Source organism: Metapseudomonas resinovorans DSM 21078 (genome assembly GCF_000423545.1).
GTDB lineage: Bacteria > Pseudomonadota > Gammaproteobacteria > Pseudomonadales > Pseudomonadaceae > Metapseudomonas > Metapseudomonas resinovorans.
Genome location: NZ_AUIE01000024.1, coordinates 1 through 55,296, shown reverse-complemented (window position 1 = coordinate 55,296; position 55,296 = coordinate 1). Strand labels below are relative to the sequence as shown.

Below are 55,296 nucleotides of genomic sequence, written 5' to 3'. Positions count from 1 at the left end.
CCTATGCTAGAGTGGCGCCACTTTTCCGAAGGGGATTTCCTACCGTGTGGGAGTTGGTCAAAGCCGGTGGCTGGATGATGCTGCCGATCATTCTGTGTTCCATCGCCGCCACTGCTATTGTCGCTGAACGGCTGTGGACCCTGCGTCTCAGCCGGGTCTCGCCTCCGCATTTGCTGGGGCAGGTCTGGCGCCAGATCAAGGACAAGCAACTGAACAGCCAGAAGCTCAAGGAGCTGCGCGCGTCTTCGCCTTTAGGTGAAGTGCTGGCTGCGGGCCTGGCGAACTCCAAGCATGGCCGGGAAATCATGAAGGAGTGCATCGAGGAAGCCGCTAGCCGGGTCATCCATGAACTGGAACGCTACCTCAATGCCCTGGGCACCATCGCCGCCATGGCGCCGTTGCTGGGGCTGTTGGGTACCGTCTTCGGCATGATCGAAATCTTCGGCGGCTTCATGGAAAACGGCATGGCCAATGCGCCGGTCCTGGCCGGCGGCATCGCCAAGGCCCTGGTGACCACCGCGGCGGGCCTGATCGTTGCCATTCCGGCCGTGTTCTTCCATCGCTACCTGTTGCGTCGTGTCGACGAACTGGTGGTCGCGATGGAGCAGGAAGCGATCAAGCTGGTGGAAGTGGTCCAGGGTGATCGCGAAGTCGACTTCGCTGAGGAAGCCAAAGCGTGAAGTTCCGCCGCAGGGCGGGCAATGTCGCCCGCGAAGAGGTGTTCCTCAACCTTACTTCGTTGATCGACGTGATCTTCGTGCTGTTGCTGTTCTTCGTGGTGACCACCACCTTCAGCAAGCCCAACCAGCTGAAGATCGAGCTGCCCGAAGCGGTGAGCGGCACGCCGCCCGAAGAGACGCAGCTCAAGACGCTGGAGCTTTCCATTGGCGCCGACGGCCAGTATTCACTCAACGGCCAGAACCTGGTGAAGAGTGACCTGGCGACCCTGATCTCTGCGCTGGGACGTGAGTCGGAAGGCGACAACAGCCTGCCGCTGGTGATCACCGCTGACGCTCGCACCACTCACCAGGCGGTGATTACCGCCATGGACGCCGCCGGCAAGCTGGGGTTCAGCCATCTGCGCATGACCACCGTCGAGGCCGAAGCGGCCAAGAAGCCCTGATGGCCTTCTCCGATCGTCTGCTGGACGCCTGGTACCGGGGCCATCCGGCCCTCGGCCTGTTAGGCCCGCTGGAGTGGCTCTACCGTCGGGTGGCCGAGCGCAAGCGCGCGTCGTTCCTGGCGGGGCAGGGCAACAGCTATCGCCCGCCCGTACCGCTGATCGTGGTCGGCAACATTACCGTTGGCGGCACCGGCAAGACTCCGATGATTCTCTGGCTGATCGAACACTGCCGGACGCGCGGACTGCGCGTTGGCGTGGTCAGTCGTGGTTACGGGGCGAAACCGCCGCAGCTGCCCTGGCGGGTGCGTGCCGAACAAGGCGCCGAGCTGGCCGGAGACGAGCCGCTGCTGATTGTCCAGCGCAGTGGCGTGCCCCTGATGATCGACCCTGACCGTTCCCGTGCAGTGCGGGCCCTGCTGGAGCAGGAAGAGCTGGACCTGATCCTCAGCGACGATGGCTTGCAGCACTACCGTCTCGGGCGCGACCTGGAGTTGGTGCTGATCGACGCCGCCCGTGGCCTTGGCAATCGTCGCTGCCTGCCGGCCGGGCCCTTGCGTGAGCCGCCGGAGCGCCTGGACTCTGTGGATGCGGTGCTGCGCAACGGCGCCGAGTCCGATTCCGCCGAAGGCTTCTCCTTCAAGCTGCAACCCGGCGTGCTGGTCAACTTGCGGAGCGGCGAGCGTGTGGGGCTGGAGCATTTTCCGTCCGGCCAAGCCGTGCATGCGGTGGCGGGCATCGGCAACCCCCAGCGTTTCTTCACGACCCTGGAGGCGCTAAACTGGCGCCCGATTCCGCACCCCTTCGCCGATCACGCTGTCTATAGCCCGGAAGCCTTCGATTTTTCGCCGCCGCTGCCTGTGCTGATGACCGAGAAGGATGCGGTGAAGTGCCGGGCCTTCGCTGCCGCCGACTGGTGGTACCTGGCGGTCGATGCTGCACCGTCGCCGGCCTTCGTCACCTGGCTCGACGAGCAACTGGCCCGCCTGCTGCCGACCCGCTTCTAACCCAGGTAGCCCTTGGGCTGCCGTCTCAAGGATTCACTCATGGACCCGAAACTTCTCGATATCCTCGCCTGCCCCCTGTGCAAGGGGCCGCTGAAGCTGGCCGATGACAAGAGCGAGCTCATCTGCAAGGCCGACGCCCTGGCCTTTCCGGTGCGCGACGGTATCCCGGTAATGCTGGAAGGCGAGGCCCGTCCCCTCACTGTCGACGAGCGTCTGGACAAATGACCCAGGCTTTCACCGTCGTCATTCCAGCTCGCTACGCCTCGACCCGCCTGCCCGGCAAGCCGCTGCAGGATATCGCCGGCAAACCGATGATCCAGCACGTCTGGGAGCAGGCAAAACGCAGCGCAGCCCAGCACGTGGTAGTGGCCACCGATGATGCGCGCATCGTCGACGTTTGCCGGGCCGTTGGTGCCGAGGTGCTGCTGACCCGTGAAGATCACAACTCGGGCACCGATCGCCTGGCCGAAGTGGCCAGCCAGTTGGGCCTGGCCAATGACGCCATCGTGGTCAACGTGCAGGGCGACGAGCCGCTGATCCCGCCGGCCATCATCGACCAGGTGGCGGCTAACCTGGCCGCGCATCCGGAAGCTGGCATCGCGACCCTGGCCGAGCCGATCCAGGACGTGCAGGCGCTATTCAATCCCAATGTGGTGAAAGTGGCCACCGACCTCAACGGCCTGGCCCTGACTTTCAGCCGCGCGCCGTTACCCTGGGCTCGTGATGCCTTCGCTTCCGACCGTGACCAACTGCCGGAAGGCGTACCGTATCGCCGGCATATTGGCATCTACGCGTACCGCGTTGGTCTCCTCCACGACTTCGTCGCCTGGGGACCGTGCTGGCTGGAGAACACCGAATGCCTGGAGCAGCTGCGTGCGCTCTGGCACGGCGTGCGTATCCATGTGGCTGATGCACGTGAGGCACCGCCCACTGGCGTCGATACCCCGGAAGACCTCGAGCGCGTCCGGCGCTTGCTGGGGGCCTGATGCGAGTGCTCTTCGTTTGCCTGGGCAATATCTGTCGCTCGCCCACCGCTGAGGGCGTGCTGCGTCACAAACTGCGTGAGGCCGGGCTCGCCGGGCAGGTGCAGGTGGACTCAGCTGGCACTGGTGACTGGCACGTGGGTAAGGCGCCAGACGCTCGCACCCGCGTGGCTGCTCAGCGTCGTGGCTATGACCTGTCCCAGCTGCGCGCGCGCCAGGTGGAGGTGGACGACTTCGGTCACTTCGACCTGGTCCTGGCGATGGACGAGAGTAACCTGGCCAACCTGCATCGTTTGCGTCCCGGCAACGCCGCCGCTGAACTTGACCTGTTCCTTCGCCGCTACCAGCTTGAGCTGGACGAGGTGCCGGACCCTTACTACGGCGGCGAAGCAGGCTTCGAGCAGGTCCTCGACCTGGTGGAGCAGGCCTGCGATGCACTGATCCTGGAAATCAAGGGGCGCCTGTGAGCCTGGTCCTGCACGAATATCTGTCCCTCAAGCCGTACAACACCTTCGGCGTAGACGTTAAGGCGCGGTTGTTCGCCGAGGCGCATGACGATGCCGAGGTGCGTGAGGCTATCGCCCTGGCGGCCGAGCGTGACCTTCCGCTGCTGGTGGTCGGTGGTGGTAGCAACCTGCTGCTGACGCGCGATGTAGAGGCCTTCGTCTTGCGCATGGCCAGCCGAGGGGTGCGTGTTCTGGCGGATGACGGAAAGAATGTGCTGCTGGAGGCCGAAGCCGGCGAGCCGTGGCATCCTCTGGTGCTCTGGACGCTGGAGCGGGGCCTGGGTGGCCTGGAAAACCTCAGCCTGATTCCCGGTACCGTGGGGGCTGCACCCATGCAGAACATTGGTGCCTATGGCGTTGAACTGAAGGACGTGTTCGCCGGGCTGGTCGCGCTGGACCGGGAAACCGGCGAGCTGCGCGAGTTTGCGCTGGAGGACTGCCAGTTCGCTTACCGCGACAGCCTGTTCAAGCGTGAAACCGGCCGCTGGCTGATCCTGCGTGTGCGCTTCAACCTCAGTCGCGCGCCGCAGCTGCATCTGGATTACGGCCCGGTGCGCCAGCGCCTGCAGGCCGAAGGCATCGACGCACCAACGCCCAAGGATGTCAGTCGCGCCATCTGCGCCATTCGCAGCGAAAAACTGCCAGACCCGGCCGAGCTGGGCAATGCTGGCAGTTTCTTCAAGAATCCGCTGATTAGCGCTGAGCTCGCGCAGCACTTGCGTGGCGAACATCCCGATCTGGTCGCCTATCCCCAGGCAAACGGGCAGGTCAAGCTGGCCGCTGGTTGGCTGATCGAGCGTGCTGGCTGGAAGGGGTTCCGCGAAGGCGATGCCGGCGTGCATCGCCTGCAGGCGCTGGTGCTGGTCAATTACGGTTCAGCAACGGGGAGTCAGCTGCATGACCTGGCCCAGCGCATTCGTGCAGACATTGCCAAGCGCTTTGGCGTGGAGCTGGAAATGGAGCCGAACCTGATCTGAATGGTGCTGCCTGAAACAAAAGAAACCGGCCTGATGGCCGGTTTCTTTTGTACTGACGCTTTTAGCGGTATTCACACAGGTAAGCGGTGTCCTGGGCGACTTTCAGTTGGAACTTGCTGTTGGCCGGAACGGTGAACTTGCTACCGGAGGCGAAAGTTTCCCAGGTGTCGCTGCCCGGCAGTTTCACCGTCAGGGCGCCGGCGATGACGTGCATCACTTCCAGCTGGCTGGTGCCGAATTCGTACTCGCCAGCGGCCATTACGCCGATGGTGGCCGGACCTTCGGTCATGCCGAATGCAATGGATTTGACGGTGCCGTCGAAGTATTCGTTGACCTTGAACATGCTGGGCTCCTGGATGGGGTCTGAAAGGGCTCGACAGTATGCCCAAGGCCGGTTTTGCCGTCACTAGGTCCGCAAGCTTCAGGCGGGAAGTACGAGGGGTAGCAGGCGTGCGGTGTTGCGGGCGTCTTCGAGGGCTCGGTGTTGCTGGCCCTGGAAGTGCAGGCCAGCCAGTTGCAAGGCGGTGTGCAGGCCCACCGCGCGCTTTAGCTGACGCGCATCCGCGAACCGCTGTTTGAGGTTCAGATGGGGTAGGGCGGCCAGGAGGCTGTGCAGCCCGTGCAGTTGCCACTCCTGCTCCAGCTGGCGGCGGTCGTAGTCACCCCAGCTTGCCCAGCCCGCCAGGCGCGGGCTGTGGTGGCCGAGCCAGCGCTCGAAAGTCTGCCATACCTGGGGCAGATGTGCGGCACTGTCCACGTCGGCCTGGCTGATATGCGTGAGCTGGCGGCAAAAGCCCGTCAAGCAGGGGCGGCGTGCGGGGCGGACAAAGCGCTGGAAATGGTCCACCTCATGACCGTCCGCACGAACCAGGGTGGCGCCTATCTCGATGATTTCCATTTCTTCCAGTGGCCAGCCACCTTCTTCGGTGGTGGCTTCCAGATCGATGACCAGCCAGTGCGGCATGGGGGTCTCCTTGGCAAAGGGGCGGCTGGGCCGGCCTGGAGCGAGTATGGTGGTGCTTTCGCGGGGCGGCAAACTGCGTGTTAGGCTTTTCCGCAGGTCGACGAAGGAGAACAACAATGGCTGAAGTAGCGTTCATTGGTCTGGGGGTCATGGGCTTCAATATGGCCGGGCACCTGGCTTGCGAAGGGCATTCGGTACGGGTTTACAACCGCACGCCGGGGAGGATCTCACTGTGGTGCGACGAGTTCGGCGGCGATGCCTTTGCCACGCCGCGCGAAGCGGCCGAGGGGGCGGAGTTCGTGATGGTCTGCGTCGGAAATGACGCTGATCTGCGTGCGGTTCTGCTGGGGGAGGACGGCGCCTTCGCCGGGATGGCACCCGGCTCGATCCTGGTGGACCACACCACGGCGTCGGCGGATGTGGCGCGGGAAATGGCCACGCTGGCTGCCGAGCGCGAGCTGGGCTTCCTCGATGCACCGGTTTCTGGCGGCCAGGCGGGCGCCGAAGCGGGCATGCTGTCGGTGATGGTTGGTGGGGAACGGGTTTTCTACGACCGCGCCGTGCCGGTAATCGACAGCTACGCCAAGATGATTCGACATATGGGGCCGGCAGGTAGCGGCCAACTGACCAAGATGGTCAACCAGATCTGTGTTGGCGGCCTGCTGCAAGGGTTGGCCGAGGCGCTTCACTTTGCCCAGTGCGCCGGCCTGAACGCGCAAGGCGCCATGGAGGTGATCAGCAAGGGGGCCGCCCAATCCTGGCAGCTGGAACATCGTCACCAGACGATGCTGGAGGGCAATTTCGATTTCGGCTTTGCCGTGGACTGGATGCGCAAGGACCTGTCCATCGTCCTCGACGAGGCCGCGCGTAACGGCGCGCAACTGCCGGTGACTGCGCTGGTGGACCAGTTCTACGCTGAGGTCCAGGCCATGGGCGGTGGGCGCTGGGATACGTCCAGCCTGATCGCGCGGCTGAAAAAGCCCGCGTAGCGAGTGATGTCGGTGTCCTGAGCAAAGACCAGGCTAGGCGGAAGGCGGGGAGAAAGCGGAGTTGGCGACCGTCAATGAGCATTTCGAGCCGATTTCCGACAACCCCTGGTCGACGATCGGGTCGCCTAGCTGCGGAAAATGAAGTAGACCGCGCCTAGCAGGCATAACCCCGCCCAGAGGTAGTCCAGCTTCAAGGGCTGTTGCATGTAGAGCACGCTGAACGGCAGGAAGATCGCCAGGGTGATCACTTCCTGCATGATCTTCAGCTGGCCAACCGAGAGCTCGGTGTAGCCGATCCGGTTGGCTGGCACCATGATCAGGTACTCGAACCAAGCGATGCCCCAGCTGATGAGCGCCGCAATTACCCGGGGTTTGGTGTTCAGGGTCTTCAGGTGGCCATACCAGGCAAAGGTCATGAAGGCGTTGGACAAGGTGGGCAGGGCTGCGGTCTGCATCCATACCGGCATGATCTGAGGTTCTGTGTTAGGGGGCGCGCAAACCTCATGGGTGCTGATTCTCAAGGAAAGGGGAGAACCATGGCGTTCTGGCGTGGATTGGGATTCGCGGCGCTGGTGCTGCTCGGGGTTGTGATCGCGACGTTGCGAGGCATTGATGTCGCGCGTAAGCAGCCGGTGATCGCGGCGTTGCACCTGCCACCGGCGTTCGCGGTGGCGCGGGATTTCGATTTTGGACGCTACCGCCTGTCCTGGCGTGGCCAGGGGTTCGTGGTTTATCCGCGAAGCCGGCCGGAGAAGGTGCTCTGGGCTGTCGATGGCGGCTTCCTGGCGGCGGGTAGGGGGCAAGCTGAGCCTGATTCGCTCAAGCTGGGGAAGGAACTTTGCGACCGGCGTGAGTTGATCTGTCGCGAACAGAGTCTTGAAGCGTTCGAGCGCCTGGGGAGCAAGTTGATGCTGAAAGGGCAGCTGCGCTGCGTCGACGGCAGTCTGAGCCGCTATGTGGTGGCCTTGGCGGATGATGGTGAGCGTGGCCTGGTGCTGGAAGTGACCCTTGAAGATCCAGATTTGAACCGGCTTTTCCTGAGCTGGCGTCGGGAAGCGGGCGAACGGGTGTTCGGTTTCGGCGATACTTCCGGGGCGTACGACATGTCCGGTAGGCGTCTGGTCGTACCTGCTGCCGGGAGCTCGCCGGTAGAGGAGGGGGGCTCGGTCGCAACCCAGGCCTTCTACGCCACCTCGCGCTTGCGAGCTTTCCACAGCCAGTCTGCGGCCTATCAGTTGTTCGATCTACGCGACCCGCAGCGCGTAGGGCTGGAAGTGCATGAAGGGTGGCTCGTGGCGCGTATCTACAAGGGCGATAGCCCGGAAGAGCTGCGTGAGCATCAGGCATCGGTCGTCGGGGTCGTGTCAACACCGCCTCCGGCCAAGTAAAATGCGCTTTCGTGCTGCCATCCTATCGTTCGAGGTTCTTCACCATGCTCTGCCGCCCCGGCTGCGGTGCCTGCTGCATTGCGCCGTCCATCAGCTCCCCGTTGCCCGGTATGCCTTTAGGCAAGCCTGCGGGCGAACGCTGCCTGCACTTGTCCGCTGAGAACCTCTGCCAACTATTCGGTGACCCGCGCCGGCCAGCAGTGTGCGGCGACTTCGATGCTGATCCCGAGGTCTGCGGTAACAGTCGGGAGGATGCCATCCGCCTTCTTGGCTGGTGGGAGCAGGCAACCTCGGCGGCCTAATCTTTCAACCGGCTTTCGGTCGGTACCGTTCGAGCAAGGAGAGATCATGAGAATCAAGGTTGTGGCGCTCTGTGCCCTGGGTTTGCTGGCAGCATCCATTGCCCATGCCGAGGACTGGAAGCTGGCCAAGGACGAAGACGGCATCAAGGTGTTCCTGAGTGAGGTGCCGGGTTCCAAGTACAAGGCCTACCGCGGTGTCGCTACCATGAAAACTGATATCGCCACCCTGCGTGCCCTGCAGGAGGATGTCGCCGGTTCCTGCGCCTGGATCCATGAGTGCAAGGATCAGAAGTTGCTCAAGAACGAAGGGGCCCAGAGCTGGACCTACACCCGTTTCAATACGCCCTGGCCGGTCACGCCGCGGGATTCAGTGATCCACGTGACTTCCGAGTTGGCGGCGGATGGAGGCGTGACGCGCATTCTCGAAGGGGTGCCGAAGTACCTTCCGGAGGCTGACGGCTATGTGCGGGTGACTCAGGTGGTCGGTTTCTGGAAGCTGGTGCCGAAGGGGGCGGGGGAGGTGGAAGTGACCTATCAGGCGCACACCGAGCCGGGCGGTAGCGTGCCATCCTGGCTTGCGAACAGCTTCGTGGTCGATGCGCCTTTCAATACCTTGAAAGCGATGCGCCAGCGGGCGGAAAAGCGCTGAAAGGCTAGACAAAGTTGAAATAAAAAAGGCTGCCGATTGGCAGCCTCTTTCATTGTGCGGTCAGCCTTACTTGCGGCCATCCAGCGAGACGAAGTCACGCTTTTCGTAGCCGGTGTAGAGCTGGCGCGGACGGCCGATCTTGTAAGGGCCGGAGAGCATTTCCTTCCAGTGAGAGATCCAGCCGACGGTGCGTGCCAGGGCGAAGATCACGGTGAACATGCTGGTCGGAATGCCGATGGCCTTCAGGATGATGCCCGAGTAGAAGTCCACGTTCGGGTAGAGGTTGCGCTCCTTGAAGTAAGGATCGTTACGCGCGATCTCGTCGAGCTTCATGGCCAGTTCCAGCTGCGGGTCGTTGATGCCCAGCTCAGCCAGGACTTCGTCGCAGGTCTGCTTCATGACCTTGGCGCGCGGGTCGAAGTTCTTGTACACGCGGTGGCCAAAGCCCATCAGCTTGAACGGATCGTTCTTATCCTTCGCTTTGGCGATGAACTTGTCGATGTTCGAAACGTCGCCGATCTCGTCCAGCATGCTCAGTACGGCTTCGTTGGCGCCACCATGTGCCGGGCCCCAGAGGGCGGCGATGCCTGCAGCGATGCAAGCGAAGGGGTTGGCGCCGGACGAACCGGCCAGGCGTACGGTGGAGGTGGATGCGTTCTGCTCGTGGTCTGCATGCAGCACGAAGATGCGATCCATGGCCTTGGCCAGTACCGGGCTGATCGGTTTGATCTCGGCCGGGGTGTTGAACATCATGTGCAGGAAGTTTTCCGCGTAGTTCAGGTCGTTACGCGGGTACATCATGGGCTGGCCCATGGAGTACTTGTAGGCCATCGCCGCGATGGTCGGCATCTTGGCGATCAGGCGCATCGCCGAGACTTCGCGGTGCTGCGGGTTATTGATGTCCAGGGAGTCGTGGTAGAAGGCGGAGAGGGCACCGACCACGCCGCACATGATCGCCATCGGATGGGCGTCGCGGCGGAAGCCGTTGAAGAAGCTCTTCAACTGCTCGTGAACCATGGTGTGGTTCTTGATGGTGCCAACGAACTTGGCCTTCTCTTCAGCGTTCGGCAGCTCGCCGTTCAGCAGCAGGTAGCAGGTTTCCAGGTAGTCGGATTTCTCTGCCAACTGCTCGATTGGATAGCCACGGTGCAGCAATACGCCCTTGTCGCCGTCGATGTAGGTGATCTTCGACTCACAAGAGGCGGTCGACATAAAGCCAGGATCAAAGGTGAAGCAGCCCGTGGAGGTCAGGCCCCGCACATCGACTACATCGGGTCCCATGGTTCCGGACAGAACGGGCAGCTCTACGGGGGCTGCGCCCTCGATGATCAACTGCGCTTTTTTGTCAGCCATAGCGGCCTCCTAGTTATGCTTGAAATCATCAGACAGCCCCCCACGCAGGGCCCGGGACACTATAGAGGTATAAATTCGAATGTCAATTTGAAGAAACCCATGTGGCAGTGGGGTTTGCGTGGGTTTTTCGGTGAAAAAAGAGGGGCTATTTACGCCTTTTATATAGGCAGTGCAATCCGCTTTTAGGGGCAGGTGTTCGCATTGTCATTAGTCAGCTAACTGTCTATACTCAGCGCCCGATCGCCAGGGGCCTTAAGCCCATATTCTGGAGGTCGGCACTCCCTTTGGTGAGGGGTACCTGATCAGTGCACTTCCCGACAACTTGCCCTGTTAGTTAGGGGCCTCAGTGTGAAAAAAAAGCCGTGAATAGCCAACGACCTGTAAACCTAGATCTCAGGACCATCAAACTCCCCATCACTGCTTACACGTCCATCCTGCATCGTATCTCTGGCGTCATCCTCTTCTTCGGCATTGCCGTGCTGCTGTTCGCACTCGACAAGTCGCTGAGCTCCGAGGAAGGCTTCGAGCAGGTCAAGGCGTGCCTGACCAGTCCGCTGGCCAAGCTGGTGGTTTGGGGCCTCCTGTCCGCACTGCTTTACCACTTGGTTGCCGGTGTGCGCCATCTGGTAATGGATGCGGGCGTCGGCGAGACGCTCGAGGGCGGCAAGCTGGGCTCGAAAATCGTCATCGTAGTTTCTGCGGTGCTGATCGTGCTGCTGGGAGTGTGGATATGGTAACCAACGTTACGAACTTCTCGCGTTCGGGCCTTTATGACTGGATGGCCCAGCGCGTTTCTGCGGTCGTTCTCGCGGCTTATTTCCTTTTCCTGCTGGGCTACCTGCTGTTCAGTCCGGGTCTGACCTACGCCGACTGGCACGGTCTGTTCTCCCACACCGCGATGCGCATCTTCAGCTTGCTTGCCCTGGTCGCCCTGAGCGTCCACGCCTGGGTCGGCATGTGGACCATCTCCACCGACTACCTGACGCCGATGGCGCTGGGCAAGGCGGCGACTGTCGTGCGTTTCCTGTTCCAGGCGGTATGCGGCATTGCAATGTTCGCGTTCTTCGTCTGGGGCGTGCAGATTCTCTGGGGTGTGTGATCCATGGCTAGCATTCGTACTCTTTCTTTCGACGCCATCATCGTAGGTGGCGGCGGCGCCGGCATGCGTGCTGCGCTGCAACTGGCTCAGGGCGGTCACAAGACCGCCGTTGTGACCAAGGTGTTCCCGACTCGCTCCCACACCGTTTCGGCCCAGGGTGGCATCACCTGCGCAATCGCTTCGGCCGACCCGAATGATGATTGGCGCTGGCACATGTACGACACCGTCAAGGGTTCCGATTACATCGGTGACCAGGACGCAATCGAATATATGTGCTCCGTTGGTCCGGAAGCCGTGTTCGAGCTGGAACACATGGGCCTGCCGTTCTCCCGTACCGAGCAAGGTCGCATCTACCAGCGCCCGTTCGGCGGCCAGTCCAAGGACTTCGGCAAGGGCGGCCAGGCTGCCCGTACCTGCGCTGCGGCTGACCGTACCGGTCACGCCCTGCTGCACACCCTGTATCAGGCAAACCTGAAGAGCGGCACCTCGTTCCTCAATGAGTGGTATGCCGTAGACCTGGTGAAGAACCAGGACGGCGCCGTGGTTGGCATCATCGCGATCTGCATCGAGACCGGTGAAACCGTCTATATCCGCTCCAAGGCCGTGGTTCTGGCCACCGGCGGTGCAGGCCGTATCTACGCCTCCACCACCAACGCCCTGATCAACACCGGCGACGGCGTGGGCATGGCCCTGCGTGCAGGTGTGCCGGTTCAGGACATCGAAATGTGGCAGTTCCACCCGACCGGTATCGCCGGTGCCGGCGTGCTGGTGACCGAAGGTTGCCGCGGCGAGGGTGGTTACCTGATCAACGCCCATGGCGAACGCTTCATGGAGCGCTATGCTCCGAACGCCAAGGACCTGGCTGGCCGCGACGTGGTCGCCCGCTCCATGGTGAAAGAAGTAATCGCTGGCAACGGCGTGGGCCCGAACAAGGACCACGTACTGCTGAAGCTCGACCACCTGGGCGAGGAAGTTCTGCACAGCCGCCTGCCCGGCATCTGCGAGCTGTCCAAGACCTTCGCGCACGTCGACCCGGTCGTCGCGCCGATCCCGGTTATTCCGACCTGCCACTACATGATGGGCGGCGTTGCCACCAACATCCATGGTCAGGCCATCACCCAGGACGCCAACGGCAACGACACCATCGTCGAAGGCCTGTTCGCGGTGGGCGAAGTGGCTTGCGTATCGGTACACGGCGCCAACCGCCTGGGCGGCAACTCCCTGCTCGACCTGGTTGTGTTCGGTCGTGCCGCCGGTCTGCACCTGGAGAAGGCGCTCAAGGAAGGTATCGAGGCGCGCGGCGCCAGCGAGACCGACATCGAGCAGTCGCTCAAGCGTCTGTCCGGCGTCAACGAGCGCACCAGCGGCGAAGAAGTTGCCCCGCTGAAGCGCGAGCTGCAGCAGTGCATGCAGAACTACTTCGGTGTGTTCCGTACCGGCGAATACATGCAGAAGGGCATTGCCCAGCTGGCCGATCTGCGTGAGCGCATCGCCAACGTCAAGATCAACGACAAGAGCCAGGCCTTCAACACCGCGCGCATCGAAGCGCTCGAGCTGCAGAACCTGCTGGAAGTCGCCGAGGCTACCGCGATCGCCGCGGAAGTCCGCAAGGAGTCCCGTGGCGCCCATGCCCGCGAAGACTTCGAAGATCGCGACGACGAGAACTGGCTGTGCCACACCCTGTACTTCCCGGGTGATAAGCGCGTTACCAAGCGCGCCGTCAACTTCGCGCCGAAGACCGTTCCGGCGTTCGAACCCAAAGTACGTACTTATTAAGGGTGGCCGACATGTCCAACACTCTCACTGTCAGCGTCTATCGCTACAACCCGGAGCGCGACAGCGCTCCGACCATGCAGGATTTCCAGATCGATACCGACGGCAAGGACGTGATGGTCCTCGACGTACTGGCGCTGATCAAGGAACAGGACGAGGGTTTCTCCTACCGTCGCTCCTGCCGTGAAGGCGTCTGCGGTTCCGACGGCATGAACATCAACGGCAAGAACGGCCTGGCGTGCATCACTCCGCTGTCCGCCGCCGGCCTGAAGGGCGGCAAGCTGGTGATTCGCCCGCTGCCCGGTTTGCCGGTCATTCGTGACCTCGTCGTTGATATGAGCATCTTCTACAAGCAGTACGAGAAGGTGAAACCCTTCCTGCAGAACGATACGCCGGCTCCGGCCATCGAACGTCTGCAGTCTCCGGAAGAGCGCGAGAAGCTCGACGGTCTGTACGAGTGCATCCTGTGCGCTTGCTGCTCGACCTCGTGCCCGTCCTTCTGGTGGAACCCCGACAAGTTCCTCGGCCCCGCTGCACTGCTCCAGGCCTATCGTTTCCTGGCCGACAGCCGTGACAACAAGACCGAAGAACGTCTGGCTGCGCTGGATGACCCGTTCAGTGTGTTCCGCTGCCGCGGCATCATGAACTGCGTGAACGTTTGCCCGAAGGGTCTGAACCCGACCAAGGCAATCGGTCACGTACGCAACATGCTGCTGCAGAGCGGTACCTGATTCGATTGCGGTACCCGTAACACCTGCGGCACCAGCCTGGCTGGTGCCGCAGTAAAACCAGGAACGCAGCTCACAAAGCCGTGTTCCTTATTTGAAAAATATATAGATGACCAGCAGGGGCAACCGGGCTGGTGCCCGGACTATCAGCGGGATCCTTGGTGGCTTACCGAAGTCGCTGTGCCAGGACTTCTAAGCCCTAGCGGTGTCCATGCCGATGGCGTCCCCTTATCGAGGGTGACAAAGCATGCAAGAAAGCGAAATGCAGCGCATGTGGAACAGCGCCCACCTATCCGGTGGTAACGCTGCATATGTGGAAGAGCTCTATGAGCTCTACCTGCACGATCCCAACGCTGTGCCCGAAGAGTGGCGCACCTACTTCCAGAAGCTGCCGACCGACGGCAATCTTGCCACCGACGTTTCGCACTCCACTATCCGCGATCATTTCGTTCTGCTCGCCAAGAACCAGCGCCGCGCTCAGCCGGTTTCCGCTGGTGCTGTAAGCAGTGAACACGAAAAGAAGCAGGTTGAAGTCCTGCGCTTGATCCAGGCTTTCCGCATGCGCGGCCATCAGGCCTCCAAGCTCGATCCGCTTGGTCTGTGGCAGCGTCCGGCTCCGGCTGACCTGTCGATCCGTCACTACGGGCTGACCGATGCCGACCTCGATACCACCTTCCGCACGGGTGAGCTCTACATCGGCAAAGAAGAGGCTACTCTGCGTGAGATTCAGCAGACCCTCAACGAGACGTATTGCCGCACCATCGGCGCGGAGTTCACCCACATCGTCGATTCCGAGCAGCGCAAGTGGTTCCAGCAGCGTCTGGAAAGCGTGCGCGGTCGTCCGGCGTTCTCGCCGGAAGTCCAGAGCCACCTGCTCGAGCGTCTGACCGCTGCAGAAGGCCTGGAAAAGTACCTGGGCACCAAGTACCCGGGCACCAAGCGTTTCGGCCTGGAGGGGGGCGAGAGCCTGATCCCGCTGCTGGACGAGATCATCCAGCGCTCGGGCTCCTATGGCTTGAAGGAAATCGTCATCGGCATGGCCCACCGCGGCCGTCTGAACGTTCTGGTCAACACCTTCGGCAAGAATCCACGCGACCTGTTCGACGAGTTCGAAGGCAAGAAGGCCGAGGGCCTGTCTTCCGGTGACGTGAAGTATCACCAGGGCTTCTCCTCCAACGTCATGACTCCGGGTGGCGAAGTTCACCTGGCCCTGGCGTTCAACCCGTCCCACCTGGAAATCGTTTCCCCGGTGGTCGAAGGGTCCGTGCGTGCCCGTCAGGATCGTCGTCAGGACAAAGCCGGTGACAAGGTACTGCCGATCTCCATCCATGGCGACGCGGCCTTCGCTGGCCAGGGCGTGGTCATGGAGACGTTCCAGATGTCGCAGACCCGTGGCTACAAGACGGGCGGCACCATCCACCTCGTGATCAACAACCAGGTCGGTTTCACCACCAGCCGTCCGGAAGACTCGCGCTCCACCGAGTATTGCACCGACGTCGCCAAGATGATCCAGGCGCCGATCCTGCACGTGAACGGCGACGATCCCGAAGCGGTGCTGTTCGTTACCCAGCTGGCTGTCGATTACCGCATGCAGTTCAAGCGTGACGTGGTTATCGACCTGGTCTGCTACCGCCGTCGCGGTCACAACGAGGCTGATGAGCCGAACGGCACCCAGCCGCTGATGTACCAGCAGATCACCAAGCAGCGCACCACCCGCGAGCTGTATGCCGATGCCCTGAGCGCCTCCGGCGTGCTCGACGCCGCGGCCATCCAGGCCAAGGTCGACGAGTACCGCACCGCTCTGGACAACGGCCAGCACGTGGTCAAGAGCCTGGTCAAGGAGCCCAACAAGGAGCTCTTCGTTGACTGGCGTCCTTACCTGGGCCATGCCTGGACTGCTCGCCACGACACCCGCTTCGAGCTCAAGACCCTGCAGGAGCTCTCTGCCAAGGTGCTGGAGATCCCCGAAGGCTTCGTGGTCCAGCGCCAGGTCGCCAAGATCCTTGAAGACCGCCAGAAGATGGGTGCGGGTGCAATGCCGATCAACTGGGGCTACGCCGAGACCATGGCCTACGCCACTCTGTTGTTCGAAGGCCATCCGGTGCGCATCACCGGCCAGGACGTTGGTCGTGGCACCTTCTCGCACCGCCACGCGGCGCTGCACAGCCAGAAGGACGCCAGCACCCACCTGCCGCTGCAACATCTGTTCGACACGCAACCCAAGTTCGAACTGTACGACTCCTACCTTTCGGAAGAAGCCGTACTGGCATTCGAATACGGCTACTCGACCACCATGCCGAACGCCCTGGTGATCTGGGAAGCCCAGTTCGGTGACTTCGCCAACGGCGCCCAAGTGGTGATCGACCAGTTCATTACCAGTGGCGAGCACAAGTGGGGTCGTCTCTGCGGCCTGACCATGCTGCTGCCGCACGGCTACGAAGGCCAGGGTCCGGAGCACTCCTCCGCGCGTCTGGAGCGCTACCTGCAGCTGTGCGCCGAGCACAACATCCAGGTTTGCGTGCCGACCACCCCGGCTCAGGTCTACCACATGCTGCGTCGCCAGGTGATCCGTCCGCTGCGCAAGCCGCTGGTGGCCCTGACTCCGAAGTCGCTGCTGCGCCACAAGTTGGCCATCTCGACCCTGGAAGATCTGGCCGAAGGCTCCTTCCAGACCGTCATCGGCGAGATCGACCAGATCGATCCGAAGAAGGTCGATCGCGTGGTCCTGTGCAGCGGCAAGGTCTACTACGACCTGCTGGAGAAGCGTCGTGCCGAAGGCCGCGAAGATATTGCCATCGTGCGTATCGAGCAGCTGTATCCGTTCCCCGAGGACGATCTGGCCGAGGTACTGGCTCCGTACAAGAACCTCAAGCACATCGTCTGGTGCCAGGAAGAGCCGATGAACCAGGGCGCCTGGTACTGCAGCCAGCACCACATGCGTCGTGTCGCGGCGGCTCACAAGAAGGGCCTGTTCCTCGAGTACGCCGGTCGTGAAGGTTCGGCAGCCCCGGCTTGCGGCTATGCCTCCATGCACGCCGAGCAGCAGGAAAAACTGCTGCAAGATGCATTTACTGTTTAACGCCTTCGCGCAGAAGAAACCGAATTAGATAGGAACCCTACAGAATGGCTATCGAGATCAAAGCCCCCACTTTCCCAGAATCGGTTGCCGACGGCACTGTGGCTACCTGGCACAAGAAGCCGGGCGATGCGGTCAAGCGTGACGAACTGATTGTCGACATCGAAACCGACAAAGTAGTCATGGAAGTCCTCGCGGAAACCGACGGCGTCCTGGCTGAAATCGTCAAGAACGAGGGCGACACCGTCCTTAGCGGCGAACTGCTCGGCAAGCTGAACGCAGGCGCCGCTGCTGCCGCCCCGGCCGCTGCTGCTGCCGCCGCTCCGGTCGCCCAGGCTGCTGCTCCGGCTGCCGCTGCTGCCGACGACGCCATCCTCTCTCCGGCCGCCCGCAAGCTGGCTGAAGAGAACGGCATCGACCCGAACAGCATTGCCGGTACTGGCAAAGGCGGTCGTGTGACCAAGGAAGACGTGGTCGCTGCCGTTGAAGCCAAGAAATCCGCTCCGGCCGCTGCTCCGGCTGCCAAGCCCGCCGCCCCGGCTGCCGAGGCTCCGGTCTTCGCCGCTGGCGATCGCGTCGAGAAGCGCGTACCGATGACCCGCCTGCGTGCCAAGGTGGCCGAGCGTCTGGTCGAAGCCCAGTCCACCATGGCCATGTTGACCACCTTCAACGAAGTCGACATGACCGAAGTCATGGCGCTGCGTTCGAAGTACAAGGACCTGTTCGAGAAGACCCACAACGGTGTGCGCCTGGGCTTCATGTCCTTCTTCGTCAAGGCTTCCGTCGAGGCGCTGAAGCGCTTCCCGGCGGTCAACGCTTCCATCGACGGCAACGACATCGTCTACCACGGCTACCAGGACATTGGCGTAGCTGTTTCCAGCGACCGTGGCCTGGTGGTTCCGGTTCTGCGCAACGCTGAGCTGATGAGCCTGGCCGAAGTCGAGAACGGCATCGCGACCTTCGGCAAGAAGGCCCGTGAGGGCAAGCTGTCCATCGACGAAATGACCGGTGGCACCTTCACCATCACCAACGGCGGCACCTTCGGCTCGATGATGTCGACCCCGATCGTCAACCCGCCGCAGGCCGCGATCCTTGGCATGCACAACATCATCCAGCGCCCGATGGCCATCAACGGTCAGGTTGTTATCCGCCCGATGATGTACCTGGCTCTGTCCTACGACCACCGCCTGATCGATGGCAAGGAAGCTGTAAGCTTCCTGGTGACCATCAAGAACCTGCTGGAAGACCCGGCTCGTCTGCTGCTGGACATCTGATCGGCAGTCTCTCTTCACGGCGGCCCCCCTTACAGGGGCCGTCCGGTTTCATATGAGAAGGAATGAGTTATGACCCAGAAATTCGACGTGGTAGTGATTGGTGCGGGCCCCGGCGGCTACGTTGCCGCCATCAAGGCAGCTCAGCTCGGCCTGAAAACCGCCTGCATCGAGAAGTACCAGGACAAGGAAGGCAAGACCGCTCTGGGCGGCACCTGCCTGAACGTCGGCTGCATTCCGTCGAAGGCGCTGCTGGACAGCTCCTACAAGTACCATGAGGCCCACGAAGGCTTCAAAATCCACGGCATCGAAGCCAAGGGCGTCACCATCGACGTACCGGCAATGGTTGGTCGCAAGAACACCATCGTTAAGAACCTGACCGGCGGTGTGAGCACCCTGTTCAAGGCCAACGGTGTGACCCTGCTGGAAGGCCACGGCAAGCTGCTGGCCAACAAGCAGGTCGAAGTGACCGGTTCCGACGGCAAGGTACAGATCGTCGAAGCCGAGAACGTGATCCTCGCTTCTGGCTCCAAGCCGGTAGACATCCCGCCGGCCCCGGTCGACCAGGACGTGATCGTCGACTCCACCGGCGCCCTGGACTTCCAGGCCGTTCCGAAGAAGCTGGGCGTGATCGGCGCTGGCGTCATCGGCCTTGAGCTTGGCTCCGTCTGGGCCCGCCTGGGCGCTGAAGTGACCGTCATCGAAGCGCTGGACAAGTTCCTCCCGGCCGCTGACGAGCAGGTTTCCAAGGAAGCCCTGAAGGTCCTCACCAAGCAAGGCCTCAAGATTCGTCTGGGTGCCCGCGTGACTGGCTCCGAAGTGAAGAAGAAGCAGGTCACTGTGAACTTCACCGACGCCAACGGCGAGCAGAAAGAAACTTTCGACAAGCTGATCGTGGCCGTGGGCCGTCGCCCGGTGACCACCGACCTGCTGGCCGCCGACAGCGGTGTGACCCTGGACGAGCGTGGTTTCATCTTTGTCGATGACTACTGCAAGACCAGCGTTCCGGGCGTCTACGCCATCGGCGACGTGGTACGTGGCGCCATGCTGGCCCACAAGGCATCGGAAGAGGGCATCATGGTCGCCGAGCGCATTGCCGGCCACAAAGCCCAGATGAACTACGACCTGATTCCGTCGGTCATCTACACCCACCCGGAAATCGCATGGGTTGGCAAGACCGAGCAGGCCCTGAAGGCCGAAGGCGTTGAAGTCAACGTCGGCACCTTCCCGTTCGCTGCCAGCGGCCGCGCCATGGCCGCCAACGACACCGCCGGTTTCGTCAAGGTCATCGCCGATGCGAAGACTGACCGCGTACTGGGTGTCCACGTGATTGGCCCAAGCGCTGCCGAACTGGTCCAGCAGGGTGCCATCGGCATGGAATTCGGCACCAGCGCCGAAGACCTCGGCATGATGGTCTTCTCGCACCCGACCCTGTCCGAAGCGCTGCACGAAGCGGCCCTCGCGGTGAATGGCCATGCCATTCACATTGCCAACCGCAAGAAGCGCTAAGCAATACCCCCTGCACGGGTCGCGCGCGAGCTCGTGCAGGACGAAGAACCACGGCGGGTGGCCCGTCGTGAGCATCGCCCAGTAGGGCGAGGCTCACCGCGGAAAGCCCGCCGGACTGCCTTCATCAGCAGTCACAGGTGGCGCGGCACCACGAATGCAGCGCCGAATGCGCAATACCTAAACGAAGACGGTAGACAAGCATGAATCTCCACGAGTATCAGGGTAAGCAGCTGTTCGCTGAATACGGCCTGCCCGTATCCAAGGGCTTTGCCGTAGACACCCCGGAAGAAGCCGCAGAAGCCTGCGAAAAAATCGGTGGCAGCGAATGGGTTGTGAAGGCCCAGGTCCACGCTGGCGGCCGCGGTAAAGCGGGCGGCGTGAAGCTGGTCAAGAGCAAGGAAGACGCCAAGGCGTTCGCAGCCAACTGGCTGGGCAAGCGCCTGGTGACTTACCAGACTGACGCCAATGGTCAGCCGGTCAGCAAAATCCTGGTCGAATCCTGCACCGACATCGCCAAGGAACTGTACCTGGGCGCCGTGGTAGATCGTTCCAGCCGCCGTATCGTGTTCATGGCCTCCACCGAAGGTGGCGTGGACATCGAGAAAGTAGCTCACGACACTCCCGAGAAGATCCTCAAGGCCACCATCGACCCGCTGGTCGGCGCTCAGCCCTACCAGGGCCGTGAGCTGGCATTCCAGCTGGGCCTGGAAGGTGACCAGATCAAGCAGTTCACCCACATCTTCGTTGGCCTGGCCAAGCTGTTCCAGGACTACGACCTGGCCCTGCTGGAAGTGAACCCGCTGGTCATCAAGGCTGACGGCAACCTGCATTGCCTGGACGCCAAGATCAACATCGACAGCAACGCCATGTACCGTCAGCCCAAGCTGCGCGCCATGCACGACCCGTCCCAGGACGACGCTCGTGAAGCCCATGCGCAGAAGTGGGAACTGAACTACGTGGCCCTGGAAGGCAACATTGGCTGCATGGTCAACGGTGCCGGCCTGGCCATGGGTACCATGGACATCGTCAACCTCCACGGCGGCAAGCCGGCCAACTTCCTTGATGTTGGCGGCGGTGCAACCAAGGAGCGCGTGACCGAAGCGTTCAAGATCATCCTCTCCGACAGCAACGTCCAAGCCGTTCTGGTGAACATCTTCGGCGGTATCGTCCGCTGCGACATGATCGCCGAAGGCATCATCGGTGCCGTGAAGGAAGTAGGCGTGAAGGTTCCGGTCGTGGTTCGTCTGGAAGGCAACAACGCTGACCTCGGTGCCAAGGTACTGGCCGAGAGCGGTCTGAACATCATCGCGGCGACCAGCCTGACCGACGCTGCACAGCAAGTCGTCAAGGCCGCGGCGGAGGGCAAGTAATGAGCGTCCTGATCAACAAAGACACCAAAGTCATCTGCCAAGGCTTCACCGGTAGCCAGGGTACTTTCCACTCCGAACAAGCCATCGCCTACGGCACCAAGATGGTTGGCGGCGTGACCCCCGGCAAGGGCGGCACCACCCACCTGGGCCTGCCGGTGTTCAACACCGTCAAGGAAGCCGTTGAAGCCACTGGCGCCGAAGCTTCGGTCATCTACGTTCCGGCTCCCTTCTGCAAAGACTCGATCCTGGAAGCGGCCAACGGCGGCATCAAGCTGATCGTTTGCATCACCGAAGGCATCCCGACCCTCGACATGCTGGACGCCAAGGTCAAGTGTGACGAGCTGGGCGTACGCCTGATCGGCCCGAACTGCCCGGGCGTGATCACTCCCGGCGAGTGCAAGATCGGTATCATGCCGGGTCACATCCACCTGCCGGGCAAAGTAGGCATCGTGTCGCGTTCCGGCACCCTGACCTATGAAGCCGTGAAGCAGACCACCGACGCCGGCTTCGGCCAGTCCACTTGCGTGGGCATCGGCGGTGACCCGATCCCGGGCTCCAACTTCATCGACATCCTGAAGCTGTTCCAGGAAGACCCGCAGACCGAAGCCATCGTCATGATCGGCGAGATCGGCGGTTCCGCTGAAGAAGAAGCTGCTGCCTTCATCAAGGCAAACGTGACCAAGCCGGTGGTGTCCTACATCGCTGGTGTGACTGCCCCTCCGGGCAAGCGCATGGGCCACGCTGGCGCCATCATCTCCGGCGGCAAGGGCACTGCGGACGAGAAGTTCGCTGCTCTGCAGGATGCTGGTGTGAAAACCGTGCGTTCCCTGGCTGATATCGGCAAAGCCCTGGCTGAGCTGACCGGTTGGGAAGTCAAGAACGCCTAAGGCATCTTGAAGCAAGCAAAGGCCACCCCTCGGGGTGGCCTTTGTCTTTTCTGGTGCAACCTTTTTCTCGCTTGGTGAAACCGCTTGTCGGTTAAGCGACAGAAATGGTTGCTACTCCGACAGCCTGATCCACGTCAGGCGCTTGGCACAGTAAAATCGGTAGGGTTGCACCTATCCCGCTTCCCCAGCTTCAAAAGAGCCGAGGCGGGCAACAGCGATCAATCCCAAACGGATGGATGACGTTTCCCCAAACCCCAAGGGAAACCCTTCGGAACGTATGAAATTCTGCCTGTGGTACTTCCCCTCATGATTCGATTGAAAGGCTCGGACCTCGTTGCCCTTGGTTTTATGACCTTTGCGCTTTTCCTTGGCGCAGGAAACATCATCTTCCCACCCAGCGCTGGCATGGCTGCGGGTGATAACGTCTGGCGTGCTGCGCTGGGCTTTCTCCTGACGGGTGTTGGCTTGCCGCTGCTGACCGTCGTCGCCCTGGCTCGCGTAGGGGGTGGGATGGACCGCTTGACCGCGCCGCTCGGTAAGCGTGCCGGCGTACTCCTGGCAGTTGCCGTGTATCTGGCCATTGGCCCGCTGTTCGCGACTCCGCGAACCGCTGTGGTGTCCTTTGAAATGGGCGTTGCCCCCTTCACCGGCGATAGCGGCGTTGCCCTGTTCCTCTACAGCGCTGCCTATTTCGCTGCCGTGCTCTTCCTTGCCCTGAACCCGGGCAAACTGGTGGATAGCATCGGTAAATTCATCACGCCGGTTCTGCTTTCGGCACTGTTGGTGCTGGGTGGCGCCGCGCTGTTCGCCCCCGCCGGGACTATCGGCACTTCAGCTGCCGACTATCAGGCCGCTCCCTTCGTTCAGGGCTTCCTGCAGGGCTACCTGACCATGGACACGCTTGGCGCCCTGGTCTTCGGTATCGTGATTGCCACCGCGATTCGCGACCGCGGCGTCCAGGACCCGCGACTGGTGACCCGCTACTCCGTGATAGCTGGTGCCATCGCCGCTCTTGGCCTGTCGCTGGTTTACCTGGCGCTGTTTTACCTTGGCGCGACCAGCCAGGGTATCGCCGGCGAAGCGCAGAACGGTGTGCAGATCCTCACTGCCTATGTGCAACACACCTTCGGCACTGCGGGCAGTCTGCTGTTGGCCGTGGTCATCACCCTGGCCTGCCTGACCACCGCGGTCGGCCTGCTCACCGCCTGTGGCGAGTTCTTCAGCAAGTTGCTGCCATTCTCCTATCGCACGGTGGTCCTGGCGTTTGGTCTGTTCAGCCTGCTGGTGGCCAACCAGGGCCTGACTCAACTCATCAGTCTGTCGGTGCCGGTGCTCGTGGGGCTTTACCCGCTGGCCATCGTCCTCATTGCCCTTAGCCTGCTGGATGCGCTCTGGGTCGACCCACGTCGTGTCTTCGTCCCGACAATGTCCATCGCACTGGTCTTCGGCGTGGCCGATGGCTTCGCAGCCGCAGGGTTCAAAGACGTTGTTCCTGCGCTCTTTGGCCAGATGCCACTGGCCCACCAAAGCCTCGGCTGGCTGGTGCCGGTGCTGGTTGTCCTGGGAATCTCGATAGTGGCCGACCGTCTTATGGGACGCGCTGTCGCCAGCCCGGTCTGACCGTTGCTGGATCGAGGAAGGCCGCCGAAGGGCGGCCTTTTTCGTGGCGCTGGGTTAACGGGGAGGAGAGGCGCTTGCTTTGCCATCGGGTCTCGTAAAGTGCGCCGGAATCCCACTTCAGGAGTTCCGTCCGCTCAGGTCTCCCGGCGCAGCTTGCCGGCCCGGATACCGGTCGAATGACCAGCGCGTTTCCGCTTGGTAGTGCATTGCAGGTGTCGTGTTGTCATGGCCATGGATCGCTATAATTCGCCGCGTTCTTACAAGGAATTTGCATGTCGACCATTCTGCGCAACTGGCCTCATCTGGTGGCCATTCTCTGGTTCATTACCTGCTGGGTGGGGTACACCCGCTACGCCATCTGGAAGGGCAAGGACACCGCCTGCCTGGCTTCGGTCCTGCATCTCTACCGCGAGGACTGGATGCGTCGCCTGTTGCTGCGCGACAACCGTATCGCCGACGCCAGTGTGATCGGAAACCTTGAGCGCAATGCCTCGTTCTTCGCCTCCAGTACCCTGATTATCCTGGCCGGCATTCTCACGGTGTTCGGATCCACTGATCGCGCGGTGTCGGTGCTGGCCGACCTGCCGTTCGTGCAGGCTGCCAGCCGCAGTATTTCCGAGTTGAAGCTGTTGGGTCTCGCCGTCGTCTTCGTCTACGCCTTCTTCACCTTCAGTTGGTGCATGCGTCAGTACAACTTTGCCGCCATCCTCGTGGGATCGGCGCCGATGATCGGAGAGAAACACGTCAGCGAGCAGGAGAGGAAGGCCTTCGCCGAGCGTACCGCGCGAGTGATTTCCCTGGCGGCCAACCAATTCAACTTCGGCTTGCGCAGCTACTATTTCGGCTTGGCCATGCTGGCCTGGTTCATCAATCCCTGGTTTTTCATCATTGCGACCACGGGTGTTGTGCTGGTGCTGTACCGCCGCGAATTCCATTCCGATGTGCTGGATGTGATGGTCTACACCCCAACTCACGCGCTGGAAGCGCCCAAGGAGAAGGTCGAATGAGTATTCCTTTCTGGTGCCTGTTCTTCTCGGCCCTGCTCATCTACCTGGCGAAGATTCCCGTGGCCAAGGCCATGCGTGAAGAGGGCAGGGGCTACGACAACCGTCATCCACGTGCGCAGCAGGCACGGTTGACGGGTTTCGGTGCGCGGGCTGTGGCGGCGCATCAGAACAGCATCGAGATTTTCCCGCTGTTCGCCGCCGGTGTGCTCATGTCCCATGTCACCCAGACCCACGGCTACTTCGTCGACCTGCTGGCGATCATCTTCATCGTGTCGCGCGTGCTCTACCTGTTCCTCTATTGGAACGACAAGGCCACCCTGCGCAGCTTGGTCTGGGTCGTCGGCCTGGTCTGCTGCCTGTTGTTGATGCTCAGTCCGGCGCTCTGACCCACGGAAACGACAAGGCCCGCGCAATGCGGGCCTTGTCGTAGCTATTGCCAGGAGTTTACTGGCTCTGCTCCTCGGTCGGTGCAGTCTCCGGAGCGGCCGGAGCGGCGGGTGCGCTCGGAGCCGGGGCGGCTTCCGGAGCCGGAGTCGGGGCTGGGGCCGGTGCGCTCGGCTGGGATTCGGTCGCCGGTGCAGCCGGTGCCTGGGCCTCTTCCTTCTTGTCGCAGGCAGCGAGACCAAGGCTAGCGGCCAGGAGCAGGGCGAGAGACAGGGTTTTCTTCATCATTGAGCCTCCATGTGTGGCTTTTCCTCATCGATAGGCGTTGGAGTTTGTGACCTGTTTCTAAGTTCCGTGCTTAATGCAAAAAGCCTTACCCGAACGCTTGGCCACGGCGTAGGCGCGTCCGTCAGGGTATCATTTAGCACTTTGCCCACTTTCCGCCAAGGTTGCAGTCATGACGGACAATTCCCTTATCGAACGGTCGCAGCGCTTTCTTTCCGCGTTGCGCCACTGCCAGGTGCTCGGCCTGAGCGTGCATGACGCCACTCCCCAGGGCCTGACCCTGCGTTTGCCTTACAGCCAACAGATCATCGGCAACCCGGAAACCGGCGTGATCCACGGCGGCGCCATTACGACCTTGATGGACACCACCTGCGGCATTTCCACGGTCTGCGTACTGCCGGAGTTCGAGATCTGCCCGACCCTGGACCTGCGCATCGACTACATGCACCCGGCCGAGCCGCACAAGGACGTCTACGGATTCGCCGAGTGTTACCGGGTGACGCCCAATGTCATCTTCACCCGTGGCTATGCCTATCAGGACGACCCGACCCAACCCATCGCCCATGTGGTCGGCGCCTTCATGCGCATGGGCAAGCCCGGCCAGTTGAAGCAGGGAGGTGCAGTATGAGCCTCGACTTCAACGCGCTGGTGCGCGAGGCCCAGGAGAAGAATGACTACGACTCGCTGGTGTGCCTGATCCCCTACGCCAAGCTGATCGGCATGGAATGCCTGCGCCTGGGGGATGACATGGTGTTCCGTCTTCCAGCAAGCAAGGACAACATCGGCAACCCGACCCTGCCGGCCATCCACGGCGGTGTGATCGCCGGTTTCATGGAACATGCGGCCATGCTCCACCTGCTGATGTTCATGGGCACGCCACATATGCCCAAAATCATCGACTTCTCGATAGATTACCTGCGCGCCGGACACTATCGTGACACCTTCGTCCAGTGCCAGGTCTGGCGACAAGGCCGCCGCGTCGCCAACGTCGCCATCACCGCCTGGCAGACCACCCAGACCGAACCCATCGCCACCGCACGCGCCCACTTCAAGGTCGATGAGCCCTGAGGCGCGCCAGTAGGGTCCGGTCGCTCTCAAGGAAAGTCCGATGGTTGCGTTACTGATACTTGGTGGCCTGCTGCTGATCGTCACCGGCCTGGTCTGGCTGGTGATGCTCGCTTTTGGTACCAGTTTGCTCTGGGGCTTTGGCAGCTTGTTGCCGCCGGTCACGCTGGCCTATGTGCTCAACCATTGGCGCACCGCGCGCAAGGCTGTGGCCCTGGGCGCGATGGGCTTCATTCCGCTGGTGGTGGGGCTGACGATGCTGGCCGCGCAGGACCCTGAGCGGTTGCAGTCAATCATCAGCCTTCGCTGGCTGGGCGATGAGCCGCAGGCCGCGTCAGAGCTGGATATCCGTCTCAACGGGGAGCTCAACGGCCAGCGTTTCTCGCCGCTACAGGCCGAACTGGTGGACGGCATTCTCAGCCTGCGCGAGGGGCAGGATTTCTACGCCCGTCGCGAGTTGACCATTCGTGTCGGCAACCTGCCGAAGGGGGCCTTGCGCCTGGACGTGCTGCCCCAGGACCCTGGACCGCAACCGGAAGTCGAGATCAGTTGGCTGCTACCGGAGCAGGAACTACCGGAGGCCCGGCGTATCCCCCGTGGCTACACCCTGCATCTGGACTTGCAGCCCGTGGCGCCAAACCGTCTGGCCGGCGACTTCCATCTGGTCTTGCCGCCGAAGTTCGCCACTACGCTCACGGGCCATTTGGAGGTCTTTACCGACCGTCTGCGCTACCGCGATGGACGGGTGGATACCACCTATGACTCTCGCGACACCCTGGCCTATGTGGTTCGTGACTACCTGCAGCGGCGCTTCGCCACCCATAACGTAGAGCTGGCCCAACTGCCAGCTGTCAGCTTGCCGGCGCGCGATTTGGATCTGGACGTGGAGGCCCGTGTCGACGGCCAGGTTCAGCATCTGGCCTTGCAGCTGGCCAAGAGCGAGGCCCGGGGCTGGCGTGTGCGCCATGACAGTTTCCCGCCACTGACCACTCCCAGCGTGGCGCCTGAAACGCCTAGCGTGGCGCAGGAGCTGGCGCCTCTCGCGGACACCGGTGCGGTGGATCGTCGCTTGCGTTTCTCGCTGCAACGTTTGCTGAACACCCCCAGCCAATACCAGGAGCTCAGCATGCGCGTGTACACAGTGCGTGGCAGCACCGCCGAAGGCCGCTTCGCCGGCCTGGATCGCGATGGCCGGATCCTCATTCGTCGTAACCTGGGCGGGGCAGGGGCCGCCAGTTTCAGTTTCGATGTCGAAGAGGTGTCCGACGTGGAGCTGCTGGAGCCCTGAGCCGGTCGAGTGAAACGCGCTTCTCTTTTCACTGTTTCCGGGCCAATGGCAGGTGCCATTGGCGGGCAAGTACTGTTCGATTTTCCTAAGCACTTGAAATCCTTGTCGAAGCCCCCATCTGGATGACATCCGCCGCCGTATGCGGCTCAAACCATCCACGTGGAGTTAGACGACCATGAGTGTGGAAACTCAAAAAGAAACCCTGGGCTTCCAGACCGAGGTGAAGCAACTGCTTCACCTGATGATCCATTCCCTGTATTCCAACAAGGAAATCTTCCTCCGCGAGCTGATTTCCAACGCCTCCGATGCTGCCGACAAGCTGCGCTTCGAAGCGCTGGCCAAGCCCGAGCTGCTGGAAGGCGGCGCCGAGCTGAAGATCCGCGTCAGCTTCGACAAGGACGCTCGCACCATCACCCTCGAAGACAACGGCATCGGCATGAGCCGCGATGAGGTGATCGCGCACCTGGGCACCATTGCCAAGTCCGGCACCGCCGACTTCCTGAAGAACCTTTCCGGCGACCAGAAGAAGGACTCCCACCTCATCGGTCAGTTCGGCGTGGGCTTCTATTCCGCCTTCATCGTCGCCGACAAGGTAGACGTGTTCACCCGCCGCGCCGGTCTGTCGGCGAGCGAAGGCGTGCACTGGTCGTCGCAAGGCGAGGGCGAGTTCGACATCGCCACTGTCGACAAGGCAGAGCGTGGCACCCGCATCGTCCTGCACCTGAAGAGTGGCGAAGAGGAGTTCGCCGATGGCTGGCGTCTGCGTAACGTCATCAAGAAATACTCCGACCACATCGCCCTGCCCATCGAACTGCCGAAAGAACACCACGGCGAAGATGCGCCCGCCGAGCAGGAGTGGGAAACCGTCAACCGCGCCAGCGCGCTCTGGACTCGCCCGCGTACCGAGGTCAAGGACGAGGAGTACCAGGAGTTCTACAAGCACGTTGCCCATGACTTCGAGAACCCGCTGTCCTGGAGCCACAACAAGGTCGAAGGCAAGCTGGAGTACACCTCGCTGCTCTATGTTCCGGCCCGTGCCCCGTTCGATTTGTATCACCGCGAGGCGCCGCGCGGCCTGAAGCTGTATGTGCAGCGCGTGTTCATCATGGACCAGGCAGAACAGTTCCTGCCGCTCTACCTGCGTTTCATCAAGGGCGTCGTGGACTCCAATGACTTGTCGTTGAACGTCTCCCGCGAAATCCTGCAGTCGGGTCCGGTGATCGACTCCATGAAGTCGGCCCTGACCAAGCGCGTGCTGGACATGCTGGAGAAACTAGCCAAGAACGAACCCGAGCAGTACAAGGGCTTCTGGACCAACTTCGGTCAGGTGCTGAAAGAAGGCCCGGCCGAGGACTTCGCCAACAAAGAGAAAATCGCCGGCCTGCTGCGCTTCGCCTCCACTCAGGATGCATCCGGTGAGCAGAGTGTTTCCCTTGCCGACTACATCGGCCGCATGAAAGAAGGCCAGGACAAGATCTACTTCCTCACCGGCGAGAGCTATTCGCAGGTCAAGAACAGCCCGCACCTGGAAGTCTTCCGCAAGAAAGGCATCGAAGTGCTGCTGCTCACCGACCGTATCGACGAGTGGCTGATGAGCTACCTGTCCGACTTCGACGGCAAGGGTTTCGTGGATGTCGCCCGCGGTGACCTGGACCTGGGCAAGTTGGACTCGGAAGAGGACAAGAAGGCCCAGGAAGAAGTCGCCAAGACCAAGGAAGGCCTGATCGAGCGCCTGAAGAAGGTGCTGGACGAGCAAGTCAGCGAAGTGCGCGTTTCCCACCGACTGACTGACTCCCCGGCGATCCTCGCCATCGGCGAACAGGATCTGGGCCTGCAGATGCGCCAGATCCTCGAGGCCAGTGGCCAAAAGGTGCCGGACTCCAAGCCGATCTTCGAGATCAACCCGGCCCACCCGCTGATCGAGAAGCTGGATGGCGAGCAGGACGAGGACCGCTTTGGCGAGCTGTCCCACATCCTCTTCGACCAGGCCGCCCTCGCCGCCGGCGACAGCCTGAAGGACCCGGCCGCCTACGTGCGCCGCCTGAACAAGCTGCTGGTGGAACTCTCGGCCTGATAAGAGGCTGGAACGGAACAGGCCCGCGAGTTGCGGGCCTTTTTCGTTGTGGGTGCTTGACGCTTCGGCGGAGCGAATTCGTTCGCTACGCCGACCGCACAAGGCCAGGTCGACACTGCCGCGCTCTTGAAATCCCATGCAACGAACCCGGCAGGAGGGCTCAGCCGGCATTGGGTCTAACCTTAGTCATTCCCCCTGGCACTGGAGAGTCCCCATGAACCGTTTGCTCCTGCCTTCGCTGCTGTTCGCATTCGCCGGTCCCGCTTGTGCAGCCATGGTTACCCAGGCTGTTCCGTACGAGATAGACGGCAAAGCCTTTGAAGGCACCCTGGTCTATGACGATGCGGTGAAGACCCCACGCCCCGGCCTGCTGATGGTGCCCAACTGGCTGGGCGTGACCCCGGCCGCAGCCGAGCAGGCCAAGGAAATCGCCGGCCAGCGCTACGTGATCTTCATTGCCGACATGTATGGCAAGGACGTTCGCCCAACCAATCCGGACGAAGCCAGGGCCGCCGCGACGGCCGTACGCGGTGATCGGCCCTTGATGCGCAAACGTGCCCAGGCCGGTGTGGAGACTCTCAAGGCCCAGGCTGGGCAGGTGTCGCTGGACCTGGCGAGTCTCGGCGCCATCGGCTTCTGCTTTGGTGGCGGCAGCGTCCTGGAACTGGCGCGCTCAGGCGCACAGCTGAAGGGCTTCGTGTCATTCCACGGCAACCTGGACACGCCGAACCCGGCCGATGCGCGCAATATTCGCGCGCCGGTACTGGTGCTGCATGGCGCTGACGACCCTGCCGTGCCCAAGACCCAGGTAGAGGCTTTCACTGCCGAAATGACGGCCGCCAAGGCCGATTGGCAACTGGTCAGCTACGGTGGTGCGGTGCATTCCTTCACCGAGCGCGGGGCCAGCGTGCCCGGGCGTAATGAATACAATCCCAAGGTCGCTGCCCGGGCCTACCAGGCCATGAACGACCTGTTCGACGAAGTCTTTGGCGGAACGAGGTAATCCATGACGCAGATCCAATCCCAGAATATGCAGGGCGCGGTGCTGATGTTGGATGGCGCGTTGGACCCGCTGGTGCCCCGTGAACAGCTACCGGCCTTCGCCAGGGAGATGGGCGAGGCCGGAGTGGATTGGCAGTTGCTGAGTTATGGTGGCGCGGTGCATTCGTTCACCGATCCTGCCGCCAACCATCCGGGCACCGCGCAATACAACGCCACGGTTTCGCGGCGCGCCTTCACCGCCATGTACGCGCTGCTGGACGAAGTCTTCGCCTGAGCCCTAAGCCAGGTGTGCGAGCCCGTAGGGTGGGCTTCAGCCCACCACCCGCCGTCCAGATCAGCGCGGCAACTCGATGCGGCTGGTTTCGCCCGGCACCACTGGCCAGTCTCCGGCCGCCCAACGGCTGCGCGCCTGCTCGATCAGTTCCGGGCTGCTGGACACGAAGTTCCAGTTCATCCGTCGCGGCCCATCCAATGGTGCGCCGCCGATCATCGCCAGGTGGCTACCGCTGCATGCGGAAAGCACGTACTCCACGCCCTCTGGCAGCACCACCAGACTGCGTGCTTCGAGCGGCTGGTCGTCCAGCATTGCTTCGCCTTCCAGCAGATAGAGCGCCCGCTGGGGATGTTCGCAGGGGATGGTCAAGGTGGCGCCGGCTTCCAGATGCAGGTCTGCGTAGAGGGTAGGGGAGAGCACCGGTACAGGCGATTCCAGGCAGAAGCCGGTTCCGGCGATCAGGCGGATGCGCACACCGAGTGCTTCCTGCTGCGGCAGGCTCGCCGCCGGATGATGGCTGTAGCTGGGTTCGCAATCCTCGAATTCCTTCGGCAGGGCCAGCCAGACTTGCAGGCCGTGTGCGCGCGAGCCGCTGGTCATCAGCTTCGCCGGGGTGCGCTCGACATGGGCAACGCCGCGGCCGGCGGTCATCCAGCTGACGTCGCCCGGCTTCACCAATTGGTCCGAGCCCAGGCTGTCCTTGTGTTGCAGCTCGCCTTCGAACAGGTAGGTGAGGGTGGATAGGCCGATATGGGGATGCTGGCGCACGTCCATGCCGGTGCCGGGGGTGTAGTCAGCTTCCAGCATGTGGTCGAAGAACACGAAGGGCCCGACGCTGCGGCACTGGGCCGACGGCAGCGGTCGGAGGATGGGTTGCCCGGCGACTTCTTCGGCGCGCGGCCGTATGGTGAGAATGTTCATGCTCAGGTTTCCTGCTCGGGTCACTGGCTGAAGTTGCCTTCGGCAAGGCGCGTTTCGATGCTCACTTCCACCTGGGTCATCAGCTTGTGTACCGGGCACTTGTCGGCGATGCGCAGCAGGGTGGCGCGTTGCTCGTCGGTGAGGGCGCCGCGCAGGGTCAGTTTCACATCCAGGCGGTAGTGCCCCTTGCGTTCCTCGCTGTCGTCGCGGGTCACCTCAACGTCCACGCCAGTCAGCGGGATGCCGTTTTTCTGGGCGTAATAGGTGACGGTCAGGGCCTTGCAGCTGCCCAGCGCTGCATCGAAGTAGTCATGAGGCTCCGGGTCCCCACCGGCGCCGCCAAGGTCCGTCGGCAGGTCAGTGAACAGCGGTGCCTTGCCTTCCAGTTCGATGCGTTGGCGCGTGCCGTTGGCGGAATCACGGGTGAGACGGATGGTCATGGTGGGCCTCCTGGCCGATGAGCGGAACAGTCCCCGCTAGGCTAGCGCAAAGGGCGGCGGCCGGGCAGCGGGTAACCCGGTTGAACGCGGTCAGCCGGCTGCCGGTCTATAGTCGCTCATACATCCGGGAGGACCTGCCTTGTATCGACTGAGGACCAGTCTCGCCGCACTGCTGCTGACGGCGACCATGCCGGGGGAAGCGCGCGAGTACCACTACAGCGACGCCCACCTGCACTACGTGGATTTCTTCCAGGAAACCGATGGCATGAAATCCCTCCTGGATGCGATGGACAAGGGTGGCATCGACCACGCAATGATCTCTGGTATTCCGGTGGCCAAGAAGTGGCACGAGGATGAACCCAAGCGGCCGCGCTACTACGCTGGCGACGACGCCGGAGCCTACTGGTACAGCGCCACCGACGTGCTGGTGGCCGCAGCGGTGAAGCAACTGCCGGTCGAGCAGCGCAAGCGTTTTCATCCCTTTCTCAGCGGTTTCAACCCCAACGACAAGAACTCCGACGCCCACATTCGCCGCATGCTCGAACTGGACCCGGGCCTTTGGCAGGGTATTGGCGAGGTGTTCACCCGCCACGACGATCTCACCGCCCTCATCGATGGCGACACGCCGCGCGCCAACAACGAGGCCATGAGCCGCATCTACCACCTGGCGGCCGAGTACGACCTGCCGGTGCTGCTGCACTCCAACATCACCTCCAAGCGTGAGCGCAATCCGCTTTACCTGCAGGAAGTGGAAGAGCCGCTGCGCAACCATCCTCATGTGCGCTTCATCTGGGCCCACGCCGGCTCCAGCCTGGAGATCCACCGCCACCAGACGAAGATGGACTTTCTCCTGTCCACCCTGGAGCGGATGCTGGGGGCCTACCCGAACCTCTACGTCGACCTCTCCTGGAGTGTGCTGAAGCCCTACTTGCTGGATGCCGGCGGCAAGCCGGACCGGCGCTGGCTGGCACTGGTGGAGCGGTATCCGGACCGCTTCATGCTGGGCTCCGACGTGGTCGGGCATTTCGACGGCCTGGGGGATTACCTGACGGCCTACAATGCCTTCCTCGACGCCCTGCCCGAAGCGGTGGCGCGCAAGGTTGCGCGGGACAATTTCCTGGCAGTGCTCCCGCGCAAACACCGGAGCGACATCGCGCAGTGAGTCTGTCACGAGGCTGTCATGGCCGCGTCATAACCTCGCGCCACCGCAAACAAGGAGCGCGACATGATCCCCTTTCGAATGACAGCACTCGTGGCCCTGGGCCTGGCTTCCGGCGTGGCCCTGGCTGATGTACGGGTGGATGGCCCGGTGGAGTACGGCATCTTCGAATCGCAGTATCAGGACTACCAGCCGGGCGAGCGCGTGCTGACCCGCAGCAACCAGAATATCGAGCAGACCGACGAGATCCCGGCCAAGTTGGGCACCAAGTTCGGCATGCGTTACACGCTGCTCGGCAAGCAGGAAAAGGACACCCCGCTGACCCTGCTGTACTTGACCCCCGGTGTGGTTACCCCGGACGGCAAGCGTCACGACAAGTTCGTGGTTGAGCAGAAGATGGCCCCCGGCGCGCCGACGGACGTGATGGCCTACGAATTCACCGAGCACTACGAAGTGGTGCCGGGCGAGTGGCGTTTCATGGTGTTCCAGGGCGACCGTCTGTTGGCCGAGCAGCGTTTCACCGTCCGCTGAGCCCGCGCGTGTCGTCAGGGCGCGCTATATTCGCTGGGTCATAGGTAGGCGCGAGGCGCGGGTCCATGGCCGAACAGATCAGCATCCTGGTGGTGGACGACGACGAGGCGATCCGCGAACTGTTGCTGGATTACCTCGGCGGTCAGGGCTACCAGGTCCATGCCGTCGGCGACAGCGGCCAGCTGCGCGCGCGGTTGGCCGAGGCGCTGCCCGATCTGGTGCTGCTGGATGTAGGGCTGCCCGGCGAGGACGGCCTGAGCCTTGCGCGCTACCTGCGCGAACATCACGACCTGCCGGTGATCATGGTCTCCGGCGCCGGCACGCCACTGGATCGCATCGTCGGGCTGGAGGTCGGTGCTGACGACTACCTGGCCAAGCCCTTTGACCCGCGCGAGCTGCTGGCGCGGGTCAAGACCGTGTTGCGGCGCTATCGTCGCGCCCCGGCGGCGTCCACCCAGCCCGCCACGGAAAGCGAGGGCACCTGCCTGCAACTCGGCCTCTGCCGCCTCGATCTGCAAAGCCGCCAGCTGCTTGACGCCGCCGGAGAGGAAATCCCCCTGACCGCCATGGAGTTCGACCTGCTCCAGGCCTTCGCCCAGCGACCCAACCGGCCGTTATCTCGCGACCAGTTGTTGAACCTGACTCAGCATCGCGACTGGAACCCCTTCGACCGCTCCATCGACATCCGCATAGCGCGCCTGCGCCGCAAGTTGGAAACGGACCCGGACAAACCGCAGATCATCCGCACCGTTCGCGGCGTCGGATACATGTTCGTCCCGGGCTGAGTCTGCAAGAAGCGGTAGGGGCGAAATCATTGCCCGTAGGCGCTGGCTGTTGGCTCGATGGTAAATCTCTTGCAACAGCTAACGCAGACATGCGAATGAATTCGCCCCCACGTCAGCCCTTTGTTTCAATTGTTTCAATGGCTCCGAGGCCCTCCGGGCGCGGCCCGGCTGTCTCTATACTCAGGCTGTCCGCTACCTCCGGAGGGCCTACCGGTGAGCCAGCCCCTGACCAGTCGCTTCGCCGTCAGTGCCGAAGAGCATCGCTTGCGGCAGATCGTCGATAACAGCAGTGCGGTGATCTACGTGAAGGACCTCGACGGCCGCCTGGTCCTGGTCAACCGGGCCTTCGAGCGGCTGTTCAAGGTCCGCGCGGAACGCGTGCTGGGGCATACCGACCACGATTTCTTTCCCAGGGAAATGGCCGATGTGCTGCGCGCTAACGACGTGCGTGTAGCCCAGCTCGGCCATGAGCTGGAGTTCGAGGAACAGGTGCCCATGGGCGGTGGTATCCGCACCTATCTGTCGAACAAATTCCCACTCTTCGATGGTGAAGGGCGGGTCAGCGCTATCTGCGGCATTTCCACTGACATCAGCTCACGCAAGAGCCTGGAAGAGGTGCTGCGATTTGTTGCGCTGGGCGTTTCCGCCGCCACTGGCAACGAAGTGTTCGAGGCCATTGCCCGCTACATGGTGCGCTCCCTGAATGCCGACTTTGCCTTTGTCAGCCGCATCAGCGACCAGGGGCCGCAATGCCTCACCACGCTGGCGCTCTACTACGAAGGACGCTTGCACCAGAACGCTACCTATGACCTGAAGGGGACGCCCTGTGCCGAGGTATTCGGTCGCAGTTTCCACTTCGTGCCTCGCGACCTGCGCTGTTCCTACCCCAGCGACGAAGTGCTGGCCGCTTTCGGTGTCGACAGTTATGCCGGCTACCCGCTCTTTGCCAGTGATGGCCGGCCGCTGGGCCTGATCGCCGCTGGCCGGCTGGGGACGATGAGCGATCGTGACAGGGTGGAATCCGTGCTGCGGATTTTCTCGGTGCGGGCCGCCGCAGAAATCGAGCGGCTGGAGGCGGAAGCCAGCTACCGGGCAATCTTCAACAACTCCGAAGATGCCATCTTCGTCCACGACATCGAGAGTGGCGCCCTGGTGGACGTCAACCCCAAGGCCTGTCGCGCCTACGGCTACAGTTACGAGGAAATGCTCAAGCTGGACATCGATGCCTTCAGCGCCGGCTACGCCCCGTATACCGGCAAGGACGCGGCGGGTTACCTGGCCCGCGCCGCGGCCGGCGAGGTGCAGCGCTTCGAATGGCATCGACGCAACCGCGACGGAAGCCTGCACTGGGATGAAGTGCTGCTGAAGCGCGTCACCATTGGCGGCGTTGACCGCATCCTGGGCATCACCCGCGAGATTACCCAGCGCAAGGAGGCCGAGCAGGCCCTGCGCGCCAGCGAGCTGCAGTACCGGGCCATCACCAACACCGCCCTGGACTGCTTCATCAGCATGGACGAGGCCGGGCGCGTGCTGGCCTTCAACCCGGCGGCCGAGCAGTGCTTTGGCATCAGTCGTGAGCAGGCGCTGGGGCATTCGCTGCTGAAGTTGATCATCCCGCCGCGTTTCCGCGATGCCTATGAACATGCACTGGAGCACTACGTGCAGACCGGCCATGGCGCATTCCTCGGCAAGCGCATGGAGGTGGTGGCGCAGCGCGCCGATGGCCGAGAGTTTGCCGCCGAGCTGGCCCTGACCCAAGTGCCGGGTGACGAGGGGCCGCGCTTTATCTGTTACTTGCGCGACATCACCGAACGTACCCAGGCTGAAGAGGAACGTGCCCGACTGGAGCAGCAGCTACGCCAGGCTCAGCGCATGGAGGCCATCGGGCACCTGACGGGCGGCATCGCCCACGATTTCAACAACTTGCTGACCAGCATGCTGGGCTACACGGTGATGGCCCAGGAGCTGGCGGAGCAGGACAGTGATGAGCGCCTGCGCAAGTACCTGTCGCGGGTTCAGCGCTCGGCGGAGAAGGCTCGCGACCTGATCCAGCAGATGCTCACCTTCAGCCGGGGCAGCCGCGGCAAACCGCAGGTGGTGGCGCTGGACTTGCTGCTGGGGGACTTTATCCGCCTGGTGGAGTCCACCCTGCCGGCGACGGTCGAGCTGGAGGTGCAGCTGGGTCACGACCTGCCCCGGGTACTGGCCGATCCTGTGCAGCTGGAGCAGGTGCTGATGAATCTCTGCATCAATGCCCGCGACGCCATGGGCAGCGTCGGGCAGTTGCGGGTGAGCCTGGCACAGCAGGACCTGGCGGGCGTCTGTGCCTCTTGCCAGCAGCGGATCGCGGGACACTTCGTGGCACTTACCGTCAGCGACAGCGGGCCGGGGATCGATCCGGCGCTGCGGGCGCAGATATTCGAGCCGTTCTTCTCCACCAAGGCCAGCGGTCAGGGCAGTGGCATGGGCCTATCCATGGTGCACGGCATCGTCCATGAGTATGGCGGCCATATTCATCTGGACAGCGCGCCGGGGCAGGGTGCCACCTTCCGTGTGCTGATGCCGGCCCATGGCCCGGCGTCGAACGCGGACGCTGCAGTCGCGCCGGCCGCCGAGCGCCCACAATTGCGTTCGGCCTTGCAGGGGCGGGTGGCCGTGGTGGACGACGACGCTACGGTAGCCGAGTTCATGGGCGAACTGCTGGAGGGCTGGGGGTTGGAGGCCGGCATCTTCTGCGATGCGGAGCAGGCCAGCCTGCTGCTCTGTGCCGACCCTTATGCCTGGGACTTCATCATTCTCGACCAGAGCATGCCGCGCCTCTCTGGCCTGCAACTGGCGCGGCGCCTACTGGCGTCTCGCGCCGACCTGCCCATCGTGCTTTACACCGGTTTCAGCGACGCCCTGCTGGAGAGCGAGGTGCAGCAGCAGGGCGTCAAGGCACTGTTGACCAAACCCCTGAACCAGCAGCGCCTGCACCAACTGTTGCAGGCCTGGCTGGGCAGTCCGAGGAGCGGATACAAAGCCGAAACAAACTGAGCGCTGCCAGCCATAGGGCTGATACAGGACGGGACGAAGCTGGTGTCCAAGGCGGGGCGTTTCCGCCGACCAGAACCCGAGGCAGGAGCGCATCATGTTCACTTACTTCAAGCGCAGTTCGATATTCTTCTACGGCCTGATCAGCTACCTGATCTTCCTGGCCACCTTCGTCTATTCCATCGGTTTCATCGCCAACCTGCCGTTCGCGCCGCGAACCCTGGATGGCGAGCCACGCCTGCCGTTCTGGATCGCCCTTGGAATCGATGTGGCGCTGCTGGCCATCTTCTCCGTACAGCACAGCCTGATGGCCCGCCCGGCCTTCAAGGCCTGGTGGACGCAGTGGATACCACCGGCGGCTGAGCGCAGCACCTATGTTCTGTTTTCCAGTCTTGCGCTGATCCTGCTGTACAGCTACTGGCAACCCCTGGGCGGTGAAATCTGGAACATCGAAAACCGTTCGGGCCGCCTGGTGATGGGCGCGATCTTCGGCTTCGGCTGGGCGCTGGTGCTCTACGCCACCCTCCTGATCAACCACTTCGATCTGTTCGGCCTGCGCCAGGTCTGGCTGAACCTGCTGGGCAAGCCCTACACCGAGTTGGAGTTCAAGACTCCGGGCGCCTACAAGCTGGTGCGCCATCCGCTCTACCTGGGCTGGTTCCTGTGCTTCTGGGCCACTCCGACCATGAGCGCGGCCCACCTGCTGTTCGCGGTACTGACCAGCATCTACATCCTGGCGGCCATTCAGCTGGAAGAACGCGACCTGCTGCGGGCGCATCCTGAATACGCCGACTATCGGCGCCAGGTGCCCATGCTGCTGCCGCGTATGGGTGGCCGTGACAAAGCTGAGCACGATCGCGAAGCGGCCTGAACCGCAGAAAGCAGAAAGCAGAAAGGGCGCCAATGGCGCCCTTTCTTCGTTGCGAAACAGCCGTTAGCCGTTGAAGCGGCGCAGCACCAGGGTGGCGTTGGTGCCACCGAAGCCGAAGCTGTTCGACATCACGGTGTCGACCTTGGCGTTCTCGCGGGTCTCGCGCAGGATCGGCAGGTCGGCGACTTCCGGGTCCAGTTCGTCGATGTTGGCGGAACCGGCCATGAACTTGCCTTCCATCATCAGCAGGCAGTAGATGGCTTCCTGCACGCCGGCGGCGCCCAGGGAGTGGCCGGACAGGCTCTTGGTGGAGCTGATGGCCGGGGCCTTGTCACCGAACACTTCGCGCACGCCGCGGATTTCCGCCACGTCGCCCACCGGAGTGGAGGTGCCGTGAGTGTTCAGGTAGTCGATCGGGGTGTCGACGGTGGACAGCGCCAGCTGCATGCAGCGGATGGCGCCTTCGCCGCTCGGGGCGACCATGTCGTAGCCGTCAGAGGTCGCGCCGTAGCCGACGATTTCGGCGTAGATCTTGGCGCCACGCTTGAGCGCGTGCTCCAGCTCTTCGACTACCACCATGCCACCGCCACCGGCGATGACGAAACCGTCACGCTTGGCGTCGTAGGCGCGGGAGGCTTTCTCCGGGGTTTCGTTGTACTGGGTGGAGAGGGCGCCCATGGCATCGAACAGGCAGCTCTGGCTCCAATGTTCTTCTTCACCGCCGCCAGCGAAGACCATGTCTTGCTTGCCCAGTTGGATCTGCTCCATGGCCTGGCCAATGCAGTGCGCGCTGGTGGCGCAGGCCGAGGAGATGGAGAAGTTCACGCCCTTGATCTGGAAGGGGGTGGCCAGGCAGGCGGATACGGTGCTGCCCATGGTGCGGGTCACACGGTATGGGCCAATGCGCTTGACGCCCTTTTCACGCAGGGTGTCGATGGCTTCCATCTGGTTGACGGTCGAAGCGCCGCCGGAGCCGGCGATCAGGCCAACACGCGGGTTGGAGATCTGCTCTGCGCTCAGGCCGGCGTCTTCGATGGCCTGCTGCATGGCCAGGTAGGCGTAGGCAGCGGCATCGCCCATGAAACGGAAGATCTTGCGATCGATCAGTTCTTCCAGGTTCAGGTTGACGGAGCCGGACACCTGGCTGCGCAAACCCATCTCCGCATAGGAGGGGTTATGGCGAATACCGGCACGGCCGGCGCGCAGGTTGTCGGAGACGGTGGCTTTGTCATTGCCCAGGCAGGAAACGATGCCCAGGCCAGTGATCACGACGCGACGCATGCGGATGTCCTTCAGAAGCTGTCGGTAGAGGTGAACAGGCCGACGCGCAGGCCTTCGGCGCTGTAGATCTCGCGGCCATCGACGGCAACGGTGCCGTCGGCGATGCCGAGGATCAGCGAACGATTAATAGTGCGCTTGATATGGATGTTGTAGGTGATCTTTTTCGCGGACGGCAGGACCTGGCCGAAGAACTTGACTTCGCCGGAGCCGAGGGCGCGGCCGCGGCCAGGGTTGCCCTGCCAGCCGAGGTAGAAGCCGACCAACTGCCACATGGCATCAAGGCCGAGGCAGCCGGGCATGACCGGATCGCCCTCGAAGTGGCAGGCGAAGAACCACAGGTCAGGATTGATATCGAGCTCGGCGACGATCTCGCCTTTGCCGTACTTCCCGCCGGTCTCGCTGATATGCACGATGCGGTCGATCATCAGCATGTTGGGGGCGGGCAGTTGCGCATTACCAGGGCCGAACAGCTCGCCGCGACTGCAGCGCAGCAGGTCTTCCCGGGAATAGGCGTTTTGTTTGGTCATGCGAGCTCCTCAATGGTCCCCGTGTGGCACAGGGCTTTGCATTCATCCTGCTGCCGTGGCCGTTGTAGGGGGGCCAGCTGGCAGACTAGTCATAGACTGTTGCGTTGCGGTGAAAGTCACAGAGTGGCGAGCACAGTCGTTCACCTGAGTGACCTTGACCCGCCCAAAGGGCGCGACAGGGGCATCCCGCTCGCAAAGCGTGGTGCACTTTAACATCCCGGAACACTCGACGAATGTCTGGAAACAGCATCAATCGTTTCAGTCCGACGGTTTGCTTAGCCAGCGCTGCATCACCCGCAGCAGGTCGGCGCGCTTGAAGGGCTTGGCCAGGTAGTCATTCATGCCTGCGGCCAGGCAGGCCTCGCGGTCGCCCTGCAGGGCGTTGGCGGTGAGGGCGATAATCGGCAACGTTGCGCCGCCATTCATCTGGCGAATCTGGCGCGTGGCTTCATAGCCATCCAGCACCGGCAGGCGGCAGTCCATGAGAATAGCGGCATAGTGATTGCGTGACGCCTGGTGCACGGCTTGTGCACCGTCGCCCACCAGGCTCACCTGGAAACCGAGGCTGCGCAGCATGGCCTCTATCACGGTCTGGTTCACCGGGTTGTCCTCCACCAGCAGCACGTGCTGACCGCTGCCTTCACTTGGGGCGTGTGCCTGATTGGTAAGCGTTTCGGCTCCCTCGGGACGGAAAGGCAGGGGAATTTCCAGGGTGAAGACCGACCCCGAACCTTCATGGCTTTCGGCCCGCAGCGTGCCGCCCATGCGTTCGGCCAGGGTGCGGGCGATGGGCAGGCCGAGGCCGGTGCCGCCATAGCGGCGGGAGATCGAGTGATCGGCTTGCTGGAACGCATCGAACATATGCTCCAGGCGGTCGGGGGGGATGCCGATCCCGCTGTCGTGCACGGCACAGGTGAGCCAGAGCACTTCGCTGTCCAGTGCCTGCCAGCGTGTTACGACCTTGATGCCACCTTCCTCGGTGAATTTCAGGGCGTTGCCTACCAGATTGACCAGGATCTGCCTTAGGCGCGTCGGGTCGCCCTGCGCCTCCACCCGCTCCAGGCCGCCCTGGGTGTCCAGCGTCAGGACCAATCCGCGCTGCTGGGCACTGTGCTGGAACACTTGCACCGAACCCAGGATCAGGTCCAGCAAGTTGAAGGGAATGCGTTCCAGCTCCAGGGCGCCGCGTTCGATACGAGAGAAGTCGAGGATGTCGTTGATCACCTTGAGCAGGTGCTCGGTGGACTCGGTGGCCAGCGCCGCGTACTCCGTCTGTTCCTCGGTCATCTCCGTGGTTTCCAGCAGCTGGAGCATGCCCAGCACGCCGTTCATGGGGGTGCGCAGTTCGTGACTCATCATCGCCAGGAAGTCGGATTTGGCCCTGTTTGCCATTTCTGCTTCCTCGCGTGCCTTGATCAGCTGACCCATCGCCTGCTGCTGCTCGTGGCTGGCCTGTTGCAGGCCGCTGGCGAGGTTGTTGATGTGGCGGCCGAGGTCGCCCAGTTCACTGTCGTCTACCACGGGTAGGCTGGCGTCGTAGTTGCCGTCCTGGATGGCCTTGACCGCGTCGCCCATCGCGCTGATGGGTTGCGACAGGCGAGTGGCCAGGCGGCGCGCGAGCAGGAAGGTGAGGAGGAGGGCCATGAACGCGAGCACAGTGGCCTTGAGGAGGATCTCCTGCTGGCGGCTGCTGAAGGCGTCGTTGGACATGCCCACGACTACGCGACCCAAGTAGTTGCCGTCATTGCTGCGGCTGTCTCCCCTGGCCAGGGTGCGCTGCGCCTGCAGGTGCATCTGCTGCTGGATGATGGGCGCGTGGAAAATCTCCACCTGCGCGCCGCTCTTCTCGAGGCGGTCCTGCTGCTCCAGGTAGACCAGGATATTGTCGGCGCGGTCGCGCACTTCGAGAAACCGCACATGGGGCGTGCCCAGGCTGGCCTGGAGCAAGCCTTCCAGTACCTCCAGGTTGCCGGTGACCACACCGTATTCCGCTGCCGGTGCGAGCTGACTGGCGATCAACTGGCCAGTGTGGTTCAGCTCCTGACGCAGGTCCTGCAGGCGGGCGAAGGTGAAGAATCCGGTGAGCAGCAGGGTCAGCAGCAGTGCCGGGCCGAGGCTGATCAACTGGGTGCGGGTGTGGATGTCCCAGCGATGCCGCAAGGTCATGGGCGCGGCTCTCCTTCAGCGGCGGGAGAGTTCGGCGATCGGGGGGAGGGTAGGCACATCTTCCTTTTGCCTCGGTGCGGGGGCGTCCGTGAGGTGAATCTATGTTGGAACTTTAGTCTTGTTATGCCCCAATGCTGGGGGAATTTTTGATACGCGGCGGTCGTTGGGGCGCGAATGCGGCAACCTTGACGTCAAAGAACTGCGGCATCTTAACCGAGGATGATCGCTTTGCCAGCGCGATGGCTCTGGATTGGCGCTGGCCGGTAGACGGCGCCTCCGTATAATGCGTGGATTCGCCATTCCTTTGGCCTACATGGACCCGTTATGACTGAACAGCAACCCGTCGCGGTGCTCGGCGGCGGCAGCTTCGGCACCGCCATCGCCAACCTGCTGGCCGAGAATGGCCAGCGCGTGCGCCATTGGATGCGCGACCCCGAACAGGCCGAGGCGATCCGCACCCTGCGGGAGAACCCACGCTACCTCAAGGGTGTGAAGATCCACCCCGGTGTCGAACCGGATACCGATCTGCCCGCCGTGCTCGCCGATTGCGAGCTGGTTTTCGTCGCCGTGCCGTCCAGTGCATTGCGACCGGTGCTGGAGCCGGTGTCCGGGCTACTGACCGGCAAGCTCCTGGTCAGCACCACCAAGGGCATCGAGGCGAAAAGCTTCAAGCTGATGAGCCAGATTCTCGAAGAAGTGGCTCCGGATGCGCGCATTGGCGTGATTTCCGGCCCCAACCTGGCCAAGGAAATCGCCGACCACGCGCTGACTGCCACGGTGGTTGCCAGCGAGGATGCCGAGCTCTGCCAACGGGTACAGTCCGCGCTGCATGGCCGTACCTTCCGTGTCTACGCCAGCCAGGACCGCTTCGGTGTCGAGCTGGGCGGTGCGCTGAAAAACGTCTACGCCATCATCGCCGGCATGGCCGCCGCCCTGGACATGGGCGAGAACACCAAGAGCATGCTGATCACCCGCGCCCTGGCGGAGATGACCCGCTTTGCCGTCAAGCTGGGCGCCAACCCCATGACCTTCCTGGGGCTGGCCGGTGTGGGCGACCTGATCGTCACCTGTTCCTCCCCCAAAAGCCGCAACTACCAAGTGGGCTACGCCCTGGGCGAGGGCCTGTCCCTGGAAGACGCGGTTTCACGTCTGGGCGAGGTTGCCGAGGGCGTCAACACCCTCAAGGTTCTCAAGAGTCGTTCCGAGGAGCTGCAGGTCTACATGCCGCTGGTCGCGGGGCTGCATGCCATACTTTTCGAAGGGCGTACGTTGGCCCAGGTGATCGAGCTGCTGATGCGCGGCGAGCCCAAGACCGACGTAGACTTCATTCCAACCACCGGCTTCTGATTCACACTTTCGGACAAGGAGATTCCCCATGAGTGAAGAGCGCGAAGACCTGCAGCGCGAGCACATCCTGCTGCGCGTCCTGTGGATGCTGATCTTCGTCATCGTCTGGCAACTGGCTGAAATCGTGCTGGGTGCAGTGGTCCTGCTGCAACTGGGCTACCGCGCCTTCTACGGTGCACCCAATGCCGGCCTGCTGTCGTTCGGCGACAGCCTGAGCCAGTACCTGGCTCAGATTGGCCGTTTCGGCACCTTCAACACCGAGGAGAAACCCTGGCCCTTCGCCGATTGGCCCGAGGCTCGTGCTGCCGAGGGCGAGGCGCCCCATGCGGTGCCGCCAGCTGCTCACCCGGTGCGTGACGAAGAGCCCAAGCTGTGAGGCTCTGGCTGCTGCGCCATGGCGAGGCTGAACCCCGCGCCCGGACCGATGCCGAACGCGAGCTGACGCGCCACGGTCGCAAGGACGTGCTGCACACAGCTGCCCAACTCGCCGGGCAGCCGCTGGGCGCCATTCTGGCCAGCCCTTATGTGCGGGCACAGCAGACCGCTGAGCTGGTTCGTGATGCCCTGGCCTTCAGCGGTGCCGTTGGCACCGCGCCCTGGCTGACCCCGGACAGCGACCCGCGAGAGGCGCTCGACTTCCTCGCCGAACGCAGCGAGCAGGACCTGTTGCTGGTCACCCACAATCCCTTCGTCAGCGAACTGGCCGGTCTGCTGATCCACGGCCATCGCCAGGAGCCGCTGCCCATGGGCACTGCCAGTCTGGCCGAGTTGGAGGGCGACCTGCTGGTCCCCGGTCTCATGTCCTTGCGCGCCGTCCATCACGTTCGCCATCACTGACGATTCGCAACATTTCTTAACTTGCGCCTCCTCCCAAGTGCGTGGAATAGTCGACCAAGCAAGTGCTTGGTTGTCCCCTAAAAAAAGAACAAAGGAGGAGGCCCTGTGGCTGATGCAGTCCGTTTGCCGCTTGAAATGTTTTTCGAGCGTGAAGCCCGTCACCCGAATACGCGCTACCTGGTCCAGCCGCTCGGCGGCGGACGGATCGAGGAGCTGACCTGGGCCGATGTGGGCGAGCAGGCCCGTCGGGCCGCCAGCTGGCTGCGGGGGCGTGACCTGCCCCAGGGCAGCCGTATCGCAATCATTTCCAAGAATTGTGCCCACTGGATCGTGGCCGACCTCGCCATCTGGATGGCTGGCCACGTTTCCGTTCCCCTCTATCCCAACCTCACCGCCGAGTCGGTGCACCAGGTGCTGGAGCATTCCGAATCGGCCCTTGCCTTCATCGGCAAGCTCGATGACTGGCCCGCCATGGCCAGCGGTGTCCCTCAGGGCGTGCCGACCATCGCACTGCCGATTCACCCGGCGGGTGAGTTCGACTTCAGCTGGGCCGACCTGCAGGCCGTCAACCCGATCCAGGACAGCCCCAAGGGCGCCCCGGATCAGCTCGCCACCATCATCTACACCTCCGGGACCACCGGCACGCCCAAGGGCGTCATGCACAATTTCAGCAATTTCGCCTTCGCTGCCGGTCATGGCGTGGAACTGTTCCAGACTGGAGAGGACGACCGCCTGCTGTCCTACCTGCCGCTGTGCCACGTGGCTGAGCGGATGTTCGTGGAGATGGGGTCGCTCTACGCCGGGCAGACGGTGTTCTTCGCCGAGAGTCTGGAAACCTTCCTCGATGACCTGCGCCGTGCTCGTCCCACCGCGATCTTTGGTGTGCCGCGTATCTGGACCAAGTTCCAGATGGGCGTCTATTCGAAGATGCCGGCGGCAAAGCTCGATCGCCTGCTTCGGCTGCCTGTCATCGGCCGCATCGTCGGCCGCAAGGTGTTGGCTGGCCTCGGCCTGGATGCCGTGCGCAATGCCCTGTGCGGCGCCGCGCCAGTGCCCGGTGCGCTGCTGAACTGGTACAAGCGCCTCGGCCTGGAAGTGGCGGAGGTGTATGGCATGACCGAGAACTGCGGTTATTCCCACCTGTGCCTCAAGGGGCGGCACAAGCCCGGCTGGATCGGCCAGAACAGCCCCGGCGTGGAGGTCCGGATCAGTGAGGAGGGCGAGGTGCAGGTGCGCAGCGGCGCCACCATGCAGGGTTACTACAAGGACCCGGAACGCACTGCCGAGACCATCACCGAAGACGGCTTCCTGCGTACCGGCGACAAGGGCGAGCAGGACGCCGACGGCAACCTGCGCCTGACCGGCCGCATCAAGGAAATCTTCAAGACCAGCAAGGGCAAGTACGTGGCGCCGGCGCCCATCGAGAATCGCCTCGCCGTGCATCCGCGCATCGAACAGGTCTGCGTGGTGGGCGACGGCCTGCCCCAGCCCATGGCCCTCTGTGTGCTCTCCGATGTTGGGCGGCAGGAGGCGGCGAACAGTGCCCGCGCCGAGCTGGAAGTCAGCCTGCGCAACCTGCTGGAGGAGGTCAACGGCGACCTCGACAAACACGAGCGCCTGCAGGGGCTGGTGCTGGTCAAGGAAGTCTGGGCGGTGGACAACGGCTTCCTCACCCCGACGCTGAAGATCAAGCGCAACAAGGTGGAAGATGCCTACGGCAAGCGCTTCCCTGAATGGCTCGAACGCCAGGAAGCGGTTGTCTGGCACGAATGATCCAGCCAGGTCGGGACACGTCGTCCCGGCCTCCCACAAGGAGTGACCCCATGGGCCTGTGGCGACAAATCCCCGATCTCGCGCACCTCAACGAATCCCTGACGAACACCATTGGCGAAGGCCTGGACATCCGTTTCGAGGCCTTCGACGAAGAATCCCTGACCGCCAGCATGGTGGTCGACCAGCGCACACATCAACCCTACGGCCTGCTTCACGGCGGCGCCTCAGTGGTGCTGGCGGAAACCCTGGGCTCCACTGCCAGCTACCTGTGCATCGATACCGCGCGCTTCTACTGCGTGGGGCTGGAGGTCAACGCCAACCACCTGCGAGGTCTGCGCAGCGGCCGCGTCACGGCTGTCGCCCGCCCGGTACACCTGGGCCGGACCACCCATGTCTGGGACATCCGGCTCTCGGGCGAAGACGGCAAACCCAGCTGCATTTCCCGCCTGACCATGGCCATCGTGCCCCTCGGTGCCGAGCCGCCGCGGCGCGGCTGACACGTAGGAACGTCAGGCTTCATGCTGCCGTCACAGCTGCGTAGAGTGGATCACGCTTCACCGATCCACCATCGGAGCATGGGCGGGCATCGGACGGTGGAAATGAAAAGCGATTTCCACCCTGCGGGACTATGTCACTCCGGACCAATCCTTCCGCAATTTTGTCCAAGAAGCGCACGGCGCCACGGAGTAAAGTGGCGCCCATGGACCAGACCAACCACATCCCCAGCTGCCTGCCGGGCGTCCGCCTGATCGACGCCCAGTACCAGCACTTCGCCTTTCCCCGGCACTTCCATCTGGAGTACCACCTGGGGTTGGTGGTGCGCGGCCGGCAACGCTACCTGCACCAGGGTGAAAGCCATCAGGCCGACACCGGGGACGTGCTGTTGATGGCGCCGGAGCAGATCCACGATGGTGCCGGAGTCGATGGCCAGAGCTATCAGATCCGCGTGCTGGCTTTCGACCCGCAATGGCTGGACGACGCCAGCCGCAGCCTGAGTGATGAGCGCCAGGGCGCGCCGCGTCTGACCACCAGTATTCTTCGCGACGCCACACTGCGTGGACAGCTGCAAACGTTGCACGGCGCGCTAGCCCAAGGCTCGCGGCTGGAGCAGGAAAGCCAGCTCTGGCCGACCCTGGCCAACCTGCTGGGGCAGGGTTCCACGCTACGCGTCCGTGAGCCGGAACATGGCTTCGATGCCCGCACCTGGGCGCGCTTGCGGGAGTGGCTGGAGTCGCGTCTCGATGCACCGCCTTCGCTGGAGGAGCTGGCCGCGTTCTGCGGCCTCAGCCCCTGGCAGGCGTTGCGCCGCTTCAACCGTCAATGCGGACTGCCGCCTCACCAGTGGCTGACGCAGTTGCGTCTGGAACGTGCCCTGCCAAGGGTGCTGCGCGGCGAGGTTCTGAGCGAAGTGGCGCTGGACCTGGGTTTCTACGACCAGGCGCACTTCTCGCGGCTGTTCCGCCGCACCTATGGCGTGCCGCCGGCCAAGCTGCGCAACCGCTGATCCGCCATCACCGCTGAATCCTCACGATCCTGGAGAACATCCATGCAGGAGACTTCCGTCTTGCTGTCGCTGGCGGCCGTGTTCGCCGTCGCCCTGGTCAGCCCCGGCCCCGATGTCGCGCTAGTCGTTCGCACCGCCGTGCATCAAGGACGTCGAGCCGGGCTACTCAGCGCACTGGGCCTGGCCTGCGGCATCCTCGTTCACGGCACCCTGGTGCTGACCGGCGTGGCGCTGTTGCTCAGTCGCTCGCCGCTCCTGTTCGATCTGCTGCAACTGCTCGGCGCCAGCTACCTCGGCTGGCTCGGCGTCGGTGCCGTGCGCAGCTGGTTCCAGCGCGGGGAGGGCGCCAATGGACGGCTGGCCAGCGCGCTGCCGCCCTCGGCCCTGGGGCCCTGGCTGCGAGGGCTGGCCACCAACCTGTTCAATCCGAAAGCGCTGGTGTTCTTCCTCGCGCTGCTATCGGGGCTGATTCCGGCGGATATGTCCGTTGCCGGCAAGCTCGGTGCCGCCGGCATCCTTTTCGGCATGGGGCTGGCCTGGTTCAGCGTGCTGGGCCTGGCGTTGACCCGTGGCAGCGCCCAGCAGCGCCTGCTGCGCGTCGCGCCGGTCATCGATCTGGCCTGCGGGCTGGTGTTCCTCCTGGTGGCGTTGGCCATAGTCGGGCGGCTGTTGGCACCGGGGGTTTGGCAGTAGCGCCATCATCACTGGCGGTTACAGTCATTGCCGCGTGAACGAGGCTGCCGGAGAATCCCCAGCATCCCCCGACGAGCTGGACGCCATGTCGCACACCATCTTCTTCGCCCACGCCAACGGCTTTCCTTCGGCCACCTACGGCAAGCTCTTCGCCGCCCTGGCCCCGGACTTCCGCGTCGAACACCTGGAACAGCACGGGCACGACCCGCGCTTCCCGGTGAACGACAACTGGGAGAATCTGGTGGACGAATTGATCCACCACCTGGAAGGGCAAGGCGATCCGGTCTGGGGCCTGGGTCATTCGCTCGGCGGCGTGCTGCACTACCATGCCGCGCTCCTTCGCCCCGACCTCTATCGTGGCGTGGTGATGCTGGACTCCCCGGTATTGACCCTGGCTGACCGCATCGTCATCCGTGCGGCCAAGCGCTTTGGCTTCATCGACCGCATCACCCCGGCCGGCCGCACCCTGGGTCGTCGCGAGGAGTTCGGTGACTTCAACGAGGCCCGTGATTACTTCGCCGGCAAGGCCCTGTTCCGCCGTTTCGACCCCGAGTGCCTGGACGCCTATGTCCAGCATGGCCTGGCACGCCAGGGCGAAAGCCTGCGGCTGAAGTTCGACGCCGCCACCGAAATCAGCATCTACCGCAGCGTGCCGCACCGCACGCCGGGCCGTCCGCAGCAGCTCAAGGTGCCTTTGGCGCTGGTGCGCGGACGCCACAGCAAGGTGGTATTGCCGCACCATGCGCGGTTGCTGAAGCGGGTACCACACGGGGAATACCTGTCGCTGCCCGGTGGGCATATGTTCCCCCTCGAACGCCCGCAGGAAACCGCCGAGCTGCTCAAGTCCGTATTCGGCCGCTGGGACGGCCGCCGTCAGGAGGCCAGCGCATGACTGCCCAGGTCGAAGAAATCCGCCTCAACCTGCCGCACATCGAACTGGCAGCGCACCTCTACGGGCCCGAAGACGGCCAGCCGGTGATAGCCCTGCACGGCTGGCTGGACAACGCCAACAGCTTCGCCCGCCTGGCGCCGCGCCTGCCGGGGCTGCGCATCGTCGCCCTCGACTTCGCCGGCCACGGGCTGTCCGCCCACCGTGCACCGGGGGCCAGCTACCTGCTGTGGGACTATGCCGCTGATGTGCTGCTGGTGGCCGAACAACTGGGCTGGGAGCGTTTTTCCCTGCTTGGCCACTCCATGGGCGCCATCGTCTCGGTGATGCTGGCCGGTGCCATGCCCGACAGGGTCGAGCGCCTGGCCCTGATCGATGGCCTGATGCCCTACACCGGCGAGGCCGAGCAGGCGCCGACCAAGCTGGGTGAGGCGCTGCGCGCGCAACTGGCGCTGACGGGCAAGCGCAAGCCGGTCTACGCCGCTATCGACCGCGCCGTCGAGGCACGCATGCGTGGCACTGGTGGGGTCAGCCGCGAGGCCGCTGAACTGCTCGCCGAGCGCGGCCTGATGCCGGTGCCTGGTGGCTACACCTGGCGCACCGACAGCCGACTTACCCTGCCGTCGCCGCTGCGCCTGACCCGCGCCCATGCGCTGGCCTTTGCCCATGCGGTGAAGTGCCCGTCCATGCTGGTGCTGGCGGAGGAGGGGCTGCTGCATGTGGAACCCAAGTTCGCCGGCCTGCTGGAAGGGTTGTCATTCGACGTGCATCGCTTGCCTGGCAAGCATCACCTGCACCTGGATGACGAGGCCGGTGCCCAGGCGGTAGCAGACTGTTTCAATCCCTTCTTCGCGATTCCTTGACTTGAACCCGCCAACCGGGAAGGCTGGCGGCTTTTGGTCAGGGAACAGCGGGATGGTCGAAACCGTTGTGCGGCGCGGCTCGATCCGTGGCAAGCGGCAGGAAAAGGCCCGAAAGCTGGTCCAGACTGCTCACTCCAGGACCTATCGATAAGGATGCGCATGCGCCTCACCCTTCTTGCCGGCTTGCTGCTGGCAACATCCGCCCAGGCTGCCGACCCGCCTGGCAGCCACGACCTGGCAGCGCTGCCGCGCTTTCCCCACGCCGAAATCACCGAGTTCCAAGAGAGCCCGGACCAGGAACGGGTCTTCCCGCAAAGCTCCATCCGCCGTATCAGCAATAAGTTGCGCATGGAGCGCAAGGTCGAAGTCGAAGGGCGACAGACCTCGGTGACGTATCGCCTGCCCGCCGGCCACAGCTCGGCCGACGCCTTCGACCGCGCCCGAAAGGACCTGCTGGCCAATGGGGCCGAGCTGCTCTACTGGTGCCAGGGCCGCGACTGCGGCTCCAGCAGCCTCTGGGCCAATTCAATCTTTGGAAACGCCAAACTGTATGGCTCTGATGAGCAACAGGCTTACCTGCTACTGCGTCTGGCCGAACCGCACCAGGACAGCCTGCTGGCCCTCTACAGCATTACCCGGGGCAACCGCCGGGCCTACCTGTATGCCGAGCAACTGGATGCCAGCGCGCCCCTGGGTGAACTGCTGCCCACACCCGATACCCTGATGCGTGAACTCAAAAGCAGCGGCGAGCTGCACCTGGCCCGTCTACCGGACGAGCCGTCGGACGCCTGGGCCACGCTGCTGGGGCGTTGCCTCAACCTCGACAGCACCTTGCGCATCAGCCTGGCCGGCGCAGGTGCCGAAGCCTGGCGCGAAGCGCTGGTGGGGCAGGGCGTGCGTGCTGCTCGACTGGAACTGGGCGAAGGCAAGGCCCCTGGCCTGCACCTGAACCTTCTGCGCTGAGAAACGGTCAGGATCAGTCTCTATGCTTGTGCTTGCCGGTCACGCAATGCGTTCTGGCAGGCACGGCCTTTCTTATCTGCTCGCCGGAGTGATTCAGGGATGTTGAACAACGATCGCCTATTGGTGCAGATACTCCTGCTGACCTTGCTCGGCGCCTGCCTCTGGGTGCTGGCGCCTTTTGTCTCGGCGCTGTTCTGGGCTGCCGTGCTGGCCTTTGCCAGCTGGCCGCTGATGCGCCTGCTGTGCAACCTGCTGAAGGGCCGCGAAACCGCCGCCGCCGGTGTGCTCACGGCAGGCTGGGTGGTGCTGGTGGCGTTGCCCCTGGCCTGGCTGCTGGGCAACCTGGCCGAGCATGTGCGCGACGCCACCGAACTGGTGAAGAACGTGCAAGTGGAAGGGTTGCCGCCGCCGCCGGCATGGCTGCCGGAGATTCCCCTGGTGGGTGAGCGCCTGGTGCGCGTCTGGCAGTCCATCGATGCCCAGGGCTCGGCCATCTTCGCCAGCCTCAAGCCTTATATGGGGCAGGCCGGCAACTGGGTGCTGGCGCGCAGCGCGCAGATCGGCGGCGGCATCGTCGAGCTGGTGCTTAGCCTGGTGCTGGTGTTCTTCTTCTATCGCGATGGCCCGCGCATGGCCTTGTTCGTCGAACGTGGCCTGGAGCGGTTGATTGGCGAGCGCGCCGAGCATTACCTGGCGCTGGTGGCCGGCACCGTGCAGCGGGTGGTCAACGGCGTGATCGGTACGGCCGCTGCCCAGGCCGTGCTGGCGCTGATCGGCTTCTGGATTGTCGGCGTTCCCGGTGCCCTGGTGCTGGGTATCGCCACCTTTGCCCTCAGCCTCATCCCCATGGGGCCACCGCTGGTGTGGGGGCCGGTCACCGCCTGGCTGGCCTGGCATGGTGATTATGGTTACGCCATATTCCTCGGTATCTGGGGCATGTTCGTCATCAGCGGCGTGGACAACGTGCTGAAGCCCTACCTCATCAGCCGGGGCGGCAATCTCCCGCTGGTGGTGGTATTGCTCGGGGTATTCGGCGGCATTCTTGCTTTCGGCTTCATGGGGCTGTTCCTCGGCCCCACCCTGCTGGCGGTGGCCTACAGCCTGATCTCGGACTGGATCGGCGATTCGCAGCCGCAGGTGGTGGTTCCGCCGGAGACCAAGGTGCAGGAGCATCCGCCATCCTGAGGGGGCCGTGGTCATGAGTCATCGGCTCTGCCTGTGACGATCGAGCATCCCTGATGTACAGGATGAAGCCGGATTGCCTGTAGGAGCGAGCTTGCTCGCGAACAGCCCGAGCACGATCTTTCGCGAGCAAGCTCGCTCCTACACGTCAGTAGCCCGGATGAAATCCGGGGAAAGTCCAATCGCCGCTCCCGGATTTCATCCGGGCTACGATCTGGTCGCGACTCCATGCAGGAAGAACCAGGACACTAGGGCAATCAGCAGGCTGGCCCACCAGGGAAGCAGTGCGGCGAGGGAGATGAGGTCTTCATAAGGGGAGGTCTTGCGACGACGTGCCATTCCATGTGCTCTCGTGGTATCCATACGTGGCACAAGGCCATGCGCGAAGCTAACGCGGTAGACTGCCCTTCGTAAATAGCCACCCGTAACGACTTTGGGCTAACTGGACCAGCGCCAGCCATGCCTCCACTGAACCAAGGAGCGGTCCAGGTGAAAGCCTTATCCACCCTCTTCCTGCTTGCAGGGCTGACGGCCACCGCTCAGCAGACCTTCGCAGCCGAATCCAAGCCCATTGCCACGCAAGCGGCAGAAGCCATTCAGCCCTACGCCAAGAAGTTGGGCGACGCGGTTGACCAAACCGTGCATGAGTTCTTTGCCGGCACCGATGGCCCACTAGGCGATGCCGCGCGCAGCAACCTTCAGAGCCGAGAGCAAGCCGAACGGGAGGCAAATCGCGGAACACGTAAGTCCATGAAGGAGTGCATCAAACCGGGAAACGTCATTGATGATGACGTGAATGAGTGCATGGAGGGACTAAGAGAAAAGACTTGGTAAAAAACTTTCTTTTATATGAGCTGATGGCGGAATATTTAATGCCACATTTCATAGCTGTAAAAATACACTACGACCATAGAGAGTCCCTTGCCCCTCACCTGAAGTACTCAACCCCTCCGACCCCCGATCAATACAATGAATATCTTAAGCTATTCAGAACCGAGGGAATAGGCGGAAATGGCTTTCATGAATGCCTAAATTTCGCAATACCTGAGAGCGGCAATGTACAAATATATTTACCACCAACTTGCTTGCCAGCCAAAAACAAAACAGACGATGAATTTATTGTATTTTCGTTCACCTACAAGGGTGACAAAGATCTCTCAGCCAACATAGTAGGCCTCCACGCAGGAACTCGGATATTAAGCGTGGATGGTTATGGAATCCCTCGCGAAGACATAGAAAATGTCGAAGGGATTGAACCAATGCACTACCATGCAGAAGCGCCTGCAGACTTAGTAACCCTTTTAGTTCCTCCACTTCCGTACGACCATCAAGATGGCATCTTCACTCCAAAGTACCAGAACTTGGGCTACGGTTTACGATATTTGACGGAAGAGCATGCTCAGAACATTGTTAACGCTTCTCTAGAATCTGCAAGGCTTGAGTTAAAAAGATCAAGTATTTCACAGCGAACCGTTATCGAGCGCCAAATAGAGGTTCTTGAAAGAGTCAACGAAAGATATTTCAAAGCTTCCAGAGCGGGACTTGTCACACCCCCGAAAAGTTCAAAGCCCACTTTGCCCAACAAGGACATAGGCTATCTCGGAGAAAAGCTGATATACGAGCGTGAGCTTGAATACGTGAAAAGCATCAACCTCGCAGCCAGTGAAGTGGAGTGGGTTTCACAATCGGCGCCGACTTCACCTTTCGACATAAAAACCATCCGAGAACTCAATGGCGGCTATCGAGACCACTACATCGAAGTAAAATCGAGCACTGCTCTTGACGATGTAAGCATCTACATCTCATCCGGACAAATTGATTTCTTTGAAGAAGCTCAAGAAAATGGATCCTTTACTTTTGTGCAATTTGATAGAGAAAGACAGCACGTAAGCACTCGAGACCTAAGCATAAAAGAAATAAAAGAAGAGTTCGAACTATCCCCAATCAAATACAAAGTATCTAAAAAGAAATCTTAAGCTTAATCCCACCATTTATTCCAGATGCAATTCAGGAGTCCTCGACTCGGGTAGGTCGAGGTGCTCCTTAACAAAGCCTCTAGCCCCCGCCAATCTCCTATGTATTTGGAGAAATATGGTCTGTCCCGGGCTGAGGACCAAGGCTGCGCGGAGGTCTTCTCAGCGCAGCTCTGGCTGAACCCTGAATTGACGCGGCCCTTAGACCGACTCCTCAACCCAGTTTATGGCGCTCACGATACCCCAGTTGCCACTTTCATTCGGACGCCGCCAGCACGCGGTTGGTAAGCGCTCCACAAACCCCACCTTCATTTGAACTGTCCGCTTGCGGATGCTGGGCTCCCGTTTTCCCAGTGGAGCCCCGTCATGATGCGTCCGGACGCCAAGGTCAAAGCCGTCTACCTCTATCCGAAGCCCGTCGACTTCCGGAAATCCATTGATGGTCTGGCGGCCCTGGTGGAGCTGGATATCAAGGTGGCCGTGTTCGACCCCGTGTTGTTTGTCTTCCTCAACAAGACCCGCAACCGGGTGAAGATCCTCTATTGGGAACGCAATGGCTTCTGCCTGTGGTTCAAGCGCCTGCAGGCTGAGCGCTTCAAGACCAAGCC

The 55,296-nt window shown here is 62.6% G+C and carries 57 protein-coding genes and 2 pseudogenes; 48 read left to right on the top strand and 11 right to left on the bottom strand.

Translation table 11 applies throughout. The annotated features are described in order from the left end of the window. Positions 1-44: 44 nt before the first annotated feature. From G559_RS0117350 to murB, 7 genes are read left to right on the top strand one after another with little or no spacing between them, the layout of a single operon-like run. Entirely contained in the window at positions 45-680 is a 636-nt protein-coding gene (locus tag G559_RS0117350) for a MotA/TolQ/ExbB proton channel family protein (RefSeq protein WP_028629450.1), read from the top strand. Beyond that, complete coding sequence (locus tag G559_RS0117345; RefSeq protein ID WP_028629449.1) at positions 677-1,123, top strand: ExbD/TolR family protein; 447 nt, start codon at positions 677-679, stop codon at positions 1,121-1,123. Before G559_RS0117350 ends, G559_RS0117345 begins: the two co-directional genes overlap by 4 nt. Then, positions 1,123-2,127, top strand: a complete 1,005-nt coding sequence (gene lpxK / locus G559_RS0117340; RefSeq protein ID WP_028629448.1) for a tetraacyldisaccharide 4'-kinase — start codon at positions 1,123-1,125, stop codon at positions 2,125-2,127. The genes G559_RS0117345 and lpxK overlap by 1 nt, the downstream gene beginning before the upstream one ends. A 39-nt stretch (positions 2,128-2,166) precedes the next feature. After that, on the top strand, positions 2,167-2,352 hold the full coding sequence (locus G559_RS0117335) for a Trm112 family protein (protein WP_028629447.1): 186 nt from the start codon (positions 2,167-2,169) through the stop codon (positions 2,350-2,352). Further along, on the top strand, positions 2,349-3,113 hold the full coding sequence (gene kdsB, locus G559_RS0117330; RefSeq protein WP_028629446.1) for a 3-deoxy-manno-octulosonate cytidylyltransferase: 765 nt from the start codon (positions 2,349-2,351) through the stop codon (positions 3,111-3,113). The genes G559_RS0117335 and kdsB overlap by 4 nt, the downstream gene beginning before the upstream one ends. Then, the gene (locus G559_RS0117325; RefSeq protein ID WP_028629445.1) at positions 3,113-3,577 is read left to right on the top strand and encodes a low molecular weight protein-tyrosine-phosphatase; all 465 of its coding nucleotides are present in this window, start codon (positions 3,113-3,115) and stop codon (positions 3,575-3,577) included. The genes kdsB and G559_RS0117325 overlap by 1 nt, the downstream gene beginning before the upstream one ends. Continuing rightward, positions 3,574-4,593, top strand: coding sequence for a UDP-N-acetylmuramate dehydrogenase (gene murB / locus G559_RS0117320; RefSeq protein WP_028629444.1), 1,020 nt, complete (start codon positions 3,574-3,576; stop codon positions 4,591-4,593). Before G559_RS0117325 ends, murB begins: the two co-directional genes overlap by 4 nt. A gap of 61 nt (positions 4,594-4,654) precedes the next feature. Here murB and ppnP read toward each other — a convergent pair whose 3' ends face one another. Together ppnP and G559_RS0117310 are read right to left on the bottom strand one after the other, a co-directional pair. After that, positions 4,655-4,936: a pyrimidine/purine nucleoside phosphorylase gene (gene ppnP / locus G559_RS0117315; protein WP_028629443.1), complete on the bottom strand. Its 282-nt coding sequence runs from the start codon at positions 4,934-4,936 to the stop codon at positions 4,655-4,657. A 78-nt stretch (positions 4,937-5,014) separates the two neighbouring features. Continuing rightward, a complete protein-coding gene (locus G559_RS0117310) occupies positions 5,015-5,557 on the bottom strand; it encodes an exonuclease domain-containing protein (protein ID WP_028629442.1) in 543 nt (180 codons plus the stop codon). Positions 5,558-5,673: 116 nt separating this feature from the next. Here G559_RS0117310 and G559_RS0117305 point away from each other — a divergent pair, with 116 nt between their 5' ends. Continuing rightward, positions 5,674-6,546, top strand: coding sequence for an NAD(P)-dependent oxidoreductase (locus G559_RS0117305; RefSeq protein ID WP_028629441.1), 873 nt, complete (start codon positions 5,674-5,676; stop codon positions 6,544-6,546). A gap of 125 nt (positions 6,547-6,671) precedes the next feature. On the opposite strand, the gene G559_RS0117300 is transcribed toward G559_RS0117305, so the two are convergent. After that, positions 6,672-7,013 (bottom strand): DMT family protein, encoded by a 342-nt coding sequence (locus G559_RS0117300; protein ID WP_028629440.1) that lies wholly within the window; start codon positions 7,011-7,013, stop codon positions 6,672-6,674. 69 nt (positions 7,014-7,082) lie between these two features. Between G559_RS0117300 and G559_RS0117295 the strand changes: the two genes are divergently transcribed. The 3 genes from G559_RS0117295 to G559_RS0117290 are packed head-to-tail and all read left to right on the top strand — an operon-like array spanning position 7,083 to position 8,885. After that, positions 7,083-7,934, top strand: coding sequence for a hypothetical protein (locus G559_RS0117295; protein WP_028629439.1), 852 nt, complete (start codon positions 7,083-7,085; stop codon positions 7,932-7,934). Between the two features lie 44 nt (positions 7,935-7,978). Next, positions 7,979-8,236 carry a YkgJ family cysteine cluster protein gene (locus G559_RS29945; RefSeq protein WP_081668103.1) on the top strand — a complete coding sequence of 86 codons (258 nt, stop codon included), beginning with the start codon at positions 7,979-7,981 and terminating at the stop codon, positions 8,234-8,236. 46 nt (positions 8,237-8,282) lie between these two features. Further along, entirely contained in the window at positions 8,283-8,885 is a 603-nt protein-coding gene (locus G559_RS0117290; RefSeq protein ID WP_028629438.1) for an START domain-containing protein, read from the top strand. 66 nt (positions 8,886-8,951) lie between these two features. On the opposite strand, the gene gltA is transcribed toward G559_RS0117290, so the two are convergent. Then, positions 8,952-10,238 (bottom strand): citrate synthase, encoded by a 1,287-nt coding sequence (gene gltA / locus G559_RS0117285; RefSeq protein ID WP_028629437.1) that lies wholly within the window; start codon positions 10,236-10,238, stop codon positions 8,952-8,954. Between the two features lie 362 nt (positions 10,239-10,600). Between gltA and sdhC the strand changes: the two genes are divergently transcribed. The 12 genes from sdhC (at position 10,601) to G559_RS0117225 (ending at position 24,964) form a co-directional block, all read left to right on the top strand. Next, positions 10,601-10,975 carry a succinate dehydrogenase, cytochrome b556 subunit gene (sdhC, locus tag G559_RS0117280; protein WP_028629436.1) on the top strand — a complete coding sequence of 125 codons (375 nt, stop codon included), beginning with the start codon at positions 10,601-10,603 and terminating at the stop codon, positions 10,973-10,975. Further along, positions 10,969-11,337: a succinate dehydrogenase, hydrophobic membrane anchor protein gene (gene sdhD / locus G559_RS0117275; protein ID WP_028629435.1), complete on the top strand. Its 369-nt coding sequence runs from the start codon at positions 10,969-10,971 to the stop codon at positions 11,335-11,337. Before sdhC ends, sdhD begins: the two co-directional genes overlap by 7 nt. A gap of 3 nt (positions 11,338-11,340) precedes the next feature. Continuing rightward, positions 11,341-13,113 (top strand): succinate dehydrogenase flavoprotein subunit, encoded by a 1,773-nt coding sequence (gene sdhA, locus G559_RS0117270; RefSeq protein WP_028629434.1) that lies wholly within the window; start codon positions 11,341-11,343, stop codon positions 13,111-13,113. Between the two features lie 11 nt (positions 13,114-13,124). Continuing rightward, on the top strand, positions 13,125-13,841 hold the full coding sequence (locus G559_RS0117265; protein ID WP_028629433.1) for a succinate dehydrogenase iron-sulfur subunit: 717 nt from the start codon (positions 13,125-13,127) through the stop codon (positions 13,839-13,841). A 244-nt stretch (positions 13,842-14,085) separates the two neighbouring features. Further along, on the top strand, positions 14,086-16,917 hold the full coding sequence (locus G559_RS0117260; protein ID WP_028629432.1) for a 2-oxoglutarate dehydrogenase E1 component: 2,832 nt from the start codon (positions 14,086-14,088) through the stop codon (positions 16,915-16,917). Positions 16,918-16,961: 44 nt separating this feature from the next. Next, positions 16,962-18,188: a 2-oxoglutarate dehydrogenase complex dihydrolipoyllysine-residue succinyltransferase gene (odhB, locus tag G559_RS0117255; RefSeq protein ID WP_028629431.1), complete on the top strand. Its 1,227-nt coding sequence runs from the start codon at positions 16,962-16,964 to the stop codon at positions 18,186-18,188. Between the two features lie 69 nt (positions 18,189-18,257). After that, a complete protein-coding gene (gene lpdA / locus G559_RS0117250) occupies positions 18,258-19,694 on the top strand; it encodes a dihydrolipoyl dehydrogenase (RefSeq protein WP_028629430.1) in 1,437 nt (478 codons plus the stop codon). A 200-nt stretch (positions 19,695-19,894) separates the two neighbouring features. Beyond that, complete coding sequence (sucC, locus tag G559_RS0117245; RefSeq protein WP_028629429.1) at positions 19,895-21,064, top strand: ADP-forming succinate--CoA ligase subunit beta; 1,170 nt, start codon at positions 19,895-19,897, stop codon at positions 21,062-21,064. After that, a complete protein-coding gene (gene sucD / locus G559_RS0117240; RefSeq protein ID WP_028629428.1) occupies positions 21,064-21,951 on the top strand; it encodes a succinate--CoA ligase subunit alpha in 888 nt (295 codons plus the stop codon). The genes sucC and sucD overlap by 1 nt, the downstream gene beginning before the upstream one ends. Before the next feature lie 306 nt (positions 21,952-22,257). Continuing rightward, positions 22,258-23,571 carry a branched-chain amino acid transport system II carrier protein gene (gene brnQ / locus G559_RS0117235; protein ID WP_028629427.1) on the top strand — a complete coding sequence of 438 codons (1,314 nt, stop codon included), beginning with the start codon at positions 22,258-22,260 and terminating at the stop codon, positions 23,569-23,571. A gap of 272 nt (positions 23,572-23,843) precedes the next feature. Beyond that, positions 23,844-24,578 carry a DUF599 domain-containing protein gene (locus tag G559_RS0117230; RefSeq protein ID WP_028629426.1) on the top strand — a complete coding sequence of 245 codons (735 nt, stop codon included), beginning with the start codon at positions 23,844-23,846 and terminating at the stop codon, positions 24,576-24,578. Further along, positions 24,575-24,964: an MAPEG family protein gene (locus G559_RS0117225; protein WP_028629425.1), complete on the top strand. Its 390-nt coding sequence runs from the start codon at positions 24,575-24,577 to the stop codon at positions 24,962-24,964. Before G559_RS0117230 ends, G559_RS0117225 begins: the two co-directional genes overlap by 4 nt. Before the next feature lie 58 nt (positions 24,965-25,022). On the opposite strand, the gene G559_RS0117220 is transcribed toward G559_RS0117225, so the two are convergent. Further along, positions 25,023-25,247 carry a hypothetical protein gene (locus tag G559_RS0117220; protein WP_028629424.1) on the bottom strand — a complete coding sequence of 75 codons (225 nt, stop codon included), beginning with the start codon at positions 25,245-25,247 and terminating at the stop codon, positions 25,023-25,025. A 172-nt stretch (positions 25,248-25,419) separates the two neighbouring features. On the opposite strand from G559_RS0117220, the gene G559_RS0117215 reads away from it, so the two are divergent. The 6 genes and pseudogenes from G559_RS0117215 to G559_RS0117190 all read left to right on the top strand — a co-directional run. Beyond that, positions 25,420-25,875 carry a PaaI family thioesterase gene (locus G559_RS0117215; RefSeq protein ID WP_028629423.1) on the top strand — a complete coding sequence of 152 codons (456 nt, stop codon included), beginning with the start codon at positions 25,420-25,422 and terminating at the stop codon, positions 25,873-25,875. After that, positions 25,872-26,315 carry a PaaI family thioesterase gene (locus G559_RS0117210; RefSeq protein ID WP_028629422.1) on the top strand — a complete coding sequence of 148 codons (444 nt, stop codon included), beginning with the start codon at positions 25,872-25,874 and terminating at the stop codon, positions 26,313-26,315. Before G559_RS0117215 ends, G559_RS0117210 begins: the two co-directional genes overlap by 4 nt. A 40-nt stretch (positions 26,316-26,355) precedes the next feature. Then, positions 26,356-27,600 (top strand): hypothetical protein, encoded by a 1,245-nt coding sequence (locus tag G559_RS0117205; protein WP_028629421.1) that lies wholly within the window; start codon positions 26,356-26,358, stop codon positions 27,598-27,600. Between the two features lie 175 nt (positions 27,601-27,775). Next, positions 27,776-29,674 (top strand): molecular chaperone HtpG, encoded by a 1,899-nt coding sequence (htpG, locus tag G559_RS0117200; RefSeq protein ID WP_028629420.1) that lies wholly within the window; start codon positions 27,776-27,778, stop codon positions 29,672-29,674. Between the two features lie 214 nt (positions 29,675-29,888). Next, positions 29,889-30,677: a dienelactone hydrolase family protein gene (locus G559_RS0117195; protein ID WP_028629419.1), complete on the top strand. Its 789-nt coding sequence runs from the start codon at positions 29,889-29,891 to the stop codon at positions 30,675-30,677. 18 nt (positions 30,678-30,695) lie between these two features. After that, positions 30,696-30,950, top strand: a pseudogene (locus G559_RS0117190) (dienelactone hydrolase family protein); the annotation flags it as partial. 60 nt (positions 30,951-31,010) lie between these two features. Here the strand turns inward: G559_RS0117190 and G559_RS0117185 are convergent. Together G559_RS0117185 and G559_RS0117180 are read right to left on the bottom strand one after the other, a co-directional pair. Then, positions 31,011-31,871 carry a pirin family protein gene (locus tag G559_RS0117185; protein ID WP_028629417.1) on the bottom strand — a complete coding sequence of 287 codons (861 nt, stop codon included), beginning with the start codon at positions 31,869-31,871 and terminating at the stop codon, positions 31,011-31,013. A gap of 20 nt (positions 31,872-31,891) precedes the next feature. Continuing rightward, positions 31,892-32,311 carry an OsmC family protein gene (locus tag G559_RS0117180; RefSeq protein WP_028629416.1) on the bottom strand — a complete coding sequence of 140 codons (420 nt, stop codon included), beginning with the start codon at positions 32,309-32,311 and terminating at the stop codon, positions 31,892-31,894. Positions 32,312-32,498: 187 nt separating this feature from the next. On the opposite strand from G559_RS0117180, the gene G559_RS0117175 reads away from it, so the two are divergent. The 5 genes from G559_RS0117175 to mddA all read left to right on the top strand — a co-directional run bounded on the left by G559_RS0117175 (position 32,499) and on the right by mddA (position 38,690). After that, a complete protein-coding gene (locus tag G559_RS0117175; protein WP_245586516.1) occupies positions 32,499-33,473 on the top strand; it encodes an amidohydrolase family protein in 975 nt (324 codons plus the stop codon). Between the two features lie 63 nt (positions 33,474-33,536). After that, a complete protein-coding gene (locus tag G559_RS0117170; protein ID WP_028629414.1) occupies positions 33,537-34,001 on the top strand; it encodes a DUF3859 domain-containing protein in 465 nt (154 codons plus the stop codon). Positions 34,002-34,066: 65 nt separating this feature from the next. After that, positions 34,067-34,786: a response regulator gene (locus tag G559_RS0117165; RefSeq protein WP_028629413.1), complete on the top strand. Its 720-nt coding sequence runs from the start codon at positions 34,067-34,069 to the stop codon at positions 34,784-34,786. A gap of 213 nt (positions 34,787-34,999) precedes the next feature. Beyond that, a complete protein-coding gene (locus G559_RS0117160) occupies positions 35,000-37,822 on the top strand; it encodes a PAS domain-containing hybrid sensor histidine kinase/response regulator (RefSeq protein WP_028629412.1) in 2,823 nt (940 codons plus the stop codon). A gap of 94 nt (positions 37,823-37,916) precedes the next feature. Next, positions 37,917-38,690, top strand: coding sequence for a methanethiol S-methyltransferase (gene mddA, locus G559_RS0117155; RefSeq protein ID WP_028629411.1), 774 nt, complete (start codon positions 37,917-37,919; stop codon positions 38,688-38,690). A 63-nt stretch (positions 38,691-38,753) separates the two neighbouring features. Here mddA and fabB read toward each other — a convergent pair whose 3' ends face one another. The 3 genes from fabB to G559_RS0117140 all read right to left on the bottom strand — a co-directional run bounded on the left by fabB (position 38,754) and on the right by G559_RS0117140 (position 42,664). Further along, positions 38,754-39,971, bottom strand: coding sequence for a beta-ketoacyl-ACP synthase I (gene fabB / locus G559_RS0117150; RefSeq protein ID WP_028629410.1), 1,218 nt, complete (start codon positions 39,969-39,971; stop codon positions 38,754-38,756). An 11-nt stretch (positions 39,972-39,982) separates the two neighbouring features. Further along, positions 39,983-40,498, bottom strand: a complete 516-nt coding sequence (gene fabA / locus G559_RS0117145) for a 3-hydroxyacyl-[acyl-carrier-protein] dehydratase FabA (RefSeq protein ID WP_028629409.1) — start codon at positions 40,496-40,498, stop codon at positions 39,983-39,985. A gap of 258 nt (positions 40,499-40,756) precedes the next feature. Further along, complete coding sequence (locus G559_RS0117140; RefSeq protein ID WP_028629408.1) at positions 40,757-42,664, bottom strand: ATP-binding protein; 1,908 nt, start codon at positions 42,662-42,664, stop codon at positions 40,757-40,759. A gap of 324 nt (positions 42,665-42,988) precedes the next feature. Between G559_RS0117140 and G559_RS0117135 the strand changes: the two genes are divergently transcribed. The 11 genes from G559_RS0117135 (at position 42,989) to G559_RS0117085 (ending at position 52,718) form a co-directional block, all read left to right on the top strand. Beyond that, entirely contained in the window at positions 42,989-44,011 is a 1,023-nt protein-coding gene (locus tag G559_RS0117135; RefSeq protein WP_028629407.1) for an NAD(P)H-dependent glycerol-3-phosphate dehydrogenase, read from the top strand. Positions 44,012-44,039: 28 nt separating this feature from the next. After that, the gene (locus tag G559_RS0117130) at positions 44,040-44,387 is read left to right on the top strand and encodes a DUF4389 domain-containing protein (protein WP_028629406.1); all 348 of its coding nucleotides are present in this window, start codon (positions 44,040-44,042) and stop codon (positions 44,385-44,387) included. Further along, complete coding sequence (gene sixA, locus G559_RS0117125; protein ID WP_028629405.1) at positions 44,384-44,848, top strand: phosphohistidine phosphatase SixA; 465 nt, start codon at positions 44,384-44,386, stop codon at positions 44,846-44,848. The genes G559_RS0117130 and sixA overlap by 4 nt, the downstream gene beginning before the upstream one ends. A 105-nt stretch (positions 44,849-44,953) precedes the next feature. Continuing rightward, positions 44,954-46,621: an AMP-binding protein gene (locus tag G559_RS0117120; protein ID WP_028629404.1), complete on the top strand. Its 1,668-nt coding sequence runs from the start codon at positions 44,954-44,956 to the stop codon at positions 46,619-46,621. A 50-nt stretch (positions 46,622-46,671) separates the two neighbouring features. Next, a complete protein-coding gene (locus G559_RS0117115; RefSeq protein ID WP_028629403.1) occupies positions 46,672-47,118 on the top strand; it encodes a hotdog fold thioesterase in 447 nt (148 codons plus the stop codon). Positions 47,119-47,321: 203 nt separating this feature from the next. Beyond that, positions 47,322-48,125, top strand: coding sequence for an AraC family transcriptional regulator (locus G559_RS0117110; RefSeq protein ID WP_028629402.1), 804 nt, complete (start codon positions 47,322-47,324; stop codon positions 48,123-48,125). A gap of 42 nt (positions 48,126-48,167) precedes the next feature. Beyond that, a complete protein-coding gene (locus G559_RS0117105) occupies positions 48,168-48,818 on the top strand; it encodes a LysE family translocator (RefSeq protein WP_028629401.1) in 651 nt (216 codons plus the stop codon). A gap of 85 nt (positions 48,819-48,903) precedes the next feature. After that, entirely contained in the window at positions 48,904-49,710 is an 807-nt protein-coding gene (locus G559_RS0117100; RefSeq protein ID WP_028629400.1) for an alpha/beta fold hydrolase, read from the top strand. Continuing rightward, positions 49,707-50,570 (top strand): alpha/beta fold hydrolase, encoded by an 864-nt coding sequence (locus tag G559_RS0117095; RefSeq protein ID WP_028629399.1) that lies wholly within the window; start codon positions 49,707-49,709, stop codon positions 50,568-50,570. The genes G559_RS0117100 and G559_RS0117095 overlap by 4 nt, the downstream gene beginning before the upstream one ends. 159 nt (positions 50,571-50,729) lie before the next feature. Beyond that, the gene (locus G559_RS0117090; protein ID WP_028629398.1) at positions 50,730-51,533 is read left to right on the top strand and encodes a DUF4892 domain-containing protein; all 804 of its coding nucleotides are present in this window, start codon (positions 50,730-50,732) and stop codon (positions 51,531-51,533) included. A 99-nt stretch (positions 51,534-51,632) separates the two neighbouring features. Further along, entirely contained in the window at positions 51,633-52,718 is a 1,086-nt protein-coding gene (locus tag G559_RS0117085) for an AI-2E family transporter (protein WP_028629397.1), read from the top strand. 213 nt (positions 52,719-52,931) lie between these two features. Here G559_RS0117085 and G559_RS31330 read toward each other — a convergent pair. After that, positions 52,932-53,054: pseudogene (locus G559_RS31330) on the bottom strand (restriction endonuclease); the annotation flags it as partial. A gap of 150 nt (positions 53,055-53,204) precedes the next feature. On the opposite strand from G559_RS31330, the gene G559_RS0117075 reads away from it, so the two are divergent. The 3 genes from G559_RS0117075 to tnpB form a co-directional block, all read left to right on the top strand. After that, complete coding sequence (locus tag G559_RS0117075) at positions 53,205-53,549, top strand: hypothetical protein (protein ID WP_028629396.1); 345 nt, start codon at positions 53,205-53,207, stop codon at positions 53,547-53,549. A gap of 38 nt (positions 53,550-53,587) precedes the next feature. Further along, complete coding sequence (locus tag G559_RS29940) at positions 53,588-54,691, top strand: protein NO VEIN domain-containing protein (RefSeq protein WP_162144824.1); 1,104 nt, start codon at positions 53,588-53,590, stop codon at positions 54,689-54,691. Positions 54,692-55,054: 363 nt separating this feature from the next. Then, the coding region (tnpB, locus tag G559_RS0117070; RefSeq protein WP_028628564.1) for an IS66 family insertion sequence element accessory protein TnpB at positions 55,055-55,296 on the top strand (242 nt) is incomplete at its 3' end.

Bases quoted from the DNA above. Each gene is read 5' to 3' on its own strand.
- G559_RS29940 (WP_162144824.1), top strand. From the start codon at position 53,588: ATGCCACATTTCATAGCTGTAAAAATACACTACGACCATAGAGAGTCC.
- G559_RS0117230 (WP_028629426.1), top strand. From the start codon at position 23,844: ATGTCGACCATTCTGCGCAACTGGCCTCATCTGGTGGCCATTCTCTGG.
- G559_RS0117170 (WP_028629414.1), top strand. From the start codon at position 33,537: ATGATCCCCTTTCGAATGACAGCACTCGTGGCCCTGGGCCTGGCTTCC.
- G559_RS0117165 (WP_028629413.1), top strand. From the start codon at position 34,067: ATGGCCGAACAGATCAGCATCCTGGTGGTGGACGACGACGAGGCGATC.
- G559_RS0117205 (WP_028629421.1), top strand. From the start codon at position 26,356: ATGGTTGCGTTACTGATACTTGGTGGCCTGCTGCTGATCGTCACCGGC.
- G559_RS0117295 (WP_028629439.1), top strand. From the start codon at position 7,083: ATGGCGTTCTGGCGTGGATTGGGATTCGCGGCGCTGGTGCTGCTCGGG.
- fabB (WP_028629410.1), bottom strand. From the start codon at position 39,971: ATGCGTCGCGTCGTGATCACTGGCCTGGGCATCGTTTCCTGCCTGGGC.
- sucD (WP_028629428.1), top strand. From the start codon at position 21,064: ATGAGCGTCCTGATCAACAAAGACACCAAAGTCATCTGCCAAGGCTTC.
- G559_RS0117115 (WP_028629403.1), top strand. From the start codon at position 46,672: ATGGGCCTGTGGCGACAAATCCCCGATCTCGCGCACCTCAACGAATCC.
- G559_RS0117180 (WP_028629416.1), bottom strand. From the start codon at position 32,311: ATGACCATCCGTCTCACCCGTGATTCCGCCAACGGCACGCGCCAACGC.
- G559_RS0117305 (WP_028629441.1), top strand. From the start codon at position 5,674: ATGGCTGAAGTAGCGTTCATTGGTCTGGGGGTCATGGGCTTCAATATG.
- G559_RS0117225 (WP_028629425.1), top strand. From the start codon at position 24,575: ATGAGTATTCCTTTCTGGTGCCTGTTCTTCTCGGCCCTGCTCATCTAC.
- G559_RS0117085 (WP_028629397.1), top strand. From the start codon at position 51,633: ATGTTGAACAACGATCGCCTATTGGTGCAGATACTCCTGCTGACCTTG.
- sdhA (WP_028629434.1), top strand. From the start codon at position 11,341: ATGGCTAGCATTCGTACTCTTTCTTTCGACGCCATCATCGTAGGTGGC.
- fabA (WP_028629409.1), bottom strand. From the start codon at position 40,498: ATGACCAAACAAAACGCCTATTCCCGGGAAGACCTGCTGCGCTGCAGT.
- G559_RS0117290 (WP_028629438.1), top strand. From the start codon at position 8,283: ATGAGAATCAAGGTTGTGGCGCTCTGTGCCCTGGGTTTGCTGGCAGCA.
- brnQ (WP_028629427.1), top strand. From the start codon at position 22,258: ATGATTCGATTGAAAGGCTCGGACCTCGTTGCCCTTGGTTTTATGACC.
- lpxK (WP_028629448.1), top strand. From the start codon at position 1,123: ATGGCCTTCTCCGATCGTCTGCTGGACGCCTGGTACCGGGGCCATCCG.
- kdsB (WP_028629446.1), top strand. From the start codon at position 2,349: ATGACCCAGGCTTTCACCGTCGTCATTCCAGCTCGCTACGCCTCGACC.
- G559_RS0117310 (WP_028629442.1), bottom strand. From the start codon at position 5,557: ATGCCGCACTGGCTGGTCATCGATCTGGAAGCCACCACCGAAGAAGGT.
- G559_RS0117130 (WP_028629406.1), top strand. From the start codon at position 44,040: ATGAGTGAAGAGCGCGAAGACCTGCAGCGCGAGCACATCCTGCTGCGC.
- G559_RS0117195 (WP_028629419.1), top strand. From the start codon at position 29,889: ATGAACCGTTTGCTCCTGCCTTCGCTGCTGTTCGCATTCGCCGGTCCC.
- gltA (WP_028629437.1), bottom strand. From the start codon at position 10,238: ATGGCTGACAAAAAAGCGCAGTTGATCATCGAGGGCGCAGCCCCCGTA.
- G559_RS0117175 (WP_245586516.1), top strand. From the start codon at position 32,499: ATGCCGGGGGAAGCGCGCGAGTACCACTACAGCGACGCCCACCTGCAC.
- G559_RS0117300 (WP_028629440.1), bottom strand. From the start codon at position 7,013: ATGCCGGTATGGATGCAGACCGCAGCCCTGCCCACCTTGTCCAACGCC.
- htpG (WP_028629420.1), top strand. From the start codon at position 27,776: ATGAGTGTGGAAACTCAAAAAGAAACCCTGGGCTTCCAGACCGAGGTG.
- sdhD (WP_028629435.1), top strand. From the start codon at position 10,969: ATGGTAACCAACGTTACGAACTTCTCGCGTTCGGGCCTTTATGACTGG.
- G559_RS0117210 (WP_028629422.1), top strand. From the start codon at position 25,872: ATGAGCCTCGACTTCAACGCGCTGGTGCGCGAGGCCCAGGAGAAGAAT.
- G559_RS29945 (WP_081668103.1), top strand. From the start codon at position 7,979: ATGCTCTGCCGCCCCGGCTGCGGTGCCTGCTGCATTGCGCCGTCCATC.
- G559_RS0117090 (WP_028629398.1), top strand. From the start codon at position 50,730: ATGCGCCTCACCCTTCTTGCCGGCTTGCTGCTGGCAACATCCGCCCAG.
- G559_RS0117265 (WP_028629433.1), top strand. From the start codon at position 13,125: ATGTCCAACACTCTCACTGTCAGCGTCTATCGCTACAACCCGGAGCGC.
- G559_RS0117335 (WP_028629447.1), top strand. From the start codon at position 2,167: ATGGACCCGAAACTTCTCGATATCCTCGCCTGCCCCCTGTGCAAGGGG.
- G559_RS0117185 (WP_028629417.1), bottom strand. From the start codon at position 31,871: ATGAACATTCTCACCATACGGCCGCGCGCCGAAGAAGTCGCCGGGCAA.
- lpdA (WP_028629430.1), top strand. From the start codon at position 18,258: ATGACCCAGAAATTCGACGTGGTAGTGATTGGTGCGGGCCCCGGCGGC.
- G559_RS0117105 (WP_028629401.1), top strand. From the start codon at position 48,168: ATGCAGGAGACTTCCGTCTTGCTGTCGCTGGCGGCCGTGTTCGCCGTC.
- ppnP (WP_028629443.1), bottom strand. From the start codon at position 4,936: ATGTTCAAGGTCAACGAATACTTCGACGGCACCGTCAAATCCATTGCA.
- sucC (WP_028629429.1), top strand. From the start codon at position 19,895: ATGAATCTCCACGAGTATCAGGGTAAGCAGCTGTTCGCTGAATACGGC.
- G559_RS0117215 (WP_028629423.1), top strand. From the start codon at position 25,420: ATGACGGACAATTCCCTTATCGAACGGTCGCAGCGCTTTCTTTCCGCG.
- odhB (WP_028629431.1), top strand. From the start codon at position 16,962: ATGGCTATCGAGATCAAAGCCCCCACTTTCCCAGAATCGGTTGCCGAC.
- G559_RS0117325 (WP_028629445.1), top strand. From the start codon at position 3,113: ATGCGAGTGCTCTTCGTTTGCCTGGGCAATATCTGTCGCTCGCCCACC.
- G559_RS0117110 (WP_028629402.1), top strand. From the start codon at position 47,322: ATGGACCAGACCAACCACATCCCCAGCTGCCTGCCGGGCGTCCGCCTG.
- G559_RS0117135 (WP_028629407.1), top strand. From the start codon at position 42,989: ATGACTGAACAGCAACCCGTCGCGGTGCTCGGCGGCGGCAGCTTCGGC.
- G559_RS0117220 (WP_028629424.1), bottom strand. From the start codon at position 25,247: ATGAAGAAAACCCTGTCTCTCGCCCTGCTCCTGGCCGCTAGCCTTGGT.
- G559_RS0117140 (WP_028629408.1), bottom strand. From the start codon at position 42,664: ATGACCTTGCGGCATCGCTGGGACATCCACACCCGCACCCAGTTGATC.
- mddA (WP_028629411.1), top strand. From the start codon at position 37,917: ATGTTCACTTACTTCAAGCGCAGTTCGATATTCTTCTACGGCCTGATC.
- G559_RS0117260 (WP_028629432.1), top strand. From the start codon at position 14,086: ATGCAAGAAAGCGAAATGCAGCGCATGTGGAACAGCGCCCACCTATCC.
- G559_RS0117095 (WP_028629399.1), top strand. From the start codon at position 49,707: ATGACTGCCCAGGTCGAAGAAATCCGCCTCAACCTGCCGCACATCGAA.
- G559_RS0117100 (WP_028629400.1), top strand. From the start codon at position 48,904: ATGTCGCACACCATCTTCTTCGCCCACGCCAACGGCTTTCCTTCGGCC.